General features: G+C 68.9%; 48 protein-coding genes and 8 pseudogenes (2 of these 56 cut by a window edge). 27 read left to right on the top strand and 29 right to left on the bottom strand.

What is annotated here, in order from left to right; all coding sequences use genetic code 11:
- A protein-coding gene (locus OG819_RS51005; RefSeq protein ID WP_266656717.1) for a hypothetical protein crosses the window boundary here: on the top strand, positions 1 to 140 show its 3' end. The gene continues 196 nt to the left of window position 1, outside the view; the window shows 140 of its 336 coding nt (coding positions 197–336); its start codon lies off the left edge, out of view; its stop codon occupies positions 138 to 140.
- A gap of 32 nt (positions 141 to 172) precedes the next feature.
- On the opposite strand, the pseudogene OG819_RS51000 reads toward OG819_RS51005, so the two are convergent.
- A pseudogene (locus OG819_RS51000) lies at positions 173 to 370 on the bottom strand (transposase); the annotation flags it as partial.
- A 121-nt stretch (positions 371 to 491) separates the two neighbouring features.
- Complete coding sequence (locus tag OG819_RS50995) at positions 492 to 830, bottom strand: DUF6233 domain-containing protein (RefSeq protein WP_266637071.1); 339 nt, start codon at positions 828 to 830, stop codon at positions 492 to 494.
- Between the two features lie 103 nt (positions 831 to 933).
- On the opposite strand from OG819_RS50995, the gene OG819_RS50990 reads away from it, so the two are divergent.
- A complete protein-coding gene (locus OG819_RS50990; protein WP_266656715.1) occupies positions 934 to 1,929 on the top strand; it encodes a hypothetical protein in 996 nt (331 codons plus the stop codon).
- 190 nt (positions 1,930 to 2,119) lie between these two features.
- Here OG819_RS50990 and OG819_RS50985 read toward each other — a convergent pair whose 3' ends face one another.
- Both OG819_RS50985 and OG819_RS50980 read right to left on the bottom strand, forming a co-directional pair.
- Entirely contained in the window at positions 2,120 to 2,329 is a 210-nt protein-coding gene (locus OG819_RS50985) for a DUF6207 family protein (protein ID WP_266637073.1), read from the bottom strand.
- 344 nt (positions 2,330 to 2,673) lie between these two features.
- Positions 2,674 to 3,582 (bottom strand): SDR family oxidoreductase, encoded by a 909-nt coding sequence (locus tag OG819_RS50980; protein ID WP_266637074.1) that lies wholly within the window; start codon positions 3,580 to 3,582, stop codon positions 2,674 to 2,676.
- Between the two features lie 254 nt (positions 3,583 to 3,836).
- On the opposite strand from OG819_RS50980, the gene OG819_RS50975 reads away from it, so the two are divergent.
- The gene (locus tag OG819_RS50975) at positions 3,837 to 5,174 is read left to right on the top strand and encodes an IS110 family transposase (protein WP_266647905.1); all 1,338 of its coding nucleotides are present in this window, start codon (positions 3,837 to 3,839) and stop codon (positions 5,172 to 5,174) included.
- Positions 5,175 to 5,780: 606 nt separating this feature from the next.
- Here OG819_RS50975 and OG819_RS50970 read toward each other — a convergent pair.
- The 3 genes from OG819_RS50970 to OG819_RS50960 all read right to left on the bottom strand — a co-directional run bounded on the left by OG819_RS50970 (position 5,781) and on the right by OG819_RS50960 (position 8,318).
- Positions 5,781 to 6,260: a MarR family winged helix-turn-helix transcriptional regulator gene (locus tag OG819_RS50970; RefSeq protein ID WP_266637076.1), complete on the bottom strand. Its 480-nt coding sequence runs from the start codon at positions 6,258 to 6,260 to the stop codon at positions 5,781 to 5,783.
- Between the two features lie 11 nt (positions 6,261 to 6,271).
- On the bottom strand, positions 6,272 to 7,333 hold the full coding sequence (locus OG819_RS50965) for an alkene reductase (protein ID WP_266656713.1): 1,062 nt from the start codon (positions 7,331 to 7,333) through the stop codon (positions 6,272 to 6,274).
- A gap of 79 nt (positions 7,334 to 7,412) precedes the next feature.
- Positions 7,413 to 8,318: an NADP-dependent oxidoreductase gene (locus OG819_RS50960; RefSeq protein ID WP_266655873.1), complete on the bottom strand. Its 906-nt coding sequence runs from the start codon at positions 8,316 to 8,318 to the stop codon at positions 7,413 to 7,415.
- A gap of 857 nt (positions 8,319 to 9,175) precedes the next feature.
- Here OG819_RS50960 and OG819_RS59375 point away from each other — a divergent pair.
- The 10 genes and pseudogenes from OG819_RS59375 (at position 9,176) to OG819_RS50915 (ending at position 16,582) form a co-directional block, all read left to right on the top strand.
- The gene (locus OG819_RS59375) at positions 9,176 to 9,838 is read left to right on the top strand and encodes a replication-relaxation family protein (RefSeq protein WP_353962883.1); all 663 of its coding nucleotides are present in this window, start codon (positions 9,176 to 9,178) and stop codon (positions 9,836 to 9,838) included.
- Positions 9,730 to 10,026 (top strand): annotated as a pseudogene (locus OG819_RS50955) (transposase); the annotation flags it as partial. The gene OG819_RS59375 and the pseudogene OG819_RS50955, both read left to right, overlap by 109 nt.
- Before the next feature lie 33 nt (positions 10,027 to 10,059).
- A pseudogene (locus tag OG819_RS50950) lies at positions 10,060 to 10,350 on the top strand (transposase); the annotation flags it as partial.
- A gap of 205 nt (positions 10,351 to 10,555) precedes the next feature.
- Complete coding sequence (locus tag OG819_RS50945; protein ID WP_266656711.1) at positions 10,556 to 11,377, top strand: helix-turn-helix transcriptional regulator; 822 nt, start codon at positions 10,556 to 10,558, stop codon at positions 11,375 to 11,377.
- Between the two features lie 113 nt (positions 11,378 to 11,490).
- Entirely contained in the window at positions 11,491 to 12,432 is a 942-nt protein-coding gene (locus OG819_RS50940) for an NADP-dependent oxidoreductase (RefSeq protein WP_266637082.1), read from the top strand.
- A gap of 196 nt (positions 12,433 to 12,628) precedes the next feature.
- Positions 12,629 to 13,579 carry an alpha/beta hydrolase gene (locus OG819_RS50935; RefSeq protein ID WP_266656709.1) on the top strand — a complete coding sequence of 317 codons (951 nt, stop codon included), beginning with the start codon at positions 12,629 to 12,631 and terminating at the stop codon, positions 13,577 to 13,579.
- 45 nt (positions 13,580 to 13,624) lie between these two features.
- Positions 13,625 to 13,855 carry a hypothetical protein gene (locus tag OG819_RS50930; RefSeq protein ID WP_266637086.1) on the top strand — a complete coding sequence of 77 codons (231 nt, stop codon included), beginning with the start codon at positions 13,625 to 13,627 and terminating at the stop codon, positions 13,853 to 13,855.
- A 3-nt stretch (positions 13,856 to 13,858) separates the two neighbouring features.
- Positions 13,859 to 14,389 carry an SRPBCC family protein gene (locus OG819_RS50925; protein ID WP_266656707.1) on the top strand — a complete coding sequence of 177 codons (531 nt, stop codon included), beginning with the start codon at positions 13,859 to 13,861 and terminating at the stop codon, positions 14,387 to 14,389.
- A 285-nt stretch (positions 14,390 to 14,674) separates the two neighbouring features.
- Positions 14,675 to 15,142 carry a cupin domain-containing protein gene (locus OG819_RS50920; RefSeq protein WP_099945715.1) on the top strand — a complete coding sequence of 156 codons (468 nt, stop codon included), beginning with the start codon at positions 14,675 to 14,677 and terminating at the stop codon, positions 15,140 to 15,142.
- A 57-nt stretch (positions 15,143 to 15,199) separates the two neighbouring features.
- Entirely contained in the window at positions 15,200 to 16,582 is a 1,383-nt protein-coding gene (locus OG819_RS50915) for an IS1634 family transposase (protein ID WP_266656705.1), read from the top strand.
- Between the two features lie 391 nt (positions 16,583 to 16,973).
- Here the strand turns inward: OG819_RS50915 and OG819_RS50910 are convergent.
- The 6 genes and pseudogenes from OG819_RS50910 to OG819_RS50885 all read right to left on the bottom strand — a co-directional run bounded on the left by OG819_RS50910 (position 16,974) and on the right by OG819_RS50885 (position 21,605).
- A pseudogene (locus OG819_RS50910) lies at positions 16,974 to 17,558 on the bottom strand (hypothetical protein).
- A 224-nt stretch (positions 17,559 to 17,782) separates the two neighbouring features.
- The gene (locus tag OG819_RS50905) at positions 17,783 to 18,229 is read right to left on the bottom strand and encodes a lipocalin-like domain-containing protein (RefSeq protein ID WP_266656703.1); all 447 of its coding nucleotides are present in this window, start codon (positions 18,227 to 18,229) and stop codon (positions 17,783 to 17,785) included.
- Positions 18,230 to 18,508: 279 nt separating this feature from the next.
- Complete coding sequence (locus tag OG819_RS50900) at positions 18,509 to 19,540, bottom strand: amidohydrolase family protein (RefSeq protein WP_266657420.1); 1,032 nt, start codon at positions 19,538 to 19,540, stop codon at positions 18,509 to 18,511.
- Positions 19,541 to 19,592: 52 nt separating this feature from the next.
- On the bottom strand, positions 19,593 to 19,937 hold the full coding sequence (locus OG819_RS50895; protein WP_266656699.1) for a DoxX family protein: 345 nt from the start codon (positions 19,935 to 19,937) through the stop codon (positions 19,593 to 19,595).
- Positions 19,938 to 20,130: 193 nt separating this feature from the next.
- Positions 20,131 to 20,730: an NAD(P)-binding domain-containing protein gene (locus OG819_RS50890; RefSeq protein WP_266656697.1), complete on the bottom strand. Its 600-nt coding sequence runs from the start codon at positions 20,728 to 20,730 to the stop codon at positions 20,131 to 20,133.
- 221 nt (positions 20,731 to 20,951) lie between these two features.
- The gene (locus OG819_RS50885; protein ID WP_266656695.1) at positions 20,952 to 21,605 is read right to left on the bottom strand and encodes an NAD(P)H-dependent oxidoreductase; all 654 of its coding nucleotides are present in this window, start codon (positions 21,603 to 21,605) and stop codon (positions 20,952 to 20,954) included.
- 538 nt (positions 21,606 to 22,143) lie between these two features.
- On the opposite strand from OG819_RS50885, the gene OG819_RS59370 reads away from it, so the two are divergent.
- Positions 22,144 to 22,506, top strand: coding sequence for a transposase (locus OG819_RS59370; RefSeq protein WP_331760890.1), 363 nt, complete (start codon positions 22,144 to 22,146; stop codon positions 22,504 to 22,506).
- On the opposite strand, the pseudogene OG819_RS59365 reads toward OG819_RS59370, so the two are convergent.
- Both OG819_RS59365 and OG819_RS50875 read right to left on the bottom strand, forming a co-directional pair.
- A pseudogene (locus OG819_RS59365) lies at positions 22,459 to 23,127 on the bottom strand (IS3 family transposase); the annotation flags it as partial. The gene OG819_RS59370 and the pseudogene OG819_RS59365 sit on opposite strands and share 48 nt — an antisense overlap.
- Positions 23,124 to 23,432 carry a transposase gene (locus OG819_RS50875; protein WP_266656691.1) on the bottom strand — a complete coding sequence of 103 codons (309 nt, stop codon included), beginning with the start codon at positions 23,430 to 23,432 and terminating at the stop codon, positions 23,124 to 23,126. The pseudogene OG819_RS59365 and the gene OG819_RS50875, both read right to left, overlap by 4 nt.
- Positions 23,433 to 24,193: 761 nt before the next feature.
- On the opposite strand from OG819_RS50875, the gene OG819_RS50870 reads away from it, so the two are divergent.
- Positions 24,194 to 25,585: a M1 family metallopeptidase gene (locus tag OG819_RS50870; protein ID WP_266656689.1), complete on the top strand. Its 1,392-nt coding sequence runs from the start codon at positions 24,194 to 24,196 to the stop codon at positions 25,583 to 25,585.
- 776 nt (positions 25,586 to 26,361) lie between these two features.
- Here OG819_RS50870 and OG819_RS50865 read toward each other — a convergent pair.
- Complete coding sequence (locus OG819_RS50865; RefSeq protein ID WP_266656684.1) at positions 26,362 to 28,482, bottom strand: SpoIIE family protein phosphatase; 2,121 nt, start codon at positions 28,480 to 28,482, stop codon at positions 26,362 to 26,364.
- A 187-nt stretch (positions 28,483 to 28,669) separates the two neighbouring features.
- On the opposite strand from OG819_RS50865, the pseudogene OG819_RS50860 reads away from it, so the two are divergent.
- The 3 genes and pseudogenes from OG819_RS50860 to OG819_RS50850 form a co-directional block, all read left to right on the top strand.
- Positions 28,670 to 28,903, top strand: a pseudogene (locus tag OG819_RS50860) (transposase); the annotation flags it as partial.
- Positions 28,904 to 29,006: 103 nt separating this feature from the next.
- A complete protein-coding gene (locus OG819_RS50855; RefSeq protein WP_266657476.1) occupies positions 29,007 to 29,177 on the top strand; it encodes a hypothetical protein in 171 nt (56 codons plus the stop codon).
- 133 nt (positions 29,178 to 29,310) lie between these two features.
- A complete protein-coding gene (locus OG819_RS50850) occupies positions 29,311 to 29,961 on the top strand; it encodes a TnsA-like heteromeric transposase endonuclease subunit (protein WP_323139467.1) in 651 nt (216 codons plus the stop codon).
- Between the two features lie 40 nt (positions 29,962 to 30,001).
- On the opposite strand, the gene OG819_RS50845 is transcribed toward OG819_RS50850, so the two are convergent.
- The 3 genes from OG819_RS50845 to OG819_RS50835 all read right to left on the bottom strand — a co-directional run bounded on the left by OG819_RS50845 (position 30,002) and on the right by OG819_RS50835 (position 31,814).
- Positions 30,002 to 30,424 carry a hypothetical protein gene (locus OG819_RS50845; RefSeq protein ID WP_121413219.1) on the bottom strand — a complete coding sequence of 141 codons (423 nt, stop codon included), beginning with the start codon at positions 30,422 to 30,424 and terminating at the stop codon, positions 30,002 to 30,004.
- Positions 30,421 to 31,251 (bottom strand): IS5 family transposase, encoded by an 831-nt coding sequence (locus tag OG819_RS50840; protein ID WP_266656681.1) that lies wholly within the window; start codon positions 31,249 to 31,251, stop codon positions 30,421 to 30,423. Before OG819_RS50840 ends, OG819_RS50845 begins: the two co-directional genes overlap by 4 nt.
- Before the next feature lie 113 nt (positions 31,252 to 31,364).
- The gene (locus OG819_RS50835; protein ID WP_266656679.1) at positions 31,365 to 31,814 is read right to left on the bottom strand and encodes a hypothetical protein; all 450 of its coding nucleotides are present in this window, start codon (positions 31,812 to 31,814) and stop codon (positions 31,365 to 31,367) included.
- Positions 31,815 to 31,893: 79 nt separating this feature from the next.
- Here OG819_RS50835 and OG819_RS50830 point away from each other — a divergent pair, with 79 nt between their 5' ends.
- Entirely contained in the window at positions 31,894 to 33,036 is a 1,143-nt protein-coding gene (locus tag OG819_RS50830; protein ID WP_266657418.1) for a hypothetical protein, read from the top strand.
- A gap of 28 nt (positions 33,037 to 33,064) precedes the next feature.
- On the opposite strand, the gene OG819_RS50825 is transcribed toward OG819_RS50830, so the two are convergent.
- Together OG819_RS50825 and OG819_RS50820 are read right to left on the bottom strand one after the other, a co-directional pair.
- Positions 33,065 to 34,327: an ATP-binding protein gene (locus OG819_RS50825; protein ID WP_266656677.1), complete on the bottom strand. Its 1,263-nt coding sequence runs from the start codon at positions 34,325 to 34,327 to the stop codon at positions 33,065 to 33,067.
- A gap of 247 nt (positions 34,328 to 34,574) precedes the next feature.
- Positions 34,575 to 35,159 carry a GNAT family N-acetyltransferase gene (locus OG819_RS50820; protein WP_266656672.1) on the bottom strand — a complete coding sequence of 195 codons (585 nt, stop codon included), beginning with the start codon at positions 35,157 to 35,159 and terminating at the stop codon, positions 34,575 to 34,577.
- Positions 35,160 to 35,458: 299 nt separating this feature from the next.
- On the opposite strand from OG819_RS50820, the pseudogene OG819_RS50815 reads away from it, so the two are divergent.
- Positions 35,459 to 37,186 (top strand): annotated as a pseudogene (locus OG819_RS50815) (PHP domain-containing protein); the annotation flags it as partial.
- A gap of 150 nt (positions 37,187 to 37,336) precedes the next feature.
- Here the strand turns inward: OG819_RS50815 and OG819_RS50810 are convergent.
- From OG819_RS50810 to OG819_RS50790, 5 genes and pseudogenes are all read right to left on the bottom strand, one after another.
- Positions 37,337 to 38,918: pseudogene (locus tag OG819_RS50810) on the bottom strand (IS1182 family transposase).
- A gap of 481 nt (positions 38,919 to 39,399) precedes the next feature.
- A complete protein-coding gene (locus tag OG819_RS50805) occupies positions 39,400 to 40,170 on the bottom strand; it encodes an SDR family oxidoreductase (RefSeq protein ID WP_266656670.1) in 771 nt (256 codons plus the stop codon).
- A gap of 85 nt (positions 40,171 to 40,255) precedes the next feature.
- Positions 40,256 to 41,206: a hypothetical protein gene (locus OG819_RS50800; RefSeq protein WP_266656668.1), complete on the bottom strand. Its 951-nt coding sequence runs from the start codon at positions 41,204 to 41,206 to the stop codon at positions 40,256 to 40,258.
- A gap of 130 nt (positions 41,207 to 41,336) precedes the next feature.
- Positions 41,337 to 42,821: an APC family permease gene (locus OG819_RS50795; protein ID WP_266656666.1), complete on the bottom strand. Its 1,485-nt coding sequence runs from the start codon at positions 42,819 to 42,821 to the stop codon at positions 41,337 to 41,339.
- An 83-nt stretch (positions 42,822 to 42,904) separates the two neighbouring features.
- Entirely contained in the window at positions 42,905 to 44,560 is a 1,656-nt protein-coding gene (locus OG819_RS50790; protein WP_266656664.1) for an amidohydrolase, read from the bottom strand.
- Between the two features lie 185 nt (positions 44,561 to 44,745).
- Here OG819_RS50790 and OG819_RS50785 point away from each other — a divergent pair, with 185 nt between their 5' ends.
- From OG819_RS50785 to OG819_RS50765, 5 genes are all read left to right on the top strand, one after another.
- Positions 44,746 to 45,357 (top strand): TetR/AcrR family transcriptional regulator C-terminal domain-containing protein, encoded by a 612-nt coding sequence (locus OG819_RS50785; protein WP_266656662.1) that lies wholly within the window; start codon positions 44,746 to 44,748, stop codon positions 45,355 to 45,357.
- A gap of 61 nt (positions 45,358 to 45,418) precedes the next feature.
- Positions 45,419 to 45,982, top strand: a complete 564-nt coding sequence (locus tag OG819_RS50780; protein WP_266656660.1) for an MBL fold metallo-hydrolase — start codon at positions 45,419 to 45,421, stop codon at positions 45,980 to 45,982.
- A gap of 12 nt (positions 45,983 to 45,994) precedes the next feature.
- Positions 45,995 to 46,468: an SDR family oxidoreductase gene (locus OG819_RS58905; protein ID WP_323139466.1), complete on the top strand. Its 474-nt coding sequence runs from the start codon at positions 45,995 to 45,997 to the stop codon at positions 46,466 to 46,468.
- 610 nt (positions 46,469 to 47,078) lie between these two features.
- Complete coding sequence (locus OG819_RS50770) at positions 47,079 to 47,519, top strand: Lrp/AsnC family transcriptional regulator (protein ID WP_266656658.1); 441 nt, start codon at positions 47,079 to 47,081, stop codon at positions 47,517 to 47,519.
- A 733-nt stretch (positions 47,520 to 48,252) separates the two neighbouring features.
- A complete protein-coding gene (locus tag OG819_RS50765; protein WP_266656656.1) occupies positions 48,253 to 51,204 on the top strand; it encodes an aminotransferase in 2,952 nt (983 codons plus the stop codon).
- Positions 51,205 to 51,725: 521 nt separating this feature from the next.
- Here the strand turns inward: OG819_RS50765 and OG819_RS50760 are convergent.
- Both OG819_RS50760 and OG819_RS50755 read right to left on the bottom strand, forming a co-directional pair.
- The gene (locus tag OG819_RS50760) at positions 51,726 to 52,244 is read right to left on the bottom strand and encodes a DUF6262 family protein (protein WP_266656654.1); all 519 of its coding nucleotides are present in this window, start codon (positions 52,242 to 52,244) and stop codon (positions 51,726 to 51,728) included.
- Positions 52,241 to 52,573, bottom strand: coding sequence for a transposase (locus tag OG819_RS50755; RefSeq protein WP_266656652.1), 333 nt, complete (start codon positions 52,571 to 52,573; stop codon positions 52,241 to 52,243). Before OG819_RS50755 ends, OG819_RS50760 begins: the two co-directional genes overlap by 4 nt.
- A gap of 185 nt (positions 52,574 to 52,758) precedes the next feature.
- Between OG819_RS50755 and OG819_RS50750 the strand changes: the two genes are divergently transcribed.
- Positions 52,759 to 54,096 carry an IS110 family transposase gene (locus OG819_RS50750; protein ID WP_266647905.1) on the top strand — a complete coding sequence of 446 codons (1,338 nt, stop codon included), beginning with the start codon at positions 52,759 to 52,761 and terminating at the stop codon, positions 54,094 to 54,096.
- Between the two features lie 451 nt (positions 54,097 to 54,547).
- Positions 54,548 to 55,174 (top strand): nucleotidyltransferase family protein, encoded by a 627-nt coding sequence (locus OG819_RS50745; protein WP_266656650.1) that lies wholly within the window; start codon positions 54,548 to 54,550, stop codon positions 55,172 to 55,174.
- On the opposite strand, the gene OG819_RS50740 is transcribed toward OG819_RS50745, so the two are convergent.
- Positions 55,075 to 56,384 carry the 3' portion of a site-specific integrase gene (locus OG819_RS50740; protein ID WP_266656648.1) on the bottom strand. The gene runs 1,171 nt beyond the window's last position, so 1,310 of the gene's 2,481 nt are visible here — the last part of the coding sequence; the start codon falls outside the window, past its right edge; the stop codon is at positions 55,075 to 55,077. The two genes, OG819_RS50745 and OG819_RS50740, sit on opposite strands and share 100 nt — an antisense overlap.

Genomic DNA, 56,384 nt, shown 5'->3' with positions numbered 1-56,384 from the left:
AGACTGCCGTCCGCGACGGACACGAGGCACTCGCCGACGGAATCGCCCACCTCTTCGGCAAGGGCGAATGCCCACACTGTGCCAGCGTGTTCAACATCGCGGACGCGTACACATCCGCCAACCGCCCTGTCCTGCGGTAGACCAGGGTGAATCGGAAGTAGGCGGGGAGGGCTCAGGAGCGGAGCCACAGCCGGATCGCAGTGACGGTCACCGTGCCGTGAAAGACGTAAGCCCGTTTGTCGAACCGAGTGGCCACGGCGCGGAAGCCTTTGAGGGCGTTGATCGTTCGCTCGACCTCGTTTCTGCGGGCATACCGGGCTCGGTCGAAGCCGGCGGGCCGACCGCTCTTGCTGCCGCGCTTTTGCCGATGGGCCCCCTGGACCGCGAAGAAGACCGCGGCGGCGAAGAGGCCGGCCCGGCGGCAGCGGGGTGCCTAGGCCGAAGTCCCGTGCAGGACGGGGGAGTGGAGCCGCGGCGTCGGCTGTGGCGGGTCAGTCGAGGATGCGGAGCTGGGCGTCGGGCTTGCAGTGCGTACAGGCGCGCACGCCGGAGGTGAGGAGTCGGCGTGCTTCGTCGCGCGGGACGGGGCGTCGTCGTTTGCCCGCGGCGTAGCAGCCGCCGACGTGCACTTCGATGGGCGGGCGTCCGTTGCCGATGCCGAGTTCGACGATCCAGTCCGGCTCTTGCGGCCGGTTCTTCCGGCCCCGTTCCTGTTCGGCTTCCCGTTCCTGAAGGTCGGCGATCTTGGTGTCGATGCGCTGCAGCCACATGGCGTGCCACACCCGCAGGGTGAGCAGTCGTGCCAGGTCAGGAGGCAGGTCGTCGAACATGTTTCCGATTCTAGATCTGCGGGTGACCAGGCTCGCCCTCTCGCGTGTTCGAATTCTAGTTCGATAACGTGGGGTGGAGGAGGTGGGTGCTGTGGAGGCAGGGATGGAGGCACGGCGGGTGGCGAGTGTGATGCATGTGCGGTGCCCGGACGGGTTGCCGGAGGACGTCTACCGACAGGTGCTCGAGCAGCTGGCGGAGCTCTCCCCGGTCGTTCAGGCGCTGCCCCCGTCGGCGGCCTTGGTGGAGCTGAAGGGGGCGCTGCGCTATCACGGAGTGGATGCGCGGCGGCTGGGGGAGGTGCTGCGGGTGCGGACCATCTCCCGGCTGGGTGTCGATGTGCGGGTCGGGATCGGCCCGTTTATTACGGTCGCGGCCACCGCCTCCGGCCAGATCACCGAGCCGGGCGGCGTCCTCGCCGTCGACCCCGGCCAGGTCACGGACTGGCTCGGACCGCTGCCCGTCGAAGCCCTCTACGGCATCGGCCCCCGCCAGGCCCAGGCCCTTCGGAACTTCGGCGTGCACTGCGTCGGCCTGCTCGCCGCCGTTCCGCCGGCGACGGTGCAGCGCGTTTTGGGCGGCCGGGCCGGACGCCAGGCGGCCGACCGGGCCCGCGGCGTCGACCCCCGCCCCGTGGCCCCGCGCGTCCTGCCCGCCTCCGCGAGCGTGAGCCGCACCTTCCCCCGGCACACCCTGGACGGCGCCGCCGTCCGCGCGGCCCTGCTCGACCTGGTCGTCACCCTCGCCCACCAGCTCCGTGGTCGGGGCCAGGCGGCCCGCGGCCTGACCCTGACCCTGCGCTTCGCCGGAGGCACCACATGGGAGAAGACCCGCCGGCTCCCGGATGCCTCCGCCCACGACCACGACCTCCGCACGTCGGCCTACCGGCTGATCGACGCGGCAGGACTCCAGCGCGGCCGCCTCACCGGAATCACGCTGAAAGGCGAGGACCTGATCGCCGCAGACCAGGTTGCCGAGCAGATCAGCTTCGACCAGGCACGCGAGGCCCGGCTGGTCGCCGAAGAGGTCAGCGACCGCATCCGCGCCAAGTTCGGGCCCGGCGCGATCCGCCCCGCCACCACACTCCTGCGCGTCTCCTGACCTGCCCGCCCCCGCCGCGGAGGCGAGACTAGTGCTGCTCCAACCACCAGGACTTCCAGGCCTGTTGAGTACACGAAGAGGAGTGGCCGCAGGCGGACGCGGTACGCGCCGCGATTGACGCGTGCCGTCCGCGCTGAGCAGGCGAAGAGGCCTCGACGCCGCGGTATTGACCCCTTCGGGGCGGGTACCTCTACGTGCCGAGCTCCTGTCGCAGGTCCAGGTAGCAGCGCAGCCGTACGCCGGGCTCGCCGGGCACGCGTGTCGTACGGTCCGCCGTCGCGGTCACCCACCGCGTGGCGAGTACTTCCTGGAGGGCAAAGGCCGTCTGGTCGTCGGCGGCTGCGACTTCCACGACGGCCAGCCCCGGCTCTGCCACATGCGCGTCATTGATCTGCCTCATGCCTGGCATGACGTGCCGACGCCTCCGGAGGTTCTCCCGTCCGAACGGCTTCACCCGACCGGTGCGCAGCTACGCGCGTGTGCCGATGTAGCGCACGGTCGGACCCCACTGCTCCGTCACGGGTGCCATGCACCACTGGCATAGTGGATTCTCTAGGGGAGCGGCTGTGGTGCGAGGCTAGCTGTAACAGGTGTCGTGGTATCGCCAGTTCAGGTGAAGCTCGGCTGCAGCCGGCCCGCCAGGTCCCATTCCGGGTGCGGTAGGAATGTGTGGCGATCTGTCACACCGGTTCCTGCACTCATCGGTTGGCCCCCGCCGGGCGGCGGGACCGGGATGCGGGCCCGTCACCGGTGCTGCGCCGTGCCCAGCTCGTCGGTGTAGCGGCCGAGGGCGTCCTCGGCCGTGGGGACGGGGCCGAACAGCTGCTGCTGGCGGCGGGGGTCGGCGACGTAGCGGCCGCTGTCGAACCAGCTGAACATCGCGGCCATGTCCTTGACCAGGGGCATGAAGCGGCCGGCGACGGCTCCTGCGGCGCGGGCGACGCCGGAAGGGACGGCCCACACCTTGATCTTCTTTCCCGCCCGGTTGCCCATCAGGTCGGCCATCTCGCGCATGCTGACCGGACGGTCCCAGCCGATGTCGATGCGCTCACCGTTGTCGGCCTCGGCGTCGACGGCGGCCGCCAGGTATGCCGCGAGATCGGAGGTGTGGACGAAGGTCAGCGGGACGGTGGTCTTGCCGATCCACATCAGGCGGCGCTTGTCGATCGGGTCGCCCGCCATGGTCGCGATCTGGTCGAGGAATGCCCCTGGCCGCAGTGCGACGAACGGGACGCCGAGTTGTTCGAGCTTGTCCTCGGCGATCTTCTTGTGCCAGAAGTGCGGGATTTGGGGTGTCTGGTCGCTGGTGAGGATGCTGGTCAGGACGAACCGCCGGATGCCGGTGCGGTGGGCGGCTTCGGCGAGGTTGACGTTGCCGACGGTGTCGATGTCGTGCGCGTTCTTGCCGCCGCGGGTGTAGCCGGCAGCGGTGGTGATGACGGCATCGGCGCCGTTCATGGCGGCGACGAGTGAGTCGAGGTCGAGCATGTCGCCGCGGGCGATCTCGACACCCCGGCTTTCGAGCCTGCTCGCGTCGGTGGTCGGCCGGACCAGTGCGCGGACGTTCTTACCGCGTTTGAGCAGTTCGTCGACGACCTTGCCTCCGAGGGAGCCGGTCGCGCCGACGACGAGGACGGGGAGGGTGGTGGTCATGGGGGTCTCACTTTCCATCAGGTCAGTCCCCCTGTTCCCTTCGGGTGCGCCTTGCCGGCGTGAAAACATGGCTGCGGCGCCTGCCCGCCGACGCCGGTAGCTCGTTGGGACGTTGAGCCCGTAGGTCAGTCTGGTGCCGGGGCCGCAGAGGGGCCACGCACTGTTGCCATCGAGCACGCCGGTCAGATTTTCGCTCCCCCCGCGGCCCCCTGGGCAGGCGTCGGCCCGTACGGATCGATACCAGGGAGTTGTGCATGGCGGACACCGACGACGGTGGCGTCGAGGAGATCGAGCAGGCCGAGGAGCTCGTGGCCCGTGTCGCGGCGATCGATATCGCCAAGGCGTCGGGCATGGTCTGTGTGCGGGTGCCGCACGAGGACAAGCCCGGCAAGCGCGTGCAGCGGGTCTTCAACACCGTCGCGACCAGCGGCGCGATCCTGGACCTGGCCGACCACCTGGTCTGCCAGGGCGTCACCCGGGTGGTGATGGAGGCGACGTCGACCTACTGGAAGCCGTACTTCTTTCTGCTGGAATCGCGTGGTCTGGAGTGCTGGCTGGTCAACGCCCGTGACGTCAAGAACGTCCCGGGCCGGCCCAAAACCGACCGCCTGGACGCGGTCTGGCTGGCCAAGCTCACCGAACGCGGCATGCTCCGGCCCTCGTTCGTACCCCCGAAGCCGGTCCGTGAACTGCGCGATCTGACCCGGGCCCGGGCCGTCATGACCCACGAGCGCACCCGCCACAAGCAGCGCACCGAGAAACTCCTCGAGGACGCCCAGATCAAGCTGTCCACCGTGATCGCCGACATCTTCGGCGTCTCCGGCCGGGCCATGCTGGAGGCACTGATCGCGGGCGAACGCAGCCCCAAGGCGTTGGCGGACCTGGCCCACGGCACCATCAAGGCCAGCCACAGCACCCTGGCCGAGGCCCTGACCGGCCGGTTCGAAGAACACCACGCCTTCATGTGCCGGATGCTGCTGGACACCGTCGACTACCTCACCGTGCAGATCGACAAGCTCACCGCCCGGATCACCCTGCGTCTGGCCGAGCTGTCCACCACCGAGGACGACGAAGGCCCCGGACAGGGCACCCTCATACCGATCACCGACACCGAACGCCTCGACGAGATCCCCGGCGTCGGCCCCAGCACCGCGCAGGTCATCCTCGCCGAGACCGGCCTGGACATGACGGTCTTCCCCACCGCCGGCCATCTCGTGTCCTGGGCGAAACTCTCCCCACGCACCCTCCAGTCCGGAAACAAGAACACCTCCGGCCCCACCGGCAAAGGCAACCCCTGGCTCCGCGGCGCCCTCGGCGAAGCAGCAATCTCCGCCGCCCGCACCGACACCTTCCTCGGCGCCCGCTACCGCCGCATCGTCAAACGCCGCGGCCACATGAAAGCCCTGGTCGCCGTCGCCCGCTCCATCCTGGTCGCCGTCTGGCACCTCATGAACGACCCGACCGCCCGCTACCGAGACCTCGGCCCCGACTTCCACACCCGCAACCTCGACCCGGCCCGCAAGAGCCGCGACCTCGTCCGCCAGCTCAAGGCCCTCGGCCACGACGTCACCCTCACCCCGGCAGCCGCCTGACATCCCACGACCCCACCGCCCCACACCAGCCCCCGACCGTCACCATCGAGGGGCTATCTCGCCATCCCCATCTGACCGTTGAGTTTTCCGGTCAGGAGTGGGGGTATCGGGCGGGGCAGTGGTGGCCGCGGACGTGGGCGCCGTCGGCCCGGGTCGCTCAGGGGGCGGGCCTGTGGTGGGCGGATCTGCGACGCCGGTCACCGCCCGCCGACCTGCAGAGCTTGCCGAGGTCTGAGGTGACCCGGGCGCGGGTGATGCGTCCGTCCTCGATGTGCGGCCAGCCGACGACGGGGAAGGGCTCGCCGGCCCCGCGGGGTGTTGCCCTCCCCCCCGAATGAGTTCCGTCCCGCTTGCACCGGGACAGCTCGTGCTTGCTTTGGACGCTGGGCCCCGCTCACCCCGTTCTCCCTGACGTACGGGGGTGAGCGGGCGTGTTCCGCCACATCCGCCGGCTCGGCTCACCGGGCTTCTTCCGACAGCCGGGGATCCTGGCTCCGTTCAGCACGGGCCTTCGTGAGCCGAGTGCGCTGCAGCTCTGTCCACTTCGCAGGAACGCCGGAAACGATCCGCACTCCAGACCGGAACCGGGGTGCAAGCCGAGGGGAGTTACTCGGACTCTTCCCGCGGAAGAGCACGGCTGTTGATCGCGTCGGCGATGGCATAGGCGATACGGACGAAGGACTCTGCCTGCTGCGCCGACAGGTTCAGCGCGGAGGTCTCCTCCAGGGCCCGCCACATGGCTGCCAGGGGCTCGCGCATGGCACGGCCCTTCTCGGTGAGGTGGACGACCATGACCCGCCGGTCGTGTTCGGCCGGCTCGCGGATGAGCAGGCCGGCGTCCTGCATGCGGCGCAGGGACTTGGAGACGGTGGAGTGGTCCAGGCCGACGCTTTCGAGCAGCTCGGACTGGGTCTGGCCGTCCCGGTCCAGGAGGTGCATCAGCAGCAGTTCCTGTCCGGGATGCAGGTCCATCTCCCGGAGCATGGCAGCGGCGCGGGCCCGGTGAGCGCGGGCGAGCTGGAAGATCGCGTAGCTCATCGGCCCCTCGCTGGCCGTGCTGGGGGTGTGGGGTGTGGGGGCGGGCATGGTTCGGTTCCTCAGACGGTGTGGGTGGGGTAGTCGGTGTAGCCGGCCACTCCGCCGCCGTAGAAGGTCGCCGGGTCGGGGGTGTTCAGCGGCGCGTCAGAGCGTAGCCGCTCGACCAGGTCCGGGTTGGCGAGCGCGAGGGCGCCGACGGAGACAAGGTCGGCCGTGCCGTGGTCGATGTCCTTGGCGCGGGTGGGCAGGTCGGTGCCGGCCCGGTTGAGGATCAGCGTGGTCGGCCACAGCGCGCGCAGGGTGCCCAGCAGCTCCTCGTCGCCCGCGTGCATCACGTGGAGGTAGGCGAGGCCGAGCGGGCTGAGGGGGCGCAGGAGTGCCGGATACAGGTCGGCGGTGTCGGACTCGGCGATGTCGTTGTAGGGGTTGCCGGGGGAGATGCGCAGGCCGGTGCGGTCGGCGCCGATCTCGTCGGCCACGGCAGCGGCGATCTCGACGGCGAAGCGGATTCGGTTGTCGAGGGAGCCGCCGTAGCGGTCGGTGCGCTGGTTGGTGTTGTCGGACAGGAACTGGTGTACCAGGTAGCCGTTGGCGGCGTGGATCTCCACACCGTCGGCGCCTGCCGCGACGGCAGCCGCTGCGGCGCGGCGGAAGTCGTCGACGGTCGCGGCGACCTCCTGCGTCGACAGCGCACGGGGTGTCGGCATCTCCTGGGGTCCGGACGCGGTGAACATCTGGCCCTGCGGCCGGATCGCCGAAGGGGCGACCGGCTGGCGCCCGTGGGGGGTGTTGTCGGGGTGGGCGATGCGTCCGGTGTGCATCAGCTGGATGACGATCCGGCCGTCGGCCGCGTGCACGGCGTCGGTGACCTTGCGCCACCCGGCGATCTGCTCGTCATTGTGGATGCCGGGGGTGAGGAGGTAGCCCTGGCCGTCGGTGGAGGGCTGGGTTCCCTCGGTGATGATGAGCGCGTGCGAGGCCCGCTGGGCGTAGTACTCGGCGTTCAGCTCGGTCGGTACGCCTTCAGGTGTGGAGCGGTCACGGGTCATGGGGGCCATGACCAGGCGGTGCGGCAGGGAGATGCCACCGACGGTGGTCGGTGTCCACAGAGCGTTCAGCATGAATGGTCCTTCGGTGCGGTGATGAACAGGTGGTGATCGGTAAAGCGGGAGGGCGTGGCGGAAGGAGAGGCGGGCGTGATCAGTCGAGGGTGAGGACGAGCTTGCCCCGCACATGCCCGGCGTCGCTGACCTGCTGGGCCGTGGCGGCCTGGTCGAGCGGGTAGGCAGTGACGGTGGTGACGACCTTGCCGGTCGCGGCATCCTGCGCCAGGGCGGCCAGACGGGCGGCCGAGCGTTCCTGGCCACCGCTGGCGAAGGTGATGCCGAGCTGGTGCGCGCGGAAGTCGGCGATGGTGACGATGCGCTCGGTGCCGCCGCGCAGGGCGATGGAGTCCTCCAGGGCTCCCTTCCCGGCCAGGTCGAACACCGCGTCCACGCCGTCGGGGGCGAGCGCCCGGACCCGCTCGACCAGGCCCTCGCCGTACACGGTCGCGGTGGCGCCGAGCGAGGCGAGGTAGTCCTGGTTGGCGGGGCCGGCGGTGCCGATGACACGCGCTCCGCGGGCCGTGGCGAGCTGGACCGCCAGGGTTCCGACCGCTCCGGCCGCGCCGTGCATCAGCACGGTCTCCCCGGCCTTGACTCCGAGCAGGTTCAGGACCCGCTCGGCCGTCTCGCCCGCCACCGGCAGCGCGACCGCGTGCTGCCAGTCGAGGCCGGCGGGCTTGCGGGCGACGATGGTGGCCAGCGCGTACTGGGCGTACGAGCCGGTGTCCGACCAGCCCAGCACCTCGTCACCCACCTGCACGTCCCGCACGCCCACCCCCAGGGCGTCCACCACGCCGGCGAGCTCGTGACCGGGGACGGAGGGAAGCGGCGTGGGGAACACGGCCTCCAGGGCCCCCGAGCGGATCTTGCCGTCCAGCGCGTTCAGCCCGGCCGCCTTGACGCGGACGCGGATCTGCCCGGGGCCGGGCTGCGGGACCTCGATGTCCGCCTCGCGCAGCACTTCCGTGCCTCCGAAACGGTCGAACAGGATGGCTTTCATGACGACTCCTCTCATGCCCCCACCCATTTAGGTGGCTGGACACATAACCAACGTAACAGCAAACATGTGGCTAGCCAAGTATTTGCTGTCGCTCGGGCCACGCAAGATCGGTCGTGGTCGCGTCGGTCTCCCCGGAGCGGAGGTCGAAGCGGGAGGCGCCCCGCCGGAGCGCGCCTTCCTCAGCCAGGCGCCCCCCTGCACCCCCGGCCTGTTAGCCGCGCAACCCCACCACCAGCCGGACGGTGCACAGAAGATTTTTGGTCCTGGGCACGAGCGGTCTGGCAGGGCGTTGACCTGCTGTGGTGGGGGTTGTGGTCGTTGTCTGGCAGGCCGTGGTCGGGGGGTTGGGCCGGAAAGTGATGCGCCTGGTCGGGGTGTTGTGGTGGGGGCGGTCGTGTCTACGGTGAGAGCCGTTCGGACGCCCCCCCCGCCCGCCCCGGTGGGGGCCGTCTGTACATCCCTCAGTGGCGGCGGGTCCGGCGCCACGGCCGGCACTCACCAGCTGGTCCCGGATCCGTCGCCGTGAGGACCGGCCACAGCCGCTAGAGCAACGGAGGTGCCCTCAGCGTGGATCGAGATCCGGCTGCGCAGTCTTCGCCGTACCAGCGCGCAGAGCGCAGCGCGCACTGCGGTGGGCAGGGGCGGGTGTGCCCTACCGAGGCCCCTACCGTTCCCCCTACCAACTCCCCTACCGGGACCTGTAGTGGCCTGCCCCTGGTTTGCGCAGGTCAGAGCCATTATTCGGCGCTACTGGTGCCCGAGGGCACCAAGTGCGCAGGCCGTGAACAACCCAAGGCTGAGAGGAGTGGTTGGGGGTGGGTGGGTCGCGGACGTAACCGTACGGGTCCACGAGCGCGGTGCGCGCACACGTGCTGGCCGCGCTCGGCGTGCTGAAGCTCGCGACCGCCGATCAGATGCACCGGCTGATGGCGCCGGGCCACAAGGACAACAAGGCGTTCCGGAACGCGGCCCTGGATCTGGCCCGGCACGGTCTCGCCGTTTCCGAGGGCAGCGCCCGGGACGGCAACAAGCTCTGGAACCTGACGCCGCTCGGACTGGACGCGGCCGCCGAAGTCCTGGACCGGCTGGTCGGGGAGATGGGCGGGACCGCGCGTGGTGCGGCCCGCTCGGGTGCCCCGCACGCGGTCGCGGTCAACGAGACGGTCATCGCCATCACCCGCACCCCCGCCACAGCGACCCGGCCCGTCCCGCGGCAGCAGCACGCTCCGACGCTGACAGCCACGGAGGACCCGGTTGTGGTCTTGAAGGCCGACGTTGTCGTATGGGGTGGGTGCGGATGTCGATGCAGCCGAAGGGATCTGGGGAGATTCCGGCGGAGACAGTGCGGGTGGCGAGGGCCGCGTTCCCGAAGGGGAGCCTGGCGATCCGGGTGCGGGACGAGCTGGGGCCGTTGTTCAGGGACGAGGAGTTCGCGGACCTGTTCCCGGCGCGGGGCAGGCCAGCCTGGTCGCCGGGCGGGCTGGCGCTGGTGTCGGTGTTGCAGTTCGTGGAGGGTCTGACCGACTGGCAGGCCGCTGAAGCAGTGCGGGCCAGGATCGACTTCAAGTACGCGCTCGGGCTTGCACTGGACGATCCGGGCTTCGACTTCTCGGTGCTGTCGGAGTTCCGTGACCGGCTGGCCGGGGCGGACGCGGGACGGCGGGTGCTGGACGGCTTTGTGGCCCTGCGGGTCCGGCCCGCCGGACGTGAGATCCGCAAGGCCACGGCCGGCACCGGGCTTCCGGTCCGCTGGCTGCTGGCCGAATGGCCCGCCGACCAGGACGAGCCCGTGCAGTTCTGGCTCTCCAACCTGCCCGAGACCACCCCGTTGCCGGTCCTCGTGCGCACCGCGAAGCTCCGATGGCGCATCGAGAACGACTACCGCGAGATGAAACAGGCCCTGGGCCTGGCCCACTTCGACGGCCGGACCTGGCCAGGCTGGCACCACCACGTCACCCTCGTCTCGGTCGCTCACGCCTTCTGCACCCTTCAGCGGATGACCCGATCCCCAAAAGAGACGGCGTCGGCCTGAGCCTCTACCGAGTCGTCCGCGAGCTGCAGATACTCCTCGCGATCTGGACCGGCGCCTGCCCCACCTGTCACCGCGACACGCCAGACCGCGCACCAACATGACCAAGCCCTACTAGCCAGGGACAACTTGTCCGGGGTTAGAACTGCCCTTCATCCGGTCTCCGGTTCGCGTCAAGATTGTCCTGTCGAACAGAGGAGGTCGGACGATGGACCGGGCGTTGCTGGCGGATTTTCTCCGAGCGCGTCGTCAGGCGTTGCAGCCGGAGGATGTCGGGCTTCCCCGCGGGCAGCGGCGCCGCACCGGCGGGCTGCGGCGCGAGGAGGTGGCGGTGCTGGCCGGGATGTCGGCCGACTACTACAGCCGAATCGAGCAGCAGCGGGGTCCGGCGCCGTCGGAGCGGATGCTTGTCGCGCTCGCCCGGGCGCTGCGCCTCAACCAGAGCGAGCAAGACCACCTCTTCATCCTGGGCGGGAACCCGGCGCCGCGGCGGATCCCGCGGGACGATTACATCGGTCCCACGATGACGCGGATCGTCGCCGGCCTCTCGGACGTGCCCGCCATCGTGCTGTCACGGCTCGGCGAGGCGTTGCTGCAGACGCCCCCGGCGGTCGCCCTGCTCGGTGACTACACCCAGTACTCGGGCATGTCCCGTTACCTGGTCTACCGTTGGTTCACCGGTGATCCGCGGGTTCGTGGCTTGTACCCCGTCGAGGACCATCCGATACGGGGCAGGGTCTTTGCCGCGGAGATCCGGGACGCGTACACGGCGGATCCCACCGGGAGGGCCGGCGAGATCGTCGCGGCGCTGCTGGAGGCCAGTTCCGAGTTCGCGAACATCTGGCGGTTGCACGAGGTGGGAGTGACCCACCATCACGACCTCAAGCGCTACCTGCACCCCGAGTTGGGGGAGCTGGAGCTGTACGCCGAGATGCTACTGGATCCGGAGCAGTGTCAGACGCTGCTGGTGTTCACCGCCGTGCCCGGTTCCCCGAGCCACGGCAAGCTTCAGCTCCTGACCGCCGTCTAGCGGCTGTCGTCCCTCACACACCTGAAGGCACTGCCTCGAAGTCGAGGTGTGCCCGGGTCTCACGATGCTTCAGATTCGAAGCATCTTCTCTGCCATGAAAGGTGGCATTTGTCATGAAAGCAGTACGTTTCCATGAGTACGGCACTCCGGACGTCTTGCGTTACGAGGACGTGGAACAGCCGGTCCCCGCAGCCGGGGAGGTGCGGATCCGGGTGGCGGCGACGTCGTTCAACCCGGTCGACGGCAACATCCGCGCGGGCTTCATGAAGGGCCCCATCCCGGTGACCCTGCCGCACACCCCCGGCATCGACGTCGCGGGCACGGTCGACGCCCTGGGCGAGGGCGCGGACAGGGTCAGGGCGGGTGACCAGGTCGTCGGCTTCCTGCCGATGACCGGTGCCGGCGCGGCGGCGGAGTACGTGCTCGCACCGGCCGGGCTGCTGACGGCAGCGCCCGCGAGCATCCCGCTGGCCGATGCGGGCGGCCTGCCGCTGGTCGGGCTCACCGCCTGGCAGGCCCTCTTCGACCACGCCAAGCTCACTGCTGGCCAACGGGTGCTGATCAACGGTGCGGGCGGCGCGGTCGGCGGCTACGCCGTCCAGCTGGCCAAGCACGCCGGCGCACACGTGATCGCCACGGCCGGGCCGCGCAGCAGCGAACGCGTCAGGACGGCGGGTGCCGATGAGGTGTTCGGCCACGGGGTCCCCGAGCTGTCCGCGCTGGTCGACGTCGTGCTCAACCTCGCGCCGGTCGATCCGATGCAATTGGCCGCGCTGACCTCCGTGGTCCGCGACGGCGGCATCGTGGTGAACACCACGGTGTGGATGCCCGCGCCTTCCGACGAGGAACGCGGCGTGCGCGGCGTCAACCTCTTCGTCAACAGCGACGCCGCGCAGCTTGCGAGGCTGGTGACGCTGGTCGACTCCGGAGCGCTGCACGTCGACATCGCCCGACGGGTGCCGCTGGCCGAGCTGCCGGCGCTGCACGCGGAGGCCGCAAAAGGCGCGTTCTCCGGGAAGGTCCTCGTCCTTCCCACCGTCGCTTCTCTCGCCTAGGCGGCCTTCTTCGGCACGGCGATCGCGTCGCGTCTCCCTACAAGCGGTCGAGCCATCGCGGGGGGCTGCGCTCTGCCGGACCTGGCAGAGCGCAGCCCCAGCAATTCATGCCAGCTACAGCCGAATCCTGCTGGGGCCACACCGCTCCTACGCATCACACCAGCTCAGACCCATGAGCCAAAAAGATAGGACAGCCATGTCACTCGGTTTCGACCCCGAGTTCGCCCAGGTTTTCGCCCCCATGGCCGAGGCCATGGCCCACGCCACACCCCCGGCGGTCGGCGACGTGCCCGCCCGCCGCGCCATGTGGGAGCCGATCATCGGTGCCGCCTCGGCGGCCCAGCCGATCCCGACCGACGTCACGACCACCGAGCACCACGCAACCGCCGACGACGGCACACAGATCACCATGCGCTGGTACGCCAAGACCGGCGCCGCAGCAGGGCCGGCGGTGCTGTTCTTCCACGGCGGCGGCTACATCTTCGGCCACATCGACCTGTTCGACGGACCGGTCTCGCGCTACGTCTCCGCCAGCGGCGTGCCGATGCTGTCGGTCGAATACCGCCGGGCCCCCGAGTATCCGTTCCCGACGCCGGTCGAGGACGCCTACGCCGCCCTGTGCTGGCTGCACGAACACGCTGGCGAACTAGGCGTCGACCGGGGCCGGATCGCAGTGATGGGCGACAGCGCCGGAGGCGGACTTGCCGCGGCTCTGTCGATCCTCACCCGGGAGCGTGGCGGTCCGGCAATCGCCCGGCAGATCCTGCTCATGCCGATGCTCGACGACCGCACCACCACGCCCGACCCGCACATCGAGCCATACCTCCTGTGGTCCTACGACGACAGCCGCACCGCGTGGCCGGCGTTGCTCGGCGACGCGGCGGGCAGGCCGGACGTGCCCGCCACGGCGGCTCCCGCCCGTCTCGAGGACGCGACCGGGCTGCCCCCGGCCTACATCGAGGTCGGCCAGCTCGACGCCTTCCGCGACGAGGACCTCGCCTACGCGACCAAGCTCAGCCGGGCCGGCGTCCCTGTGGAGTTCCACCTGCACCCCGGCGTCCCGCACGAGTACGACTCCATCGCCTTCACCACCGACGTCGCTCGCCGCGCCATCGCCGACCGCGTCCGCGTCCTCGCCTCCCTCTAGCCCCTTCCCTCGACCCGCTCGGCCTCGCCTACCTGGACCTCATCCATGGCTCCGACGAGGGATTCCTCCACGGCACTGATCGGCGACCGCGGCGGCACCCGCTTCGCCGACCTCGACTCCCGTCTGGCCGACGCCGTCTCGGCCGGCGCCACTGCACTGGCCACCCCCGACCTGCCCCACCGCGCCCGCACGGGCGCCCCGCTCAACGAGCCCGACCCGCCCACCTTCCACGGCGGCTACACCGACTACCGCATCCTCCCCACCACGGAGAGCTGAACCATGACCACACTCCTCATCGGCCCAGGCGACAAGACCGTCACCATCACCGTCCAGCAGCGGACCCGCACGGCACCCCGGGACGCCTTCCACATCCTGGCGCCCATTGACCTCCCCACCGTCTTCCGCCCGGTGGCCCCGTTCCCCGGCATCAGCAGCGTGAAGAACCAGACCGAGGCCTGGGACCACGCGGGCCCACGAAGAAGCCCGCAGTTCGACGACGGTTCCCAGGCTGACGAAGAACTCACCGAGTACGTACCGGGCTCCAGCTTCGCCTACCAGCTGACCGGCTTCACCAACGTCCTCTCCCGCCTCGCGGTCGGCATCCGGGGCGAGTTCAACGTCAACCCCGACGGCGACGGCACACTCATCCGCTGGACCTACGAGTTCAAGCCGCTGCCCGGCCGCCGCTGGATCCTCGCCGGCCCCTTCACCCCGCTCTGGCGCCGCTACATGGTGGCCGCCCTCGACCGGTGCGTTCACGTCATCGAAGCACAGCACAACAGCGCGCAGGCGCTGCTCCGGGCCGGGTGACGGCCCGAAGCAGCGGCACCCGGTCGGTCCGATCAAGCTGAACCCGTGGGAACCCGTCCTCGAGGCCGGCCTCCCACGGACTCCAGCCCCGACGGACGATCAGCTCGGACCGGCCCCGAGATCCACTGCACGGCACCCGCGGCAGGGCCGGAAAGAGCGCCACAGCACCAACGGGCGGCCTGGCCCGGCGTATGCACGAGGCGAACACACCCAGCCCCTTGTCCCGCTCCGCAGGAGTCCGATTCCGCCCCGGCCCGAAGGCTGGAGTTTCCTTGGAGGTCCCCGATGACCATGGCCTATCTGGCGCAGCCCGAACAGCAGCAGAAGCTGGAATGGCTCGACGGGGGAACGTTCTCCGTACTCCTCGACAAGGAAGCCACCGAGGGCAAGCTGACCGTGGGCCGCTTTGACGTCGCCAAGGGCGAAGCCCCGCCGTTCCACCTGCACACCCGCGAGGACGAGGTGTTCATGCTGATCAAGGGCACGGCCCTGGTGTGGTCCGGGGAGGAGGAACACGAACTGAGCGAAGGCGGGATCGTCTACCTGCCCCGCAACGTCCCGCACGGCTACCGCATCACCTCCGACCGCGCCGACCTTCTGATGATCGCCACGCCTGGCGGCATCGAGGGCATGTTCCGCCACGCCGGACGCGACCTCACCACCCCGCGCCCCGACGGCTTCGAGATCCCCAAGTCCCTCCTGGCGGAAGCATCCGAGCTCTACGGCGGCGTCATCCTCGGCCCGCCGCGCTGAACCGCTCACGGACCCGTGCACCGGTGCCGGCAGCTGACCCGACGCCGGGACATGTCGGTGACCGAGCGGGTGCTGTTCTCCATGGGCGCGAACCGGGCCCTGGCCCCGTCGTCGAAGCTGGCCGCCGCGGACTGGGTCACGCACGACGTGCATGTCGACGGCCTGCCGGCCACCGACGACGACGCCTGCTACCGGGCAATGGACTGGCTCCACGAAGTCCAGGACGACCTGGAGAAACGGGTGTTCGACGAGGTCGCGAACCTTCTCAACCTCGAGGTCGACCTGCTGTTCTTCGACACCACCAGCACCTACTTCGAACTGGAGGAAGCCGACGAGCCCGTCGCCCGCGACGACAAGGGCCGCCTCCTGCCCGCCGCAGACGACACCCCTGCCGACGCCGACGACAGCGGTGACGCCCCGGACCAGGCCGGGTTTAGGACCTTCGGCAAGTCCAAGGACTCCCGCGACGACCTGCCGCAGATCGTGATCGGAATGGCCGTCACCAGGGACGGCATCCCGGTCCGCTTCTGGTCCTGGCCCGGCAACACCGGTGACCAGAAACTGATCCGGCAGGTCAAGGACGACATGCGGGACTGGACCCTGAGCAAGATCGTGTGGGTCACCGACCGGGGATTCTCCAGCGAACGCAACCGCCGCTACCTCCGCCAGGGCGAGAACGCCTACATCGTCGGCGAGGAACTCCGCTCAGGCAGCCCGGAGGTGAAGGCCGCCCTGTCCCGCCAGGGCCGCTACGGCGAGATCGCCCAGAACATGCGGGTCAAGGAGGTCCGGATCTCCGACACCGAACGGTTCGTGATCTGCCACAACCCCGAAGCCGCCACCCGTGACCAGCACATACGCGACCAGCTCGTCGCCCAGCTCACCCTCCTGATCGAAGACACCGACAAGCTCAGCGAGTTCAAGCGCGGCGAACTCCGCGGCAAGATCGCCGACAAGCCCGGCCTCAACCGCTACCTCCGCACCACACCGGCCGGCAAGCTCCGCATCGACACCGCGAAGATCAAGGCCGAGGAGAACCTCGACGGCAAGTACCTGCTGCGATGCTCCGACCTGCACCTGTCCGCCGAGGACATCGCCCTCGGCTACAAGCAACTCCTCGAAGTCGAGCGGGGCTGGCGGGACATGAAGCAGATCATCGACCTGCGGCCCGTCTATCACCGGCTCGAGGAACGCACACGCGCACACGTCATCCTCTGCTGGCTCGCCCTGCTGCTGATCCGCATCACCGAGACCACCACCGGCGCGACCTGGCCGACCATCCGCCGCGAACTCGACCGGCTCCACCTCGGCACGTTCACTGGCCCCACCGGTCTGTTCCAGCAGGTCACCACCCTCACCAAGCCCCAGACCGACCTCCTGGCCAAGCTCGACATCCCCACACCGAAGCAGATCATCGCCCTCGAACCCACACCCCGCTGACCAGCACGAACACCAGCACCTAGAGAAACGCCTCTCAGGCTCCCTCACCCATGTCCGCGCAGGTCAGACCACAGATTCGTGACTCTATGCCGCTGAATTATGCGGAACGCAGGCGACGTGCCGAGTCGCACGTGCTGACATCTCTGTAAGCGGTTGGCAGTTGAGTGACACCTTGTCCGCTGTCGGTGCCCGTGCACCGTAGGCGGCGCGCAGGTGCCTGCCGGTGTATCAGGGGCACCCGAGTGCCCATGGCTTCGGCCCGGCTGTGGGGGTCGCCGAGCCCACACCGGTCAGCACCGAGCCGTTCGGCGTGGCGGAGGCATGGGCCCCTTGCGACGGTGCTGGTGGGCGGCCGCGCTGCTCGAGTACGGTTGCTGCGGCGGGGATACGTTCAGCTCGCCATGTCCTCGACGCGGAACACCTTTCCGCAGCCGCCGCAGACGATCGGGACCCGGGCCAGGACCGACGAAACGATGCGAACGTTGCGGCCGCAGCCGCAGATTGCTCTCACGCGGCCGCCGGTTGTGGAGAGACTGTGCCGGGCGGCCGGCCCGCCGAAGGTGCGGGCGGTGTCCGCGGCCATCGCCACGGAGTGGCTTGCCAGTGCGGCTTGGAGGCGTAGGATGGTGAGGCGGTAGCGCCGCTGCGTGGCGGGGGTGAGTTCGGCCGAGGAGAAGCCGCTGCTCGGGTGTGGTTCCCCGGGCTGTTGCAGGCCCAGTTCCTCGGCGATCGCGAGGAACTTGCGGTTGTGGTAGCGGCCGGCCCGGGATGTATCGCGTACTCGGCGGACGGCCGCGATGCCGTGGACCGCCTCATGCAACAGTCACTCGAAAGAGAGTTCGCGGCCGCACACGGACGACGACTCTCCGATCAGGGACTCCGGTGCGACAAGATCCGGCAGTTCGGGGTGGTGGCGCTGTATGTCGGTCCATGCCTGCACCAGTTGTGCGGCGAGAAGAGGTGGTGTCGCGCTCACGTAACCACAACGAGGTCCACTGCCCCCTGTGTGCCTGCTTTCGCGATCGCTGCGGGCGCGGACCCGACCACCGGCGACCGGACGCACCGAGTCGGCCGGTTCCACCGAGGTGGACCCCGGTAACGACTCGCCGGCCCTCGCCGAGGACGCCGACGAGCCGACGCCGACCGCGACGCCCCAGGGCATGGGTCCGCACACCGCCGTCGCCGGACGGTGCCCTCCCGTCAGACGCGCTCCCAGATCAGGTAGGGCTCGCACAGGTGGCCTTCGCTCAGGAGGGGGGCCGTGGTGGTCAGTTGCAGAAGGCGATCCGTCAGTGTGACGATGCGTTCCTGGGTCTGGCCGAGCCAGTTCGGGAAGAGACTCACGGACATGTGGTGGGTCAGGCGGCCGTCCTCACTCACCTCGAACGGTCCCGAGTAGGCGAGATAGTGGCGGGCGGCCTGGGCCAGTTCCGCGTTGCTGGCCCGGTGCAGATCGGCCTGGTCGAAGGGCTGAGCACCACGCGCCATGAGCTGCGCGGACATGTAACCGTCCGGCGTGTAGAGGATCAGCCCAAGGGCGTCTTTTCCGAAGGGGTGGTCGACCGATCCGTCGGAGACTCTGCGGGTCTCGTAGGAGACGAGCCTCCAGGCACCGATGAGTCGCTCGCGCAGGTGTGCCGCGTTCATGAGGTTGTGCTTTCCTTTCGAGGCTGCGGTGTGCAGCAGGTCGTGTCCCGGGGTGATCCGTGGCGGAGGGGGACTTCGGGCGCCCAGGAGCGTGTGGGACGGCGCAGTCCGTGATCACCACAGTGGGTCCTTTGCGCCGGATTCTTGTCCGAGGCGAGGACGTCTTCTGGGTGACGCCGCACTGGGCCGTCCGCATCCAGTGGTGATACGGACGGCCCCGGTGGTGACGGGTGGCCCTGCACGTGGGAAGCGTGCCTGAATGCTGCCTGCGGTCAGGTATCAATCAGCGGTGCCGATCGCCTTGTTCCATTCGGCGTCGCCGATCTCGGACTTCAGGTGGTCCAGGGACTCGCTGGCCAGGCGTCGGGCCCGATCGAGGTAGTGGCCGAGCAGGACGCCTTGGTGCTTGAGCACCTTGCCGTTGACCATGACGGTGTCGATGTCGCCGCGGCCGGCTTGGAAGACCACGTGGCCGATCGGATTGCTGACCGGAGTCATGGCGGGAGTGTCACGGCGGAGCAGGACCAGGTCCGCCAGCTTCCCAGGAGTGATAGAACCGATGCGGTCCGCCATGCCAAGAGCCTCGGCGCCGCCGAGGGTGGCGTAGCGCAGGACGTCGGCGGCGCGCAGTTCGTTGCGCTCGATCCCGTTGCCGGCCTCATGGGCCCGGAGGAAGGCGAGTCCCCGGTCGGCGTCGAGTGTGGCACGCATGGCGGAGAACATGTCGCCGCTCCACCACACCACCGTGTCCATGGAGAGCGAGACGGGGAGACCGAAGCGACGTGCGGCTCCGGTGGGCGGATAGCCCTGTCCCGCGTTGAGTTCGCTCTCCGCGGAGATGGACAGATGAGCGCCGCTGTCGGCGATACGACGGTAGGAGTCGTCGGAGAGCGTAGCTGCGTGGACCAGGGTGGAGGTGGGGGAGAGGAAGGCGTTGTCGGCAAGGAAGCGGATGCTGTCGTCCCCGGTTACGCCGAAGATGCCGACGTGGCTGCTGACTGCCAGGTTGCGCTCCTTGGCGTATCGGAACGCGGTGGTCAGGTTCGGTACCAGGCTGACGGCGTCGAGGGCGAGTTGCATGGTGACGAGTTGGTCGGGTGAGCTGAATCTGGCGTTGAGCATGCGGTCCACGTCGCCGCTGTACACCCAGGAAGGATCGTTGGTGAAGAGGTTGCCGTAGCCGAAGCGGGTACGGCCGGGGAGATCGAAGTGGGCGTCGACCGCGGCGTCGGCGTACTCGGGGGTCTGAGCGCCGTGACACCAGTCCATGACAGTGGTTACACCGTCACCGATGGCCTCGACCTGGCCGATGGTCGCGCCGCTCTTGCGGGGGCGAAAGAGGGCAGGGCGTGTTCGGAGGACATCACATGGCGAGGGTCAGGGTCACGGCAGCAGCGATGGCAACCAGGGTGAGGATGATCGGAGCCATCGCGTTGCCGCGGGTTTCGGGGCTGGCGTAGTCGCCGGCCTTGGCGTGGAAGCGCACGGCTCCGACGAGCAGAACGGCGAACCCGGCCGCTGCGGCAATGCCGAGAGGCTGCCAGAAGAGCCCGACGACCAGGCCAACGGCGGCGGCCACCTCGGCCAGTCCGATGAAACGGACCAGCGAGGCACTCAGCCCTCCGGGCGATTGCAGCTGGGCGGGAACGCTGCCCTTCAGCAGCGCTTTGGGCGTTCCAGCGGCCAGTGCCACCAGGGCCAGAAGCACGCTGAGAACAGCGGCGGATATGTACATGAGTATGACCTTTCAGTGAGTACCTTCAGGGGGCATGCCGGTAGGGAACGAGCGTGCCCCCGTCAGGCTGGTTTCTGCCGGAGCGGGAAATCTACGTGGTGCAGGGGTTCTTCGCCGCGGGCACGGATCGTCTGCGTGCGGGGCGTGAGTCGGCTGGTCCGCCCGGTCACGCGAAGGGCTGCTCGACCAGGTTCCTGAGCACGAGTGCGTTCGGCGCCTGGATCAGGCGGCCGCCCTCGTCGATCCTGCCCAGCTCGACAGCTGCGAGACCGAGCTGCTCGACCAGCCGCGCGACCTCGGCGCTTGCGTCCTCGGAATTGCTGGAGACGAAGATCACGCGCTTGCCCTGAGCGCTGGGGACTTCGGCGGCGAGGGTCTTGGCCGGAAGCTGGTTGAACGACTTCACGATGACTGCGCCCGGCAGCGCCTCGGCGGCGAAGTCCGACGACAGGCGACCCTTGAGCACTGCCTCGGCGTTCGGTGCATAGAAGGCGTTCGTGGTATCGATGACGATCTTGCCGTCCCAGTTCGGCAGCTTCTTACCGAAGTCTTCCACTGCAAGGAAGGGGATGGCTATGAAAATAATGTCCGATTCGAGTGCTTCCTCGAGCGTCACGGCGTGCACCGTGGCTCCGAAATCGGGGATGGACTCCGGTCCGCGGGTGTTGGCGATGGAGACATCGAAGCCGGCCCTGTCAAAGAGAATCGCCAGGGCGGAACCGATGTTCCCGGTACCGATGATTGCGTATCGCGTGTGCGTAGCCATATTCCTGTTCCAGTCGCATGTTGTGGGAGGCGGCGAAGCGGGTCAGCTTCGATCGGACTGGCTGAACCCAGCCAGCCGGACAGAGAGCCGCACAGCCCCGGCCGCGAAAGGGCAGGGAGAGCTGTGCGGCCGGCTCATGCGGCCTGAAGGAGTAACCCACTGCGGCTGCACGAGCTTGGGGTTGTGGGCCTGGGCGGTCCGGCTGTCGGCCCAGGCCGCGATCATGCCGCGAAGCGCTGCGCCACTTCCTTGGCCCTGGCGGCCGCGTCCTGGAGCGCGCGCTCGCGGGAGGCCTCGTAAAGGGGGACGAGCGTACTCATGGCCGGGTTGTGCGGGGCCATGGTGAGCTCGGGGACGACGAACTCGAGGTCCATGCCGAAGGTGTCGGTGAAGATCGCCGCGAGGTAGTTCTGCACATACTCGTAGCCCTCGCGGGGGGTGCCCGGCGCGTAGGAGCCGCCGCGGCTGGCGACGACGGTGACGGGAGTGCCCTTGAGCTTCGACTCTTCCACCGCAGCGGTACGGCCGATCAGAATGACATTGTCGAGCCAGGCCTTGAGCGTCGAGGGAATCGAGTAGTTGTACATCGGAGCGCCGATCAGCACGGCATCCGCCTGCTCGAGTTCCTCGATCAGCTTGACACGCTCGGCGAAGGCGGCCGCCTGGTCCGGGGTGTGCGCTGCCGGGTCAGTGAACCCGGCCGTGTGCGCGGCGGCGCTGATGTGCGGGACGGGGTTCACAGCCAGATCGCGGTAGATCACGGTGCCCTGCGGGTGCTGGTCCTCCCAGACCGCGCGGAAGGTCCCTGTCACGGCACGGGAGGAGGAGGCTCCGCTGGGGAACACAGACGCGTCGATGTGCAGAAGGGTGGCCATTGATGTCTCCAAGCGGTTCGAAAGCCGGCCAGTGATCTGGAACGTGCGCGTGCGGACACGGCATCGTTCGCCTGCGGTACGCGGCCGACCGCCCCATTGGTTGAGGCATTAACCAAACCTTACGAGCAAAATGGTTAATGCGTCAACAAAGCCGGTCGGTGTGGGCGGTCGGGCTCAGTGAGGCGCGTGACGCCGCTCACTGGCGGCGCCGGAAGCCGTCCCGGCGGCGTGCGGACTTGGACGGTGGTGACGGCCGCCAGGAAGGGGCGCGGTTCCCGGACGCAACCGCGTGCGGCAGTACGGCCCAGGTGGTGCGGCCGGTGATCTGAACCACGCACGCGCCGCACGGCCTGGCCGCCTTCTGCGGGATGCCCTGACACCGCAGCGCTTGCCCTGCTCCGGCTGTCCCTGACCGTGATGCGGCGCAACGTCGACGACCGGGTCCACCAAGTACTACTGCCGGAGATCTTGTGACGGAGCCTGCGGTGCGTCGTTGACCGGGCATGATGCTGGGTGTGACGGCTGACCAGATAGCCGAGTGGGATGCCGAGGCTCGGTATGGGACGCCGACCGGCTGCGCGACGCGGTCCGCGACTACGTGATCACGCACCTGGGCAATGCCGACGCCTCGTTGGTCATCGACGACACCCAGGCCCAGAAGAAGGGCACGAGATCGGTCGGGGTGGCCTTCCAGCACTGCGGGCTGACCGGCGATGTCCGCAACTGCCAGGCCATGGTGATGCTCACCTACGCCACCACCGCCGGACATGCCTTTATCGACCGCCGCCTGTATCTGCCCGCGGATGCACTCCGTTTTGATGATCATCCACAGGTTCTCCGCGAGAGCGTTGTCGTAGCTGTCCCCGACCGAGCCCATGGATGCTTCAACTCCCGCTCGTAGCAGTCGGGTTGTGAGCTTTACGGATGTGTATTGACAGCCGTGATCCGCATGGTGGATCAGCTTGCCCGGTTCGACTTCCCGGCTCGCGAGGGCGTACTCGAGGGTGGTCAGGACCAGGTCGGCGTCCGCGCGGGCGGAGGTCTCCCAGGCGACCACCCGGCGGGAGAACGCGTCCCGGATTGCCGAGAGCCACAAGGGCCCCTCGCTGGTGGTGATCATGGTGAGGTCGGTGACCCACAGCCGGTTCGGCGCGGGTGCGGTGAAGTCCCGCTCGACCAGGTCCGGGGCGAGTGTGGCCTTGGGATCGCGGCGCGTGAAGCCGCCCCGGCGTGGGCTGATCCCCGCGATCTCGGCCTCGCGCATCAACCGCTCGACCCGTTTGCGGCCCACGTGGACGCCCTCGCGCTTGAGCACGGTGTGCACGCGCGGTGAGCCGTAGATCCCGCCCGAGCCGGCGTGGATCTCCTTGATCTGCTCGGTGAGTTCCACGTCGCGGCGTCGGCGTTCGCACGGCTCGCGCTCGGCACGACGCCAGCGGTAGTACGTCGAGGAGGCGATGGAGAGTTCCCGGAGTACGCACTCGACCCCCAGGTGCGGGTGCTCGTCAACGAGCGCCGTCACCTGGGCCGGGTCGGGTCGAGCTGCGCCGCGAAAAAAGCCGAGGCCGTCCGCAGGACCTCGTTCGCCCGCTTGAGCTGGACGTTCTCCTTGCGCAGCGCGGCGAGCTCGGCGCGCTCGTCGGTGGTGAGCCGGTCGTCGCGTTCGCCGGAGTCCGCCTCGGCCTGGCGGATCCAGCCGCGCAGGGCCTCCGGATGCACGTCGAGGTCGACCGCGAGCTTCTTGATCTGCGGCTTTGGATCGGCGGTGCGGTACATCCGTACCGCACGCTCACGCAACTCCAGCGAGTACTTTCTGGGGGCAGCCATGGTCGATGTTCCTCTCATGAGTCCCATCTGACCCCCTGTCAACTCACTCCGCATCTCGGGGGAAGCTCAATCTCCGGCTGTAGTACAAGGCAGTGCGTGGCACCGCTGCGGCGCATGCCGCACACCAGCCCTCTCGCTCATGGACCAGCCATTCATTGGGTGCCGACACGGGGCATCCGGGAACACAAAGATGACTGCGCCGAATACAGACACGGTTCGCCCGAGAGCTCGGTGCTGCGGTCGCTCGTATTGTCCAGTCGTTCTGCTCGGCGGCTCACGAAGTGACCTGAGTTTCCGGTGGACGGTAAGCCGGCAGGCGAGTTCAAGGTGCAATGCGTGGCCGTCCGCCAGTCGTCTCCCGCGCACGCGCGCCCGAGGGAAGCCGTGCAGCCAGGCAGAGGAGCCGCTCGATCAACACCCGGCAACCGCCCCCGCCGTGGTCCTGTCCGGTGCTGAGCCGTGTGCCAGCGGCACGATGCCGCGAACGCGGAACGGTTCGACTGCCTTTCCTCGCCTTGTGCTGAGAAGGCCCCTGTCTGTCACCGCTTGTCCCCCTCGGGCCGTCGAAAAAATTAATGCGACAGTCACGCTCATCAAGGGCTGCTGGAATGTGACAGCCGACATGGAAATGAACCGGCAAAGGCGCACCGATGGCCGAAACAATTTATATGCATGGTCGGAAACCTAGTAGGCGTGATCGAAGGGGAGAGTGCAGAGTCTGGCGTGCCCATCTGATGAACAGCACGTTTGAAGGTACGACCATGGCACTCTCCCGCCTGGCACGTTTAGGGGCCCTCGCGACCGCGGCGGCCTCTTTCCTTGTCATCTCCGCCTCCTCGGCCCCCACCCCGGGCGCCGAAGGGATCGGCGACTCCTACTTCCCCTCGCTCGGCAACGGCGGCTTCGACGCCCGCCACTACGCCCTCGACGTGGCATACGCCCCGGACACCGACCGCCTCGACGGCCGTACGACACTGACGGCCCGCGCCACCCAGAACCTCTCCTCCTTCGACCTCGACCTCCAGAAACTGGGCGTCACGAAGATCGAAGTCAACGGCAGACGTGCCGGGTTCACGCGCGCGGGCGACGAAATCCGTATCACCCCGCCCGGCGTGCTGCGCAAGGGCAGGGAGTTCACGGTCACCGTCGCCTATGGCGGCATCCCCGAACCCCTCGGCGGACCCATCCTCTTCGGCTCCGCCTACGGGTGGATGAAGACCGCCGACGGCGTGTTCGTCGTCTGTGAGCCCAACGCCGCCTCCACCTGGTTCCCCTCCAGCGACCACCCCGCCGACAAGGCCACGTACGACATCCGCATCAAGGCCCCCAAAGGCCTGACGGCCGTCTCCAACGGGCGGCTCGTCTCGATGTATAACGAGGGCGACACCACCGTCACGCACTGGCGTGAGTCGAAGCCCATGGCGACGTACCTGGCGACGGCGACCATCGGGAAGTTCGACGTGAAGACCGGGAAGGCCCCGTCGGGGATTCCGGTCTACGTCGCGATCGACCCCGTGCTGGGCAACAGCACCAGCGTCGACGTGTACGCCGTCACCGCCGAGGCCACCGACTACTGGTCACAGATCTTCGGCCCGTATCCCTTCGAGGAGACCGGCGCCATCGTGGACGACATGTCCGACGCCGGCTTCTCGCTGGAGGTCCAGTCGAAACCCGCGTACTCCGCCGTGCGTAACGAGACGACGATCGTGCACGAACTGGCCCACCAGTGGTTCGGCGACTCGGTCTCGGTGGAGCGCTGGAAGGACGTCTGGCTCAACGAGGGTTTCGCGACCTACGCTCAGTGGCTGTGGGCCGAGCACAGGGGCACTCGCTCCGCACACGACTCCTTCGTCGCAGCGTACGGCGCCCGCGCCGCCGACAACCCGTTCTGGCAGGTCAAGGTGGCCGACCCACAGCGGGACACCATGTTCGATACGGCCGTGTACAACCGCGGAGCGATGACGCTCCAGGCGCTGCGCGAGCGCATCGGCGACACCGCCTTCTTCAAACTCCTGCCGACCTGGACGAAGCTTCACCGGTACGCCAACGCGAACACCGGCGATTTCATCCGGCTCGCGGAGCAGATCTCGGGACAGCGGCTCGACGACCTGTTCCAGAAGTGGCTCTACACGACCGGGAAGCCTGCCCTGTGACCTGGCGCGACCTCTGCGTTCCCGGACGAGGGACGCACTGGTCTCTCGGGAATATGCTTCCCCTGCTGGGTGCCATTGGGTGTCCGGCCAGGTGGTGATCGACTGTGGTCGCGTCAGCTGCGGCGCGATCACCGCGGTCATCGACTTCGGCGTGCAGGTTCAGCGGAGCACGCGCCTGTGGTCCGGCATGCCCGTGGGCCCCCACGCCGAAGTGGCCCTCGCGCCGGCCGAAATCAGCAGCTGGGTGCCCTTCGGCCAGCCGCATGACACGGTAGCTCGTCCGAGTGCTGCTGCCGCGACCGGACGTGCCGGCCCCGGTCCAGCCGAAAGCCCCCCTGCAACGGCCTGCTGCCGGTGAGGCAAAGGGCCGCTTGCTCCACTTGTCCACTTGGTCCACTTGCCACGACCCAGCGCCGCGGGACTTTGAAGCACTCCTGGCCGGGCCCGCGGCGGACGACCGCGACGTCGACGCCGAGGCGGCCGCCGTGGGGGATGACGGCGACGGGGGGATGAGGGCGATGACTGGATCACCCGTCAGGTCGCACTGGGGCGGTCAGCACAGCGCGGAGGCGGTTCGCGCGAGTGGTAGCGGCGTGTCCCTGTCGAGCGACATCCCACGCCCGGCTGCAAAGTAGGCAGATCCGGGCGGGCGGTGCTGCACCACACGGCAGCCGACAGTGTGCTCTCGACGCCGCCCGGCCGTGCGGCCCGCGATGACATGTGCAGACAGGCGACCGAAGGAAGGACGCGTTTCGAATGGACGCCGAGTGACTTTGCTACCGGGCCTGGGCTGACGCGCCGGCAAGGGTCTGCTCGGCCCAAATGATCTTGCCGCTCGGGATCTGGCGGGTCCCCCATCGGTCGGTGAGCTGGGCTACGAGCAGCAATCCGCGTCCGCCTTCGTCGAAGACACGTGCGCGCCGTAGATGTGGGGCGGTGCTGCTGGCGTCGGAGACTTCGCAGATCAGAGTGGCATCCCGGATCAGGCGCAACTGGATGGGGCCGCCACCGTAGCGGATGGCGTTGGTGACAAGCTCACTCACTACCAGTTCGGTGGTGAAGGTATTGTTCTCCAGTCCCCATTTGACCAGTTGTTCGGAGGCCGCCTTGCGGGCTTGGGCGACGATGGCGGGATCGGCGGGCAGGGACCAGCTGGCTACTTGAGAGGCGTCGAGGGCCCGGGTACGAGCGAGCAGCAGCGCGACATCGTCGGCCTGCCGACCGTTCTGAAGTGCTTCCAGCAGGCGGTCGCAGGTCTGCTCGAGGGAAGCGGAGTGCATCCCCAGAGTGTGGCGCATAATGGCGAGACCGGTGTCGAAGTCCCGCTCCAGATCCTCTACCAGTCCGTTCGTGTAGAGGGCCAGCACGCTGCCTTCCGGCACGTCGAACTCCACGGCCTCGAAGGGCAGTCCCCCCAGTCCGAGCGGCGGCCCGACGGCCAGGTCGGGGAAGGAGACCTTTTCCTCGGGAGAGACGACGGCGAGCGGGACATGGCCTGCACTGGCCACGGTGCAACGGCGGGAGACGGGATCGTAGACCGCGTACAGGCACGTGGCGCTGATCTCTCCGCTGTCGCCCAAGTCGCCCGTGGCCGATTCTTCCCTGCCCAGGCGCAGGACCACGTCGTCGAGGGAGGTGAGCAGCTCTGCCGGTGCGAGATCGACATCGGCTAGGGTGTGCACCGCGGTGCGAAGGCGGCCCATGGTTGCGGAGGCACGCAGACCGCGCCCGACGACGTCGCCCACGACCAGGGCCACCCGGGCGCCCGACAACGGGATGACGTCGTACCAGTCACCCCCCACACCCACCTGAGCGCAGGCGGGCAGGTACCGACTGGCGACGTCCACTGCGGCTTGCGCGGGGACATGCTGGGGGAGCAGGCTTCTCTGCAGCGCGACGGCGGTGGCGCGCTCACGCGCGTAGCGGCGGGCGTTGTCGACGCAAACGGCGGCCAGGCCGGTGAGCTCCTCGACCAGTGTCAGATCCTCCTCGGTGAACGGCTCGGGGGTCTGGTGGCGACAGAAGATGGCCAGTCCCAGGGTGGTGCCGCGGGCCTGCAGGGGCACGATCAGTACGGAGTGGATGCCGTGCTTCTCCATGCGGCGTTGGCGGTCGGGTGAATCTGCCGCCCACCACTTCATGGCGGCCTCGTCGATCCGGTGACGGGATCCGCGGCCGGTGGCCAGTGCCCGACCCGGCGGTGACTGATCAAGGTGCGTAAGCCTGTGACCGACAGGAACCACCGACTCGGGGCACCCTTCCAGGACAGACCGCTGCGCGGCCCGGCAGAAGACCAGGCGGCCGGGCGGCGCAGCCTCGACGTCGTTGCCGTCGAGTACGCCGTCCAGCAGATCGACCACGACGAAGTCGGCGATCCGGTCCGTGGCGATCTCAGCCAGCTCCTCGGCGGTGCGTTTGAGGTCGAGTGTCGTGCCGATGCGCAGACTGGCCTCGCTGATGATGGAGAGCCGTCGGCGGTACTGTTCGGCGGTGCCGTCCGCTGTCTCCGGCCCGCTGTGCTGCCCGAGTCGGGAAGGTTCGGCGTCACGGGATCGGGCAGGTGGCCGGGTGTCGCCAGCGGTGAGCATCCACAGGACTTCGCCGTCGGCGCGAGTCAGCGGTTGCGCGTGGACGGTCATGTCCACGCGATGCCCGTCGCGGTCCTTGCCCTGTACCGTCGCTGCCCACGCTTCCCGGACCGCCCAGCCGCGCAGTGCGGCGTCGGGCAACCCGGCGGTGAGCAGATCACGCGCCATTCGGCCCACCGCCTCGGCGGCGCTGTAGCCCAGGAGCCGACGGGCTCCGTCGCTCCATGCGGTGATGCTTCCGCTGCCGTCGACCAGGACGATGGCCTGGCCGGCCGGGCCGGGTTCGTCCTCTACGGCGTCTTCGCGCATGGATAATACCTCCCGCCGGTCATTATCCGCCCATGCGAGCGGGTGGTCCACTGACAAGCACTGGAGTTTGCCTTCGCAGTGAGAAAGGGCGGAGCCGGTGTGGCCGCGGCCCGGGACGACGTGAGGCTGATCCTTTGGAGTGGACACCCTGACAATGGATCTTGATGGTCCAGGGAGGGATGTCCAGGTGGGACGCAAGTCTCCGTATCCGGAGGAGTTCAGGAAGGACGCTGTCGCGCTCTACCGCGCCGCGGCCGGGCAGCGGACGTATGCGGCGGTAGCGGCGGATCTCGGCATCACCGCAGAGTCGCTTCGGACGTGGGTGCGCAAGGACGAGGCCGGGGCCGTGCCCGAGGGCCGCGATGGCAGCGTGAACACGGCCGAGGAGCTGGCCCGGCTGCGAGCGGAGAACGCCCGGCTGCTCAAGGCCGGGCCGTGGCCGCCCGCGGCGGCCGGGTTCGCGGCGTCGTTTTCCACACCGACAGGGGCGCCCAAGGCGGATTCAACGCGTCGAGGCCGCCGGCTTGCCGCCCGGCCACGGCTACCAGGTCACCGGCACGCTGCTCGATGCCGACGGCGAACCCGTGGAGTTACCTCGGGTCGCCGCGCTCACCGTCCCGGTCCGCTGGCTGCACCCGATGGACACGCCCGTCTCCGCTGGCCACCACGACGCCTCGATCCGGGGCCTCGGCTGACCTGCAGAACGCCCAGCGGCCTTCGGTGAGAAAGCCCGGGTGGCAGCGGAGCTGACCTGTGCCAGTGAACGTTGATCGATTGCCACCGAAGGATGATCAACGCTAGTTTGTGCCACCGCAGGTTGATCATTCGGTGTACTGGTACGCGGAGGACGTGGTGGGGGCACCTGTCGGCGTGTTCGGCGAGGCTGCCCTGGCGGCCTTTGACCTGGCCTTTTCCGTCAACGGCACGCTCGTACGCCGATCGCTGGGGACCAGCTGGGATACGCCGTTCGAGGCTGTGGACCCGGTGCGGGAGTTCAGCTGGCACAAGGACAGTCATGGGTTCGCCGGCTGGTACTACTCGTCGACGATGCGGGATCACGTCGGCTACGAGTCGTGGCTGGAGAGGGACCGGCTGATCCTGCTGGACCGTGATCCACACGTGGTCGCGCTCGCCTCACAGCCGTTCTGGCTGCACTGGCACGACGGCACACGCAAGCGTCGGCACGCTCCCGACTACTTCGTCCGGCTGTCCGACGGCGGCGTCCGCATCGTTGACGTCCGTGCCGCGGACGAGATGGATGAGGCGACGCGGGAGGCGTTCGACGCGACCGGGCATGCCTGCCGAGCCGTGGGCTGGGAGTTCGAGTGGTGTGGACGGCCTGAGCCGGTGTTCATGGCGAACGTCCGCTGGCTGTCCCGGTATCGGCGGGCCCGCTGCGGACGGCCGATACCGGTGGCGGACCGGCTGCTGGAGGTCTTGAGAGTGCGGAACGTGAGCTCTTGTCCGTTTCGTGGTTGAGGTTGGGAAAGGACCGCTGGTCGCGGGTGGGGGGTGGCCCTCAGGCGTCGGGGCGGGCGAACAAGCCGGGTTCGGGTTCGATGAGGATGCCCCGGCTGACCAGGCGTTTCAGTTTGGAGCGGATGCCTTCGGTGTTCTTCGGGAGGATCGGCAGGTCGAGTGCCTGGCAGAGGTCGCGGGCGCGCATCGGTCGGCCCGCGTCGGCCAGGGCGGTGAGGATCTGCTGGTAGGCGGGGTGGTCGGGGATGTCGGGGCGGTCCGGCTCGGTGGCGGGTGAGGGCAGCGGGAGAGTGAGGAGGGTCTTGCGGGTGATGCGCAGGTTCTCGCTCTCCGCGTCGAGTTCGCCGAGCTGCTGGGTGAGTTCTTCGATGCGGGCCCGGAACTGCCCGGCCTGGTCGGCCAGTTCGCGCTCGCGGGTTTCGATGTGTTCCAGGATGGCTTTGACCTGTGGGTTCTCGCTCATGCGGTGCTCCAGGAGGCGATGGTGCGGCCGGTGAGGCGGCGGCTCATGACGGAGGTCATCGCCCAGAAGACGCGGGAGCGGGAGGAGGCGGGGCGGTGTTCGTAGTCGCGTACGAGACGGCGGTAGAACATCAGGATCCCGTTCGTCTGCTCCACGATCCATCGCTTGGCCTGCGGAACGAAACCCTTGTCGTCCGGGTTGCGTTCGACGATCTCGACGTCGATGCCCACGTTCGTGCCGTGCTCGACGACCTTCTTCTTGAAGCCCTGGTCGACCAGGGCTTTCTTCACGCTGCTGCTCTGCCCGGCGATCTGGTCCAGCAGGGCGATGCCGGCGGTGTTCTCGTGCGCGGAGGCCGCGAGCACGACGACCGCGACGACGAGCCCCAACACGTCCACGGCCAGGCATCTCTTCCTGCCTGGCACCCTTTTCGCGGCATCCCGGCCCGTCGTCGTGGCCGGGACTCCGACGGCCACGTGGATGCTCTGCGTGTCCAGGACCACCAGGCTCGGGTCGGCTAATCGTTTCCGCTTCTCCCGCAGCTGCCAGCGCAGCAGATCGTGAATGTCCTGGTCGGTGCCCTCGTCGCGCCAGAGGTAGAAGTAGTACTTCACCGCTCCGGGCGGGGGCATGTCATGGGGCAGGAACTCCCACTGACAACCCGTGCGGTTCTGGTAGAGGATCGCGTTCACGATCTCCCGCATCGCGTACTTTCCCTGATGCCCGCTGACTGACGGATGCCGAGCCTTCCATGCCGTGATCACGGGTTCGAGGAGCTCCCACTGCTCATCGGTGAGATCGCTCGGGTACGGCTTGCGCATGCTCATGCCACAACCCAAGCGAACCCCGAACGCCTGACCGGCAGCAATGCCCCACCGTCACACCATCGAGCGATGACAAGCCCGACAGAACGCCACATCCCGCACTCTGAGATCCAGGTTCACTGCGCGAGGTGTGGAAGCAACGACACCATCATCGAGCCGGGTGAAGGCGACGTGAAGCGCGCCGGTGCCTGCGATGCGACAAGGACTTCCAGGCCACGCCGTGCCCGGTCTGCGGGAGCTACCGTATCGAAGGCTCCTACGGCATCTCCGGGATCCGCTTCACGACGCTGCTCCAGACCGTCGAATGTAAGGACTGCCGCAGCGAAATCCCGGCGCGTGATCCCGGCCCCGAAGGGCCGTCCGAGCACTCGTAGATACTGGCCGACATGGCAGAAGCCTCCGATCCGCAGCAGGACGTCACTTACCGAGCGCCGGTCGGCTCCGTCGATCTCAAGGCGTTCGACGACGATGGCAACTCGTACGAGATCCATGCGTGCCACGACTGCCTGCCATGGCACGCCGAGGTCGGGGTTGTTGAGGGGGAAGTCCTCGTCAGGGAGTGGCATGCCGTCGGATGTCCCCAGTTCCAGGAGCTCATCCGGGACTGAGACGGCAATTCATTACTCAGGGGCGGGACACACCCTGATGGGCGATGATGTTGCGGTGAGTCTGGACTTGAGCAACTACGAACTCCTCTGGCCCACATCGCTGTTCGTGTCCGAGGGCGAGCGCATCCTCCGGTCCACGGATTCCTGGCAGGACCGGGCGAAATGGCTCCTGACGGAGGCTCTGGCCGGCACAACCGCAGTCGCCGACTTCGAGGACCCGCCCAACCACACCGCGCCAACAGACGATCCCTGGGCAACCACGGCCACCGGCTGGGGCACCAAGGTGATGGACCAGCACGACTGGTTCACGGAGCTCATCAGCCGGGCGCCCGAGCTCAGGCATGCGGTCGCGCCACGGCCGTACTGGCCGCAGCGCCATGGCAACGGGCTCGCCCACGACGGCAGCACCGCGAGGGACACCCGACGTGATTTCGCGCGGCTCATCGGCGAGTTCGCCGACGGCGGCTACCTGGTTGAGGTATTCGGCGAGGATTGCGTCGACGATGACAGCGAGCTGCCCGACGCTTCCGAGGTGATCGACAGGCGCCTGGGCATCCCTGATCTGTGGCCTCTGATACCGGAAACGTGGGACGAAGACACCTTCTACGGGCTGATCGAGGTGTTCCACGACCTGGTGAGCCGCCCCCGCATGCGGCGCTACCACCCCTACAGCGGCTGCGGATGGCACCACTCGGAGTTCCACAACGGTCCGGCACGCACCCTGTACCGGTGGAAGGTCAACCAGCTGCTGCGCTCGGCTGGCATCGAGTACGAACTTGCCGCGGAAGGCGAGGACCTCGGGCGCCTGGTCGCCGTCACTGACGATGCCCGCAGCCAGCTGGTGCACCGCGCCCTCAATGACAGTCCGCCCGACACTACCGCCGGCGTTCGCCACGCCATCGCGCTCTTCCGAGGACGTGACACATCGGCTGAGAGCAAGAGATCGGCGATCTTCAACCTCGCCCGCATCCTCGAGGAACGCCGTGCCCTGATCAAAGAGCACCTCCACAAGAAGGACGAAGGCGCCCTGTTCCAGATCGCCAACAGCTTCGATCTGCGACACAGCAATGCCGGTCAGCAACGCGAGTACGACGAAGCGTTCCTCGACTGGATCTTCTGGTGGTACCTGGCCACGGTAGAGCTCACCAACCGGCTGATCGCGTCACGCAACCTCACCTGAGACGACCTGATCCACCAGGCGACCGGGCTCAGCGATGCAGCTCGATCCCGAATTGGTGGAGTAGGCCAGTGGCGAGCTCGTGCGCACACTCCCGCAGCGCTTCGGCATCGGCGTTGGGGGCAAGCCCGGTGGAGGCGGGCAGAAACCGTCTGGGGTGCCGCGCGTCCGGGAGCAGTGCGAACTGGCCGTAGCCGTTGCCGATGGGCAGCAGGCGGTGATCCGTGTTCGCCGTGGCGACGGTAGCGGTGATGTCAACTGGGCTGTCGGGAGCGAGGTGCTGGCGGAACGCGTCGGCCACGGCGACGGCCTCCAGCACCACGATTCGCAGGACCTGGGTGTTGACCGCGATCCCGCCGCCGTGGCCCAAACCGTGGCTGAGGTCGACGCTGACGGTCACGGTTCCGTCGTGGTGGAGTTCGACCATGACGCCGCGGCTGCTGGTGCGGCGGTCGGGGACGAGGAAGCTGGAGTCGACCCACCGGCGCAGCCCGACCCGCATGTCGTTGTTCAGGACATCGGACAGGACCGCCGGTCCGGCGAAGGCGTCCTTGACGCGGGCGGCCGTCTTCACGGCCTTCAGCAGGACGTCCTTCGCCTCCAAGCGGGTGGGCGTGGGCGCCATGCGCGGGACTGGGCGGGCAAGCCGAGCGGCGATGATCAGCCAGGCTGGCGACCCCTCGGACTCGTTGAGGACGACCTCGGTCGTCCCCGCCAGGCAGGCCTTGAGATGGGCCTCGGCCGCGTTCTGCCGGGCGAAGCGTTCCCGGTAGGCGCGGGCGACCTGGTGCTCGGTCATGTAGAAGGTGTCGTCGTTGATCCGGTACGGGGCGTTAAAGGTGACCCGGTCCTTGTCCTTCTGCTCCCAGCCGTACTGGAAGTGGGGCGCCATCTCGCTGGGCGGGACGTCGACGACCAGGACGTCCGGGCCTTTGCCGCCCGGCGCGGGCAGGTCGATGAAGTCGACACCGGAGATGTACGGCTGGATGCCGTTGCGGACGGCGCTGAGCATCTGCTTCTTGTCGGCTGCCGCCAGGTTGACACCGACCAGGTCGATCTGGTCGCTGACCCCGTACACGAGCAGCCCACCCCGGGCGTTCGCCATCGCGGCGACGTCCTTAGCGAATTCGTTCCACAGTCCCGGCTTGGGGGCGAAGGTCGGCAGCGCCCCCTTCCAGTCGAGGTCGTCGCTCTCGGCGAGCTTGTCGGCCACGGCGGTGGCGATCATGTCGTACGTGAGAGGGCCGGAAGGGTGGCCGAGGTGCTCGTGCAGTCGGGTCCATGAACGTGCCATTGCGCCACCTTAGAGGCGTATGCCCCTCCAGCGAGCGGCAATTTACGACGCCTCAGATCGCCGGCGCGTACACGTCGCCTCGCGCTGGTTCAGCCAACGCAGGTGTGACCGTTCACGCTAGTTGGCGGATGAGGTGGGGCTTCCTTGCAGGTCACGGCGTTTCTGTTCACCACAGTTGGCGGGTGCTGTTCGCGGTAGTTGGCGAGTCTGCGGCCGAAGCATCCGGATTCCCAGGGGAAACCGCAGCTCATGTGATCGTCGACAGCGGGGTCGTATCCGCCGCGGGGTGTAGCCCGTGGGCTTCTCTGCGGTGGGTCGGGTACAGCACACACTGGCGAAGCGGCCCTTTGGGCGCACTCGGATCCTCGAAGTCGTCGGCCGGGTCCCGGGTCATGCCGATCCGGCGCATCACTGCCTGGGAACGAAGGTTGTTGACGGTCGTCGACGCAACGACCTCCGGCAGCCCGAGGGCATCGAAGCCGAAGGCCAGGCAGGCCAGGGCGGCCTCGGTGGCGTAACCGTGACCCCACGCCGAACGCATCAACCGCCACCCGATGTCCACCCCCGCGAACGGCATGTCCTCGCCCACCTCGTCCAAGCCGGCGCGGCCGATGAACTCACCAGTCTCCCGTGCTTCGAGCGCCCACCACCCAAAACCTCGCTCGTCGAACTTGGCCTGCATGAGTGCCACCGTGGCATCGCTTTGCTCCCGCGTCAGCAGTTCCCCCAGGTGTTCTCGGACTTCGGGATCGGCGTTCATCGCCGCCCACGGTTCGAGGTCGGACTCCCGCCACCGGCGGAGCAGGAGACGATTGGTACGCAGTTCTGGCATGCCGACCAGCTAACGCCATCACGATCAGGGCGTCGATCGGTTATGTCGAACCCTACGGCGCTCGCCAACGCCAGCCCCGCTGCGCAGATCTTCACGGCCAACATCACCCGGCGGGACGCCATCGACAGCGGATCCGCCAACTCCGTGAACATCCGCCAACTAGCGCGAACGGTCACAGCAGGAAGCCCCTGCCGCCGGACACGCCCGAACACACCAGTTCGAACGTTTGCTCGAATTCTGAGTTATGGTGGACACCTAAAGAGACGCAGGTCAGGCAGGGGGCACGCGAGTGACAGGAGGTGTGGGGCCATGGATTTACTCATCTGCACACCGCCTCCGGCTACTCAGCCCGCTACGGCGCCGCCCTGCCCGACGTCCTGGTCCAGCGCGCGGTGGAGCGCGGAATGACGACGCTGGCGCTGACCGATCGGGACACCGTTGCCGGCACAGTCCGCTTCGCCAAAGCCGCCGTGGCCGCTGGAGTCCGCCCTGTGTTCGGTGTCGACGTCGCTGTCGCCCCCCTCCAGCCGTCGGCCCCGCGGAGGGAGCGGGCACGTACTCCGGTGCGCGGAGGGGCGCACGTGATCGAGCCGCCGCTGCGTATCACGCTGCTCGCCCAGAACAAGGCGGGGTGGGCGCGGCTGTGCCGTCTGGTGTCTGCCGCGCACGCCCAGGCCGATGGAGGCCTGCTGGTCGTGTCGTGGACGGTGCTGCGCGAGTACGCCGGGCAGGACCTGGTGGTGATGCTCGGGCCGGCCTCCGAGCCCGTGCGGGCCCTGTCGGCGGGACGCCCAGACCTCGCCAAACAGCTGCTGGAGCCGTGGCGTGAGCTGGCCGGACCGCGACTGCGGCTGGAAACGCTGTGGCTGGGGCGGCAGGGCACCGGGCCCGGATCACTGCGCCTGGCCGCGCGGACCGTGGGCCTGACCGACCAACTGGGGGTGGCCGCAGTGTTGACCAACGCGGTCCGATACACCGATCCCGTCCAGCACCGGCTCGCCGATGTCCTCGATGCGGCGCGACTGCTGCGGCCGATCGACCGCCGGCACCTGGACGGCGGGGAGCGCTGGCTGAAAGACCCGGCGACCATGACGGCGGCCGCCGTGGCGATCGCGGAAGCCGCCGGCGCCAGCCGCGAGCGGGCAGCCCGGCTGCTGGCTGACACAGAGGCGACAGCGCAGTCCTGCACCCTCACCCCGGCCGACCTGGGGCTGGGACGTCCGCATTTCCCCGAGCCGTCCGTCGTGGGCGCAGGCCCAGAGCCCGGGTCGGCGATACGGCTGCTGCGGCAGCGGTGCGAGGCGGGGATGGTCGCCCGTGGCCTGGACACCGACGACCAGTCCGTGCGGCAGCTGAACTACGAGTTGGACGTGATCGGCCGCCTGAAGTTCGAGGCGTACTTCCTCGCGGTCGCGCAGGTCGTGGCGGATGTACGGGCGATGGGAATCCGGGTCGCCGCGCGTGGCTCCGGTGCCGGGTCCATGGTCAACCACAGCCTGTTCGTGGCCACGGCCAATCCGATCGAGCACCGGCTGTTGTTCGAACGCTTTCTGAGTGAGCGGCGGACCTCGCTTCCGGACATTGACCTGGATGTGGAGTCGGCCCGGCGCCTGGATGTCTACGACAAGATCATTGAAAGGTTCGGGCGCGACCGGGTCGCGGTCACCGGCATGCCCGAGACCTACCGGGCTCGCCACGCCCTGCGTGACACCGGCCTGGCCCTTGGGCTGGCCCCGCAGGTCGTGGACGAGATCGCCAAGTCGTTCCCGCACATTCGCGCGCGGGACATCCGCGGAGCCCTGGCCGAGCTGCCGGAACTGCGCGGACTTGCCGCTCGGGCGGGGGAGTTCGGGCCGCTGTGGGAGCTGGCCGAGGGACTGGACGCGCTGCCCCGCGGCTACGCCATGCACCCGTGCGGCGTCATCCTGTCCGACGCGAGTCTGCTGGAGCGGCTGCCGGTACAGCCCACCCCGGGCGGCTACCCGATGGTGCAGGCCGACAAGGAGGACGTCGATTCTCTGGGGGTCGAGGCTGTTGCCGTGGGGTCTGTCTCACGTTGATGCAGCTCAGCGACTCGGTAGGTGAGTCTATGCATCACGACACCTGTGGTGCTAGAAGGCCGATGAAGATCTTGCTGTTGGGGGCTGTCCGGCCGCAGGCCGGGCAGCCCCTGTTGGTTATGCGTGAGCCGGTGAGAGTGCCCAGGCGCCGTTGGATCGGGTGAGCCCGAGGGTGATCAGTCGGCGGAGGTTGAGGGCGGCGGCTCGGGTGTGGAGCCAGGCGTTGTTCTTGAGGGTGCCGCGGTAGCGGAGGCGCCGGTTGCCGTGGTGGACGAGCCAGGCGACGGCGCGTGTTCGACCGGTGGTCGCCAACGGCGGTAGTCGGCCTGCCAGCCGGTGTCCTGGGCGGTCTGGCGGCGGGCGGAGGCAAGCAGGTCGTGGTGAGGCCGGATGGTCAGGATGCGTCCGGCCTTGGCTTTGGTGCACTGCTCGCGCAGGCGACATCCGGTGCACAGATCCCGAAGACGGCCTTGCGCTGGAGGTGCTGCCCGCCGGGATCCGATAGCGGGACGGTGTGCCCGGCGGGGCAGGTCACGGTGGCGGTTGTGGTGTCGATGTCGAAGTCGTCGAGGGTGAAACCGCCGGGGACGGCGGGCCGTAGCGGAGCCGGCTTGAAGAACAGCCGGTGCCCGGCCTGCTGCAAGGTGTGGCGGACCTCGCCGGTGGAGTAGGCGGTGTCCCCGAAGGCGTCCACCGGGATGTCCTCGTCGGCAAGCAGGTCAAGGCCGACGGTGGCCTCATGGTGCTCGGCGCCGGCCCCGGGCCGCAGGGCGACGGCTGTATATAAGCCGGTCTCGGGCTCGGTGGCCAGGTGGGCCTTGTAGCCGTCCTGCCGGTGAGTGCGGGTCTTGTGCACGTGCCGGGCTTCGGGGTCGACGGTGGAGACCATGCGGCCCGGGGCGGTGCCCCGGGTGATGCGCCAGCGGCCGTCACGCCCGTCGGAGTCCTCGGCCGGCTCCACGTCTTGGCCGGCGACCAGAGCCAGGGTGCCCACCGCGATCGCCGCCTTCTCGCCCAGTTCCTGCTCGGGCAGGTGCCCGAGCAGCCGCAGCGCGTCGCTGACCAGAGCGTCGATCAGCTGGGCGCGGGCCTGTTCGTCGTTCCAGGCCATGCGGGGTTTGCCAGGGCCGTTGTAGTCATGCGCGCTGCACTGGGCAGCGGCGATTGTCCCGGCGCCGGGGACCTCGCGGATCACCGCGCGGACGGCGGCGATGATCTGGGTGACGGTGTCCTGGGTGGCGACCGCATCGTCCAGCACGGTGGAGTCCATCGCCCGGCGGTGCTTGCCTTTGAGGACACCGGTGGCCTTCACGACCTCGCGCACCGCCTCGAAGACCCTGTTGGGCCGGGCGGAGCGGGACAGACGGCGGCGGAAGTAGGCCAGCAGCGACGGGTCGAACGCCATGTCATGCAGACCCAGCCCACACGCGGCCTTCCACCGCAGGTCACACCGCAGCTCCTGGACCGTCTCGAAATCCGACAGCCCGTGCAGGGCCTGCAGCGTGATCGCGGCGGCCAGGATCCGCGGCGGCATGCTCGGCCGCCCGTTCGCCGACGGGTACATGTCCGCGAACATCTATGCCGGAAACAGCGCACCGCGATGCTCGGCCAGGAAAGCGAACACGCTCCCCGCCGGGATCAACTCCCGGCAGGTCTCCCATACACCCGGCCCAACCGTCTCCCCGACCCACTCGCCCATCGCCACACAAACGAGTCTGGCCCTGCCGCTCACGCGTCAGGGCCAGAACCCAACATCTTCATCGGCCTTCTAGCGGCACCGACGGAACCGCACGAGTATTTGGGTGGGACCCCACGCCCATGAGGAGGGGGCGGCAGGTGAGTGTGTTGATCGGGACGGGTAGGTCGATGCCGGACAGGCGGTCCGGTACGACATCACATGGCGTTGGTGGCTCTTCTCTTCTGACTCCGCCTGACAGCACGCAGACAGTCTGATGCGTGAACTGGCAGGCGAAACCTGCCACTTGTCGTTGACAGCCACGACCCTCGACCAGCGAGTGCTGCGCATACGCAGCTCCCCCGCCTCAAGCAGGCGATCTTCGCTCTGCTGATGGCCTATCAAGCACTGATCCATGCCGAAGCCGATGTTGCGCCGAATCACGTACAGCAGTGGGCGGGTGCCGCGCACGGACCGTGCCGGATCCCGGCCGACGCCGGCGTCGTCAAGGGCGCGGCCAGGTCTCGGGAAGACCGTGCCCGCCGTCGGCGACCAACACCGATCCGGTGACGAACGATGCCGACTCGTGCGCCAGGAACAGGACACATGCCGCGATCTCGTCCGGGGTTCCGCTGCGCCCGAAGGGACCCGCAGCGGCCGCGGCCGCCTCGAACTCCAGCTGGGAGCCGGTCGTCACATAACCGGGGGCCACGACGTTGACGGTGACGCCGTTGCCGACGGTCTCGAGAGCAAGAGCGCGGGACAGCCCCACCAAGCCCGCCTTCGCGGCCGTGTAGGTGGCCTGGCCCGGCATCGCGTTGACGGTGCCGGTGGTGGAGCCGATCGACACGATGCGTCCGTACCCGGCCGCTGTCATGGCCGGCGTCACGGCGCGGCACATTAGGAAGGAGGTCGTCAGGTTGCGGGCCAGGGCCGCGTTCCAGCCGGTCAGGGAGAGGCGGGCGACGTCGTCGGCGGCGTCCCAGCCCGACGTCACGGATGTCATGCCGGCGTTGTTGACGAGTACGTCGATGCGGTCCCAGCGTTCCAGGGCGGCCTGCACCAGGGCGTTCGCAGCGCCGTCGACGGTGAGGTCGGCGACCACGCCGACGGCGGCGGGGCCGAGTTCCGCCGCTCGCTGGCGCACCCGCTCGGACATCGCGCCCAGGACGACACGGGCGCCCTCCTCGACGAGGGCGCGGGCGACCGCGGCACCGATGCCGTCGGGGGCGCCGGCTCCCGTGACGATGGCTACTCGGTCCTGAAAACGCGTCATCGATTACCACCAAGGGTCGAGCGGGCTGGGGAGTCGGTGCGATGGGCGCGGCGGTGGTCGCGTCCACGCGGGGCGGGCAGGACGGTCATCGTGTCGCGTCGGCTCGCCGCTGGGCATGGGTGAAGGTCAGGACGGGGTCATGGCCGCCGTGGCCCCAGGGGTGGGGGGTGACCACACCGGCGACGGCCCCGAAAACCGTGGCGGCACGGGCCGGGTCCCGGGCAGCGGTGAGGGCGTAGGCCAGGAGGTTGAGGTCGGCGAGGGCCGCCGCGTGCCTCAGTTGTCCCGCCGGGGTCCACTCTTGCAGAGCCCGGTCCAGGACGCGGGATGCCTCCGGCCCGTCCCACAGGCGGTCCGCCATCAGTCCATGGACTCCTTCCCGCGACAGGGCTGCGTGGTAGCGGTCGATCAGCGCCATGAGGGGAAGGCCGGCTGCCGGGGCCGTGGCGGGAATCGCGGCCTGTGCCCGGTCGACGAACTCCATGGACTGGGCGTGGGAGCCGCATTCGCGGGGCGACAGGTAGCCGTACATCTGCACGTGGGCTTCGCGGTGCCACGGGTCTCGGGCGGCGATTTCCCGCCACACGGGGAAGACCTCGGTGCGAGGCCGTCGCCGCTGCCGCAGCAGGCCGAGCCGCACCACCCACGGATTGGGGTCGTGCGGCCGCAGACGCGCCGCCGTCACGCAGGCTCCGACGGCCTCGTCGAACTCGGCGTCGCGCGGTGGTGTGCGGGTGCCGCGTGCCATGGCTCCCCAGGCGAACAGGGTGTGTGCGTCGGAGTGCCTGGAGTCGTGCTGCGCCCAGGACCGCTGGGTGCTCGGGCGCGTGGACGCGGTCAGGACCGCGAGTCGGTGTGCCCGGCGGTCCCAGTCGTCACCGGCGTCGTCGAGCAGGCGCTGCACGAGGGGGGCGACCAGGACACGGGTGTGTCCGGCGCCCCGCCCGGTGAGCCGGCGGCACACCGTGCCCAGTTCTGTGTCGTCGAGTTCGGCCGCCAGGCGGGGAGCCGGCTTCCTGTGGCGCCCGAGGATCATGAGGATGCACCGTCTCGTGGTCGGATGTGGGGCAGCGGGCGTGGTGCCCGGTACGGCGGAGGCGACGCGGGACGGAATGGTCCGCCGGGGCGGGAAGCCGCCTCCGTGTGGCGGGATCCGGCGGCGTCGGTCAGTCGATGTCGGTGCTGGCGAGCTTGGCGTAGACGTCGGGCCTGGTGCGGCGGATGCGGAGGGCGACGAACACGCCGGTCAGGAACAGGGCCGGGGTGAGCGCGGCAAGCGTCCAGTTGACGACCGGACCAGCGCCGGTGAACAGATCGAGGCGCTTGCAAACCAGCCCCGTGGTCAGGGTGAGGAGGATGCCTGCGGATGCTGGTGCGACCAGGGTGCGCAGGCGTCCCTCGCCCCGCGTGGCGGGGTTGCGGCGGAAGAAGGCCACCACGGCGAAGGCCGCCACGGCCTGCAGGACCAGGATCCCGACCACGCCGGGGGTGTTCACCCAGAGGAAAAACTGGTTGTAGGGGTGGACGCCGATCGCGGCGAAGACGGCGACGACCACGACGGCCAGGACGCTCTGGGCGATGCCGGCGACCCACGGCGAGCCGTGGCGCGAGTGGACCTTGCCCAGGGCGGCGGGAGCGACCCGTTCGGCGGACAGCGCGTAGGCGTAGCGGGTGATGGCGTTGTGGAAGGAGAGCAGCGCGGCCAGCAGGCTGGTGATGATCAGGATGCGCTCGAGGTCGGTGGCCCAGGTGCCGACGTAGCGGGTCATGGCGGTGAAGAACAACTCGGCGGGGTTCTGTGCGGCTGCCCCGGCCACCTGGTCGCTGCCGAAGGCCTGGATGATGACCCAGACGATGAAGGTGTAGAAGAGGCCGAGGAAGCCCACGGCCAGGTAGGTCGCGCGGGGCACGGTGCGGTCGGGGTCGCGGGCTTCTTCACGGTAGATGGCGGTGGCCTCGAAGCCGATGAAGGCCGCGACGGCGAGGCCCAGCGGACCGCTCATCTTCGAGGTGAAGACGTTGGAGGGAGCGAAGGAGTCCAGGCTCAGCCCATGCGCCCCGCCCTTGATCAGGATCGCGCCGGCGAGCAGCACCAGGATCGCGGTCTCGGCCACAAGGAGGGCGGCCAGGACCTTGGCCCCGAAGTTGATCGAGCGGAAGCCGAGGAACCACACGACGGCTACCCCCGCGAAGGCGTACACCGGCCAGGGCAGGTCGATGCCGAGGAGGTCGTTCATGGTGGAGGCGGAGAAGAAGCCGAAGGCCCCGAACACGCCGATCTGCAGGGCGTTGTAGGAGAACAGCGCCACCAGCGCCGCGCCGAGCCCGGCAGGGCGCCCGAGACCGCGGGCGATGTAGGAGTAGAACGCTCCGGCGTTGCGGATGTACGGCGTCATCGCAGTGAAGCCGACCGCGAACAGACACAGCACCACCCCGACGCCCACATAGGCGGCCGGGGCACCGATGCCGCCGAAGAGGATGGCGAGGGGTGCGACACCGGCCATCACGGTGAGCGGGGCGGCCGCAGCGGCGACGAAGAAGACGATGTCGGCGACGCCGAGAGTGCCGCGCTGGAGGTGAGGGCTTGTCTCGGGCCCCGCGGGCTGCGGGGATCGGGGTTGGGCTGCGGTGGGAACTTGAGGGTCGGTCATGGAAGGTCTCCGCGTGATACGTGTGATCGAGGGAGTGAGGGGGTGTCCCGGACACGCGGGCCGGTCGGGGCGACGACGGACGGCTATCGTCTCCCGGCGGGAACGTGTGCGGAAGTGTCGGCTTGGTGGGTGGGCCGACCGGCGAGCCAGGTGCCCAGGACGGGCAGGCCCGCGAGCGCGGCGGGTGCGGTCTCGACCGGGTCGGCGGCGAGATGCACCAGATCGGCGCGCATGCCGGGGCGCAGGACGCCCCATTCCTTCTCCTCGAACGCCTGATGGGCGCATCCCGCGGAGTAGGCGGTCAGAGCGGTCTCGATGTCGATCCGCTCCTCAGGAAGCCAGCCGCCGTCGGGAGTCCCGTCGGGCGTCTGGCGGGTCACGGCGGTGGCGATCCCCCGCAGTGGCTCATGGGCGGTGACCGGCCAGTCACTGCCGAAGGAGACCTGAGCGCCGGAGGCGAGCAGGGCGGCGATCTGGTACTGCCGCCCGCCACGCTCGGGGCCGATCCTCGGCAGCGTGAGCTCGGTCATCAGGGGATCCGACTGGGCCCACAGCGGCTGGAGGCTGGCGATCACCCCGAGTTCGGCGAAGCGTGGCAGGTCGGCGGGGTGGATCAGCTGGGCGTGGGCGATGACGGGGCGGCGGTCGCGGGGGCCGTTGGCCTGGGCCGCGGCCTCGATGACGTCGAGGGCGGTGCGGACCCCGCCGTCGCCGATGGCGTGGATGTGCGGCCGGAACCCGAGCGCGTCCACCGCGGTGACGGCCTCGGCAAGTTCTTCAGGTGCCCAGTTGGCGATACCGTGCGAGTGCGCGCAGTCCGTGTAGGGCTCCAGGAGAGCGGCGGTGCCCGACTCGATGACGCCGTCCGCGAAGAATTTGACGGTAAGGGCGGTGAGCAGTCCGGGCGCCGCGCTCTCCACCAGGTCCCGGTCGGCCACGAAACGGGCGATCCGCTCGCGCCAGCCGTCGGGTTCCAGGATGAAGGCGAGATCCGCGCGGACGGGCAGACCCGGCTCGGTGGTCGCGGCGGTGATCCAGACGTCGGCATGGTGCGGCTCGACCCAGGCGTCCTGCACCCAGGTCACGCCGGCGGCGGCGAACCGGGCAGCGGCCTCCCGCAGCGCGGCCACCTGCGCCTCGTGGGACGCCGGGGGGATCAGGGCGAGTACGGGGCTCAGTGCGCCGAACTCGCGAAGCGTGCCCAGGGGTTCTGTCGTTCCGTCCCGGCGCAGGATCTCTCCGCCGACCGGATCGGGGGTGTTTGCCGTGTACCCGGCGCGGCGCAGCGCCTCGCTGTTCACCCAGGCCGTGTGGTGGTCCGTGGTGCGCAGCACGACCGGGCGGTCGGGGACGGCGGCGTCCAGCCACCGGGCGTCGAATCGGCCGTCGGGTGCCAGCCACGGGTCGAAGCCGTCGCCGCTGACCCACTCGGCGTCGGGGTGCGCTTCGGCCCAGTGCCGTACGGCCTCGACGATGCCCTCGGCGCTTGCGCAGTCCCGGACCGGGACCCCGTGCAGCCCCAGCCCGCCCATCACCGGATGCACATGGCTGTCGCCGAAGGCGGGGAGCAGTGCGCCGCCGACCAGATCGACGACGGTGGTGCGAGGACCCCGGGCGGCCAGCGCAGCCGCCCCCAGGGCGCTGATCCGGCCGTCGACGACGGCGAGGGACTGGTGGACGGAAGCGCCCAAGGCTCCCGTACGGATGGTCCCGCCAGTGAAGACGATGTCGGCATGCATGGGTGTGACGGTGCCCTTCTCTCACCCGACCGCTTAATTGAAAGGCGTTCGGTTTCGGGTAATGTAGACGCCGCCCGCGGCGACGGGAAGAGTTTCACTGAAAGGCATTCAGTAACGTTTTGGTCACGGCGAGCGCTGTGCACTCCGGCAGGCGCGGACCCGCGACACAACAGCGAGGAGCGACCGTGGGACGGCCACGCACCCCCCTGCTCGACCGTCGGCGCATCGGTGCCGCAGCACTGCGACTGGCGGACGAGAAGGGCACCCTGACCATCCCCGCCCTCGCCAGGGCTCTCGGCGTGGCCCCCTCCGCGCTCTACCACCACGTGTCTGGGCGGGACGAGATCATCTCCCTCATGCGCGAGGAACTCGTGCTCACGACCGGTGGCGACAAGGACTGGTCACAACCCTGGGAGAGCGGTCTGGAGGACTGGGCACGCACCTACCTCTCCGCCTTCGCCGCTCACCCGGGAGCGGTCCCCCTCCTCGCCACCGCACCACTCGCCGAACCCTTCATGCACACGATGTACGAGAAGGTCGCCGAATTCCTCATCGCAGGCGGTTTCCCCGCGCACCAGGTCATGCCAGTGATCACCGCTCTGGAGAGCTTCGTCCTCGGCTCCGCTCTCGACCTCGTGGCGCCCCCCGTGATGCTTTCCGACGTCGCCCGCGACGCCACTCCGCACCTCAGCACCGCCCTCGACCACACACCCACTGACCACAGTCGGGCCGCACACGCCTTCGACATCGGCCTGCGCGCCCTGCTCACCGGCTTTCGTGACCTGCTCAACCACTGAGGGAAGTCCGAAAGGCCGGTCGAGCGGTGCCCCACGACGACCAGATCCCCAGGGGCCGATCATGCCCGTCGCGTTTCACGTCCTGACCACCGGCTACGCCCACGACCGCGTCGCCAGCACCGTCACCCTGCTCACCGAGGACGACACGGTGGCCGTCGTCGACCCCGGCATGGTCGCCGACCGCCGGCTCATCCTCGGCCCGCTCGCCAAACTCGGCATCGAGCCCCAGGAGGTGACCGACGTGGTCTTCAGCCATCACCACCCGGACCACACCCTGAACGCCGCCCTCTTCCCGGAAGCCCGCTTCCACGACCACATGGCCGTCTACCGCGACGACATCTGGGAGGACAGGGACGCCGACGGCTATGCGATCTCCCCCTCCATCACCCTCATGACGACCCCCGGCCACACCCCCGAGGACATCAGTACAATCGCCACGACCGACCAGGGGCTGGTGGTCCTCACCCACCTGTGGTGGGGCGCCGCAGGCCCGGCCGACGACCCCTTCGCACCCGACCGCGACCAACTGCGCGCCGCCCGCGAGAAGGTTCTGGCCCTGAACCCCGCCCTGATCGTGCCCGGTCACGGCGTGCCCTTCGTCCCCTCTCCTTCCACCCCCCTCTAGCTTGACTCTGTCGTGGATCTTGGAGTTTCCTGGCGCGGCGGCCTGATCAACGGGCATGCTCGGGGCTGTTCCGCAGGCCTGGCGTCATACCGGGCGGACGCCCAGGCCAGGACGGTAGGCAGGTGCGTCCCGCGCGGGTGGCGCGGGCGCGGCGGTGCCCGCATCGTCAGCCGCGGCAGCTCCCCGCCGACGAGTGGACGGATTCCCATTGTTCGGCAGGGCTGCTGGGGCTGTCCCGGGCGCTCGCCCTTGGTGTCGTACGGCGTCACCGTGAACGTCGTGGCCCCCGGCTATGTTGCGACAGGCTCCCAGCTGGAGTTCGAGGCAGCGGCCGCCGCGGCGGGCCCGATCGGACGCAGTGCCACACCGGACGAGATCGCGGCTTGCGTCATGTTCCTGGCGCACGAATCGGCGTCGTTCGTCACCGGATCGGCCCTCGTGGCCGATGGCGGGCACGGTCTTCCGGAGACGTGGCCGCGACCGTGAGTCCCGTGCAGCTTCTCGGGGCTTTTTCCGAGGTAGAGACGAGCCCTTGGGGCCAAGTGGCCAGCAGGGTGTAAGGAAGACGCCCGGCTTGAAGCAGCGTGGGAACGCCCGCCCTGCGGCGACCCTCCGAGCGGTGTCGTACCGCCGAGCCGCACGTTCAGGCCCGTTGGAGCGACGACGAGAGCCTCGTCGACGGGAGACGGAACGCGCTGCCACGACACCTGCCGCCCGGCCATGGTGCGGCCCTTGCCGATCCAGAACATCCGGCAGCCCGGCTCGCTCGGCGAGCAGGGCTGCCTGCCTTCGAAGCGGTCTGCTTCCGCGTCAACTGCGGGGCCGGAACGCGTGGGGGACATGACGATCCCGCCCGGACCCGCCAGGTCGTGCGCCGAGCGTGAGTGGCCAGTCGATCACTGGGTCTTGGCAGCGCCTCCTGGCCGGGGCTTCGGCAGGGCTGCCGGCGAGGCAGGTTCCACGTCCGGTGCCATATGGCTTCCAAGATCCGAACGATTGATTCGACCTTCGCGACAGAGGAATCGACGGTGCTCCGTACGTATTGCGCATGAATCGATTGCATGCTTAGCTGCTCGCGCATCTAGGAGGTGTCCTTATGGACGACATCGATCGGGCCATCCTGCGCGAGCTGCAGACCGACGGTCGCATCCCCTACGCCGATCTCGGCCCGAAGGTCGGCCTGTCGGCGTCGGCCGCCCGGCAACGGCTGCAGCGGCTGATCGACACCAAGGCGGTGCAGGTCGTCGGCGTCACCGACCCGATGGCGATGGGCGGGCAGGCCATGGCCCTACTCGGACTCCGAGTCGACAGCGATCCGCGAGCGGTGGCCGACGAACTCTCACGCCACGACGAGGTCGTCTACGCCGTGTTGACCGCTGGCACCTTCGACTTGTTCGCTGAGGCCGTCTGTCGCCATCCGCGTGACCTGCTGGACTTCGTCAACGACATCGTGCGTCCCATCGAGGGCGTGACAAAGGTGGAGAGCTTCCCCTACTTCGGGATTCACACGCACCGGTTCTTCTGGAACGTCGGCTGAGAAGCGCCGTGATCACCGTTTCCGCACCCCCCCGCACACGGCACCCGGAAGGGACAGCCGCCCAGGCCCGCCCGCAGTACGTGAGCGGCTGGTGTCGGCCTGAGGCCACTGTCGAGATCGGCAATCGCCGCACACGTGTGCCGGGCATGGCATGGCATGGCATGGCATGGCACGGCCGCCCGCCGAACAAGCACGTCATGTTCGACAACACCGCCTGGCCGCAAGGACTGGCACCGCACGATCTTCGGACACCGATAGCCCGCCACACAGTCGGGGACCGTCCGCCCCGCCCGGGGGACCGATCGACCATGGGCCCTGACCAGGCCGCCCCTCCCGAAAGGCCAGCACGCGCATGGAGCAGTACGAGCCCGAACGCCTCTCCCCGGCCCAACTGGCGGCCATGCGGCGCAGCCTTTGACGTCGCCGCCGAACCGTACCGAGCCGCCGAAACTCCGATGGGCACCAGGAGATCGACCGCCGCGGTCTCGCCGAGGGCCAGGAGTACCGCGGTGCGCACCCGGGTGAGGCATCCGTGGACTCTGTGGCGGCGGACTGAGGCGGCGAGGAAAACCCTCGACGCTACTGCGGACCTCCAACTCTTTGTTTTTTGCACCCACTAGTGATCCGCGCGATGGCGGGGCCCGCCGCCCTGCATCACCTCTGTCTGATCACGCTCGCCGATCCGCAATGACCGGGCTGTTCCGGGTCAACCAACTGATGAACGGAGAATTCGATGGGCATCTCCTCTGCCGAGTGGCTGGTGGCGCCGATGGTCGCAATCGAGGAGGAGCGGGCCGCAGCCCTCCTCACGGAGCGATTCGGCATCGAGGGAACACTCGAGGATCTGGGCAGCAACCACGACCGCAACTTCCGGGTGCGTACCGGTCTGGATGAGCACGGGTACGTCTTCAAGGTCTTCAACCCGGTCATCGACCGCGCGGTACTGAGGGCGCAGTCCGAGGCCACCGAGCGCCTCGCCCGGGCGCTGCCGGAGCTGCGGCTACCGCGGGCCCGGGTTGGAGTCGACGGGGAGCACATCCAGACCGTCTCCGTGGACGGCCAGGACTACGACTGCCAATTGCTCGACTATGTTCCCGGTGAACCCATCATGGACAGCCGCTATCTGGCTCCGCGGGTGGTGGCGCGGCTGGGAGAGCTGGCCGGACGCATCACCGCGGCCCTGGAAGGCCTCGACATACCGACTCCGGACAGGCCGATGCTGTGGGACCTGCGCAACGCCCTCGAAGTCGTCGAGGCCCTGGCCCCGCACATGGTCGACCAGCGAAGGGCCGAGCGTGTGCTGCGAGCCGCCCGCGCGGCACAACAACTGGTGGAGCGGCGCGCCGCGCGGCTTCCCATACAGGTCATTCACGGCGATGTGGCCGACAACAACGTGGTGTGCCGGACGGACCCGGACGGCCGCCCCATACCGGTCGGGCTGATCGACTTCGGAGATCTCACACACAGCTGGGCCGTGGCCGAGCTGGCGGTCGCCTGCACTTCCGTCCTGCATCATCACGGAGCCACACCGGCTTCGGTGCTTTCCGCGGTCCGCGCGTTCCACGCCGTACGGCCGCTCGTCGGAGACGAGCTGGACGTGCTGTGGCCCCTTATCGTGCTGCGCGGCTGCGTGCTGGTGGTATGCGGGCAGCACGCCGCACTGCAGGACCCCGGCAACGGCTACGCTACGGCGGCCCTTGACCGTGAGTGGGCCATGTTCGAGGCCGGTGCCTCGGTACCGGCCGAGGTGATGGCGGCCCACTTCCGGCAGGTGATCGGCGAACCCGCCCCGCACAGCGATCCGCCGACCTCGAGCCACCCTCTTCTCCCCGAACTTCCCTCCGAAGCAACGGTGCTCGACCTGTCCGTTACCAGCGACGCGCTGCACGGCGGCGGCTGGCTCGATCCCGACGCGGAGTCCGCTGTGGTCGCACGGGCACTCGCCTCGGGCGGCACGGCAGTGCTGACCCGGCACGGAGAGTGCCGTCTCACCCGCACACGGGTCGATAACACAGAGGAGAGCGCCACGCTCGCGCTCGGCGTGGAGGTGCACCTCACCAGCCCGCTGGCGGTCCACGCGCCGTGGGCTGGCACGGTCACCCGGCACGCCGAGCACGGAGTGACCCTGACCGCCGGGGGGCTGCACCTGGTGCTCGACGGCATCAACCCGGCTGTCGCGGTCATCGACGGGAGAGAGGCCGTATCCGGTCAGCAGTTGGGCACCGTCGCCGCACAGGGCAGCTGGTATCGGTTGGATGTGCAACTGTCCCGGCTGGGCACGGGAATTGCACCACGCTTCACTCCGCCAGGGCTGGACGCGGGCTGGCTGACGATGTGCCCTGATCCCACCGGCCTGATCCTCCCCCGGGCGGACCGCCCCGTGGCGGACACGCCCACGGAGCCGGAGAGCGTCCTGCTGGAGCGTCGAGTGAGGTCTTTCGCCACCGTGCAGGAGCACTACTTCGAAACGCCTCCGCAGATCGAGCGAGGCTGGCAGCACCACCTGGTGGACACCCGCGGCCGCGGCTACCTGGACATGCTCAACAACGTGACCGTCCTGGGCCACGGTCACCCGCGACTGGTTGAAGCAGTGCACCGGCAGTGGCAGCGGCTCAACACCAACTCCCGTTTCCACTACGCCTCGGTGGTGGAGCTGTCGGAGCGGCTGAGCGCGCTCCTGCCGGACGGACTCGACACCGTCTTCCTCGTCAACAGCGGCTCCGAGGCCGTGGATCTGGCACTGCGGCTGGCCTGGGCCACTACCGGGAGGCGCGATGTCGTCGCGGTGGAGGAGGCGTACCACGGCTGGACCTACGCCGGTGACGCCATCTCCACCTCGACGGCCGACAACCCGAACGCCTTGGCCACCCGCCCCGCGTGGGTTCACACAGTCCCCACACCGAACAGCTACCGCGGCCCGCACCGCGGCCCTGAGGCGCACCTCTACGGCCCCGAGGCCACGGCCGTGATCGCCGACCTGGTCAGGTCCGGACGCCCTCCAGCGGCGTTCGTGTGCGAGCCCTACTACGGCAACGCCGGCGGAATGGCTCTGCCCGACGGCTACCTCGAGCAGGTCTACGCCGCCACCCGGGAATCCGGCGGTCTCTGCATCGCCGACGAGGTGCAGGTCGGCTATGGGCGGCTGGGCTCCCACTTCTGGGGCTTCGAGCAGCAGGGCGTCGAACCGGACATCGTCGCTGTCGCCAAGGCGATGGGCAACGGCCACCCCCTGGGGGCGGTGATCACCCGACGCGAGATCGCCGACGCTTACCGTTCGCAGGGCTACTTCTTCTCATCGGCCGGCGGCAGCCCGGTCAGTTCGGTGGTCGGACTGACCGTGCTCGACGTGCTCCGCGACGAAGGTCTCCAGGACAACGCCCGCACGGTCGGCGCACACCTGCGAACGCGGCTGCTGCGACTCGCCGACAAGCACCCGCTGATCGGCGCCGTCCACGGCAGTGGCCTGTATCTGGGCGTCGAGTTCGTCAGAGACCACGAGACACGGGAGCCGGCGACCGAGGAGACAGCCGCCATCTGCGAACGGCTACGAGAGCTGGGCGTGCTGATGCAGCCGACTTCGGACCGGATGTGCGTCCTGAAGATCAAGCCACCGCTGTGCCTGACCACGACGAGCGCCGACGTCTTCGTCGACGCCCTCGACGACGTACTCACTCACGGATGGTGACACACAGTACGGACGTACCTGTCGGCGGCCGTCCTGTGGCACCGATCAGCGGTGGCACCAGCTCAATACAGCCAAGTCAGAGCCCAGCGGCGAGCACACCGGGTGACAGCTGCTGACCTCGTTGTCGCGCGTCGAGCCGGCTGTGGCCGCCCGGAGCCCGCGTAGCCAGTAAAACGTCCTCTCTCGCTGGCTCCCCGACACCCGCACCCACCCTGTACGACAACCTCGACCTTCAAGACCACAACCACCTCGGGGCCCGCGGGCCGAACAACGCTGCGGATCGTGCACGCCTCCCCGGTCGGAGTGGACCCGAACCCCGGCGCGGCATGCCCGGGCACCGATCTTGGCGCCCACTTGTGAGCCGGTCGGCCCTTCGCTCCAACTGGCCGGCCACCTAGTAAGTGCCCGATCCGGTGATCTGCTGTGCAGTGACCACCTGGTTCGGTTCTCGGCGGCCGAAGGCCGCCGAGAACCGCCGTGGGGTGACCTGAGCGCTCAGATCGGACGGTGGCTGGTCGGGCTCAAGGCCGGTGGTTCAGAGCCCGGGTCAACTCTCGATTGGCAGCTCGCGCCGCCTCCAACTCCTCTGTCCGTTCGTCGACTTCGCCCTGCTTGGCGGTGACCTCCTGCTCAAGGAGAGCGATGCGACGTTGGAGCTGGTCGATGTCGACGGGAGCACCGAGGCCGTTTTCGGCCCAGACGGCATCGCCGAGCTGGGAGGACAGGCGGCTCTCCAACTGCCGGACCCGTGCCGCGAGGCGCTTGTTACGTTCCAGCGCGTTCGCGAGGTCGGTTTGCAGCGAAGTTCGGCTGACCGCCGCGACCCGCCCCTCCTCAGCGGGGGTGTTGGCGGCGGCGTGGACGCGTTCGAGCAGGTCACGATGGCGATAGAGGAAGGTCCGATCGACTCGGGCGGCTCTGGCGAGACCGGAGACGGTGATGTCCCCGCCGCTCTTGGCGGCGGCGTCGATGGCCTTCAGGACGCGCTCGCGGCGGCGGGCCGAGTCGGCGCGCTTGCCGTCGATCATGGGGTTGGTCATCCTGCGGGCCTTTCGGGGCGGAGGTCCTGGGGCGGTCCGACGCGGGGCAGGCCGAGCGAGACGACGCGGCGGGTGCGGCGGACCATGGTGACGGCTTCCTTGATCTGAATCCGGTCCTCCTCGGTGAGGTCCTCCAGGTCTTCGCGGACTCGTTTGACCAGGCGGCGGACCCGGGTGATCTCCTCGTCGGAGGGCATGGCCTCGGCCTTCCCCCAGGAATCGGCGGCGAAGGCGGCCAGACGTTCGCGGCCGCGGAGGAGATCGGCGAGGTATGCCTCCAGGTCAGTCCCCCTGTTCCCTTCGGGTGCGCCTTGCCGGCGTGAAAACATGGCTGCGGCGCCTGCCCGCCGACGCCGGTAGCTCGTTGGGACGTTGAGCCCGTAGGTCAGTCTGGTGCCGGGGCCGCAGAGGGGCCACGCACTGTTGCCATCGAGCACGCCGGTCAGATTTTCGCTCCCCCCGCGGCCCCCTGGGCAGGCGTCGGCCCGTACGGATCGATACCAGGGAGTTGTGCATGGCGGACACCGACGACGGTGGCGTCGAGGAGATCGAGCAGGCCGAGGAGCTCGTGGCCCGTGTCGCGGCGATCGATATCGCCAAGGCGTCGGGCATGGTCTGTGTGCGGGTGCCGCACGAGGACAAGCCCGGCAAGCGCGTGCAGCGGGTCTTCAACACCGTCGCGACCAGCGGCGCGATCCTGGACCTGGCCGACCACCTGGTCTGCCAGGGCGTCACCCGGGTGGTGATGGAGGCGACGTCGACCTACTGGAAGCCGTACTTCTTTCTGCTGGAATCGCGTGGTCTGGAGTGCTGGCTGGTCAACGCCCGTGACGTCAAGAACGTCCCGGGCCGGCCCAAAACCGACCGCCTGGACGCGGTCTGGCTGGCCAAGCTCACCGAACGCGGCATGCTCCGGCCCTCGTTCGTACCCCCGAAGCCGGTCCGTGAACTGCGCGATCTGACCCGGGCCCGGGCCGTCATGACCCACGAGCGCACCCGCCACAAGCAGCGCACCGAGAAACTCCTCGAGGACGCCCAGATCAAGCTGTCCACCGTGATCGCCGACATCTTCGGCGTCTCCGGCCGGGCCATGCTGGAGGCACTGATCGCGGGCGAACGCAGCCCCAAGGCGTTGGCGGACCTGGCCCACGGCACCATCAAGGCCAGCCACAGCACCCTGGCCGAGGCCCTGACCGGCCGGTTCGAAGAACACCACGCCTTCATGTGCCGGATGCTGCTGGACACCGTCGACTACCTCACCGTGCAGATCGACAAGCTCACCGCCCGGATCACCCTGCGTCTGGCCGAGCTGTCCACCACCGAGGACGACGAAGGCCCCGGACAGGGCACCCTCATACCGATCACCGACACCGAACGCCTCGACGAGATCCCCGGCGTCGGCCCCAGCACCGCGCAGGTCATCCTCGCCGAGACCGGCCTGGACATGACGGTCTTCCCCACCGCCGGCCATCTCGTGTCCTGGGCGAAACTCTCCCCACGCACCCTCCAGTCCGGAAACAAGAACACCTCCGGCCCCACCGGCAAAGGCAACCCCTGGCTCCGCGGCGCCCTCGGCGAAGCAGCAATCTCCGCCGCCCGCACCGACACCTTCCTCGGCGCCCGCTACCGCCGCATCGTCAAACGCCGCGGCCACATGAAAGCCCTGGTCGCCGTCGCCCGCTCCATCCTGGTCGCCGTCTGGCACCTCATGAACGACCCGACCGCCCGCTACCGAGACCTCGGCCCCGACTTCCACACCCGCAACCTCGACCCGGCCCGCAAGAGCCGCGACCTCGTCCGCCAGCTCAAGGCCCTCGGCCACGACGTCACCCTCACCCCGGCAGCCGCCTGACATCCCACGACCCCACCGCCCCACACCAGCCCCCGACCGTCACCATCGAGGGGCTATCTCGCCATCCCCATCTGACCGTTGAGTTTTCCGGTCAGGGAGGTAGGAGACGTCAGTGCGGAAGTGATCGCAGCCGACACAACGGAATCGGACGGGGCAGTCGTGTCCGCCGGCTTGGACGTTGGTGGGCTCTGTGCAGAGCCCGTAGGGGACCTGGACCTCTCCGATGGCCCGGCGGGCGTGCTCGGAGTCGAGCAGGGCCTGGGCCTTGCGCCAGACGCGGTTGCCGTTGCGGTCGAACTGCATTGCGGTGACCCGCTCCACGGCCTCCCGCTTGCGGGTCTCACCGACTAATGGTGACGTCGGGTATTGGAACCGTCGGAATGCCTCTGGGGCGAGGGTCCTCTGAGGCGGATCGAGCCCGCTGTCGGGCGAGCCGTGGTAGGCAGGGTTGGTGATCAGCCGACTTCCTCTCGACGAGCAACTTGAGTCCCTGCGCGCGGTGCTGTCGCGTAACGACGTGCTGACGGAGGTGTTGGCGCGGACTGCGACGTTGGATCTGCCTGGGTGGTATGTGACGGCAGGGTGCCTGTTCCAGACCGTGTGGAACGTGGTCACGGACAGGCCGCCGACCAGCGGCATCAAGGACTACGACGTCTTCTACTTCGACGAGGGCGATCTGTCCTGGGAAGCGGAGGATGCCGTGATCAAGACCGGGCGGGAGGTCTTCGCCGACCTGCCTGCAGAGGTCGAGATCCGGAACGAGGCACGGGTTCACCTTTGGTATGGGGACAAGTTCGGAGTGGCGTGTCCGCCGTATCACTCCACCGAGGCGGCGATCGACAGCTTCGCTGCGACGACGTGCTGTCTGGGAGTTCGTGTGGAGGCCGACGGCCGGTGGCGTGTGTATGCGCCGCACGGGCTTTCGGATGTGTTCAACCTCGTCGTTCGTCCGAACCCAGTGCTCGCGCCGCGGTCGGTCTATGAGAGCAAGGCGGCGCGGTGGCGTGAGCAGTGGCCCGAGCTGACGGTCCTGGAGTGGCCGTCAGCGAGCGTCACGTCGGCTTCACCCGTCGGCTGACCTCGACGGCGTAGGTGGCCCAGTCGCCTGCGGAGAGCCGTTGCCAGGCGACGGCGACGTCGGTGTGGATGCCGAGGGTGCGGGCGAGGATCGCGGCGGGGATCTCGGTGGCGAGCTGGAAGAGCGGTGCTGCGGGCCTGGTTGGGGCGGATGCCGAGGTTGTTCAGTCGCTGCGTCAGCTGTGTGGTGCTGATCGGCCGTCCGGGCTGGCCGCCGGGGAAGAGCCATGGAGACGGCGCCAGGGCGCCGATGGTCGCGTGTCCCTTGCGGTTCGCGGCGACAGTGCGGGCCAGCTGGGCGACGGGCTCGGGCAGCTGAATGGGGGCGTTGCCGAGGTGGAGTCGTACCTCCTGAGCGCCGGCCTCGACGTCCTCGGTGGTCAACCGGTGGATCGCCGACGGCCCTTGGGCATAGAGGAGGAGAAGCAGCCCGGCGAGGCGGTCTTCAGGCTTGAGGGTGTCGTCGTGCAGGAGCCGGCGTGCGACGTTCCAGCGGTGTTCGTCGTCGAGTGGCTGGGTGGGGCCGTTCCAGCGGACGGCTGGGACATGGACCGTGGTGAGCTTGTTGGTGCGGGCCCAGCGGATGAAGTGGCCGGCCGTCTGGCGGTAGGTGGCCAAGTCGTCGGTGAGCCACCGGTCGAGGTCGGCCTGCCGGCACGTCTCCAGGGTGAGGTCGTGGGCCGTAAGCCAGTTCAGGAAGGCCACGGCCGCATGGGCGCGTTGACGTGCGGACATGAACTGCTGCGGGGTGATGGGGCGGCCGTTGTTGCGTCGGCGAAGCCGCCGGACCAGGTGCCAGATCGTGTACCGGTGCAGAACTTTGCGTTGCTCGGGGTCCTGCTGGGATGCGAGCAGGCCAGTGAGGAAGCGTTCGAGGCGGACCATGTACTCGTCCCGCTCGGGCAGGGCACCGACGCCGACGAGGACTTGGCGGAGGTGGGCGAGGGGCGGACTGTCGGGCAGTTCGTCGAGGGCTTCGTGGGTCAGGGCTCGACGGCCGGACGCGAGGTCGGACAGCACCGGGGAGACGGACGGCTTGTTCAGCCACCGCCTGGCGGTGATGGGGTGCTCGGTGGTGGCGATGTTGCACCGGAGGGCTTCGAGGCCGGGGTGGAGAGCATCGGACGGGGGACCCAGCAGCTCGCCCAGGCGCCGGTTGACGAGGCAACGGGCGCACTGGCCGGGGTGCGGGTAGTCAGGATCACTGCAGG

Origin of the sequence: Streptomyces sp. NBC_01549 (assembly GCF_026339955.1) — a bacterium.
In the GTDB taxonomy this organism is placed as follows: Bacteria; Actinomycetota; Actinomycetes; order Streptomycetales; family Streptomycetaceae; genus Streptomyces.
This window is presented reverse-complemented; position numbering and strand designations above follow the sequence as displayed.

What these genes read in the sequence shown, in the direction of transcription:
- OG819_RS50885 (WP_266656695.1), bottom strand. Translation starts at nt 21,605, where the DNA reads ATGGCCACCCTTCTGCACATCGACGCGTCTGTGTTCCCCAGCGGAGCC.
- OG819_RS50945 (WP_266656711.1), top strand. Translation starts at nt 10,556, where the DNA reads ATGGACCGGGCGTTGCTGGCGGATTTTCTCCGAGCGCGTCGTCAGGCG.
- OG819_RS50985 (WP_266637073.1), bottom strand. Translation starts at nt 2,329, where the DNA reads ATGAGGCAGATCAATGACGCGCATGTGGCAGAGCCGGGGCTGGCCGTC.
- OG819_RS50825 (WP_266656677.1), bottom strand. Translation starts at nt 34,327, where the DNA reads ATGGCACGTTCATGGACCCGACTGCACGAGCACCTCGGCCACCCTTCC.
- OG819_RS50990 (WP_266656715.1), top strand. Translation starts at nt 934, where the DNA reads ATGGAGGCACGGCGGGTGGCGAGTGTGATGCATGTGCGGTGCCCGGAC.
- OG819_RS50760 (WP_266656654.1), bottom strand. Translation starts at nt 52,244, where the DNA reads ATGACCAACCCCATGATCGACGGCAAGCGCGCCGACTCGGCCCGCCGC.
- OG819_RS50790 (WP_266656664.1), bottom strand. Translation starts at nt 44,560, where the DNA reads ATGCATGCCGACATCGTCTTCACTGGCGGGACCATCCGTACGGGAGCC.
- OG819_RS50845 (WP_121413219.1), bottom strand. Translation starts at nt 30,424, where the DNA reads ATGAGCGAGAACCCACAGGTCAAAGCCATCCTGGAACACATCGAAACC.
- OG819_RS50780 (WP_266656660.1), top strand. Translation starts at nt 45,419, where the DNA reads ATGCCCGTCGCGTTTCACGTCCTGACCACCGGCTACGCCCACGACCGC.
- OG819_RS50805 (WP_266656670.1), bottom strand. Translation starts at nt 40,170, where the DNA reads ATGACGCGTTTTCAGGACCGAGTAGCCATCGTCACGGGAGCCGGCGCC.
- OG819_RS50930 (WP_266637086.1), top strand. Translation starts at nt 13,625, where the DNA reads ATGGCTCCGACGAGGGATTCCTCCACGGCACTGATCGGCGACCGCGGC.
- OG819_RS50795 (WP_266656666.1), bottom strand. Translation starts at nt 42,821, where the DNA reads ATGACCGACCCTCAAGTTCCCACCGCAGCCCAACCCCGATCCCCGCAG.
- OG819_RS50975 (WP_266647905.1), top strand. Translation starts at nt 3,837, where the DNA reads ATGGCGGACACCGACGACGGTGGCGTCGAGGAGATCGAGCAGGCCGAG.
- OG819_RS50750 (WP_266647905.1), top strand. Translation starts at nt 52,759, where the DNA reads ATGGCGGACACCGACGACGGTGGCGTCGAGGAGATCGAGCAGGCCGAG.
- OG819_RS50765 (WP_266656656.1), top strand. Translation starts at nt 48,253, where the DNA reads ATGGGCATCTCCTCTGCCGAGTGGCTGGTGGCGCCGATGGTCGCAATC.
- OG819_RS50925 (WP_266656707.1), top strand. Translation starts at nt 13,859, where the DNA reads ATGACCACACTCCTCATCGGCCCAGGCGACAAGACCGTCACCATCACC.
- OG819_RS50800 (WP_266656668.1), bottom strand. Translation starts at nt 41,206, where the DNA reads ATGATCCTCGGGCGCCACAGGAAGCCGGCTCCCCGCCTGGCGGCCGAA.
- OG819_RS50875 (WP_266656691.1), bottom strand. Translation starts at nt 23,432, where the DNA reads ATGGCTGCCCCCAGAAAGTACTCGCTGGAGTTGCGTGAGCGTGCGGTA.
- OG819_RS50835 (WP_266656679.1), bottom strand. Translation starts at nt 31,814, where the DNA reads ATGCCACTCCCTGACGAGGACTTCCCCCTCAACAACCCCGACCTCGGC.
- OG819_RS50995 (WP_266637071.1), bottom strand. Translation starts at nt 830, where the DNA reads ATGTTCGACGACCTGCCTCCTGACCTGGCACGACTGCTCACCCTGCGG.
- OG819_RS50920 (WP_099945715.1), top strand. Translation starts at nt 14,675, where the DNA reads ATGACCATGGCCTATCTGGCGCAGCCCGAACAGCAGCAGAAGCTGGAA.
- OG819_RS50890 (WP_266656697.1), bottom strand. Translation starts at nt 20,730, where the DNA reads ATGGCTACGCACACGCGATACGCAATCATCGGTACCGGGAACATCGGT.
- OG819_RS50965 (WP_266656713.1), bottom strand. Translation starts at nt 7,333, where the DNA reads ATGCTGAACGCTCTGTGGACACCGACCACCGTCGGTGGCATCTCCCTG.
- OG819_RS50940 (WP_266637082.1), top strand. Translation starts at nt 11,491, where the DNA reads ATGAAAGCAGTACGTTTCCATGAGTACGGCACTCCGGACGTCTTGCGT.
- OG819_RS50770 (WP_266656658.1), top strand. Translation starts at nt 47,079, where the DNA reads ATGGACGACATCGATCGGGCCATCCTGCGCGAGCTGCAGACCGACGGT.
- OG819_RS50865 (WP_266656684.1), bottom strand. Translation starts at nt 28,482, where the DNA reads ATGCGCGAAGACGCCGTAGAGGACGAACCCGGCCCGGCCGGCCAGGCC.
- OG819_RS50755 (WP_266656652.1), bottom strand. Translation starts at nt 52,573, where the DNA reads ATGTTTTCACGCCGGCAAGGCGCACCCGAAGGGAACAGGGGGACTGAC.
- OG819_RS50820 (WP_266656672.1), bottom strand. Translation starts at nt 35,159, where the DNA reads ATGCCAGAACTGCGTACCAATCGTCTCCTGCTCCGCCGGTGGCGGGAG.
- OG819_RS50980 (WP_266637074.1), bottom strand. Translation starts at nt 3,582, where the DNA reads ATGACCACCACCCTCCCCGTCCTCGTCGTCGGCGCGACCGGCTCCCTC.
- OG819_RS50830 (WP_266657418.1), top strand. Translation starts at nt 31,894, where the DNA reads ATGGGCGATGATGTTGCGGTGAGTCTGGACTTGAGCAACTACGAACTC.
- OG819_RS50840 (WP_266656681.1), bottom strand. Translation starts at nt 31,251, where the DNA reads ATGAGCATGCGCAAGCCGTACCCGAGCGATCTCACCGATGAGCAGTGG.
- OG819_RS50960 (WP_266655873.1), bottom strand. Translation starts at nt 8,318, where the DNA reads ATGAAAGCCATCCTGTTCGACCGTTTCGGAGGCACGGAAGTGCTGCGC.
- OG819_RS50935 (WP_266656709.1), top strand. Translation starts at nt 12,629, where the DNA reads ATGTCACTCGGTTTCGACCCCGAGTTCGCCCAGGTTTTCGCCCCCATG.
- OG819_RS50970 (WP_266637076.1), bottom strand. Translation starts at nt 6,260, where the DNA reads ATGCCCGCCCCCACACCCCACACCCCCAGCACGGCCAGCGAGGGGCCG.
- OG819_RS50870 (WP_266656689.1), top strand. Translation starts at nt 24,194, where the DNA reads ATGGCACTCTCCCGCCTGGCACGTTTAGGGGCCCTCGCGACCGCGGCG.
- OG819_RS50905 (WP_266656703.1), bottom strand. Translation starts at nt 18,229, where the DNA reads ATGAACGCGGCACACCTGCGCGAGCGACTCATCGGTGCCTGGAGGCTC.